This window comes from Kerstersia gyiorum, from assembly GCF_048595715.1.
GTDB lineage: Bacteria > Pseudomonadota > Gammaproteobacteria > Burkholderiales > Burkholderiaceae_B > Kerstersia > Kerstersia gyiorum.
This window is the reverse complement of sequence record NZ_CP169556.1, coordinates 1-57,671: the sequence shown is the minus strand read 5'-3', so window position 1 is coordinate 57,671 and position 57,671 is coordinate 1. Positions and strand designations below refer to the sequence as shown.

The 57,671-nt window shown below is 62.0% G+C and carries 42 protein-coding genes (1 of these 42 running past the window's edge); 15 read left to right on the top strand and 27 right to left on the bottom strand.

Annotation, left to right across the window (positions count from 1 at the left end; genetic code table 11):
• The 4 genes in view from ACEW7X_RS00210 to ACEW7X_RS00195 are tightly spaced (at most 16 nt apart) and all read left to right on the top strand, a layout consistent with a single transcriptional unit that may run on beyond the window.
• Positions 1-19 carry the 3' end of a type I restriction-modification system subunit M gene (locus ACEW7X_RS00210; protein ID WP_420177472.1) on the top strand. The gene continues 1,460 nt to the left of window position 1, outside the view, so 19 of the gene's 1,479 nt are visible here — the last part of the coding sequence; the start codon falls outside the window, past its left edge; it ends in the stop codon at positions 17-19.
• Positions 16-1,056 (top strand): PDDEXK nuclease domain-containing protein, encoded by a 1,041-nt coding sequence (locus tag ACEW7X_RS00205; RefSeq protein WP_420177471.1) that lies wholly within the window; start codon positions 16-18, stop codon positions 1,054-1,056. The genes ACEW7X_RS00210 and ACEW7X_RS00205 overlap by 4 nt, the downstream gene beginning before the upstream one ends.
• Positions 1,049-3,424, top strand: coding sequence for a restriction endonuclease subunit S (locus tag ACEW7X_RS00200; protein ID WP_420177470.1), 2,376 nt, complete (start codon positions 1,049-1,051; stop codon positions 3,422-3,424). Before ACEW7X_RS00205 ends, ACEW7X_RS00200 begins: the two co-directional genes overlap by 8 nt.
• Before the next feature lie 16 nt (positions 3,425-3,440).
• Positions 3,441-7,199 carry a hypothetical protein gene (locus ACEW7X_RS00195; RefSeq protein ID WP_420177469.1) on the top strand — a complete coding sequence of 1,253 codons (3,759 nt, stop codon included), beginning with the start codon at positions 3,441-3,443 and terminating at the stop codon, positions 7,197-7,199.
• Between the two features lie 105 nt (positions 7,200-7,304).
• Here the strand turns inward: ACEW7X_RS00195 and ACEW7X_RS00190 are convergent, their stop codons facing one another.
• The 4 genes from ACEW7X_RS00190 to ACEW7X_RS00175 all read right to left on the bottom strand — a co-directional run bounded on the left by ACEW7X_RS00190 (position 7,305) and on the right by ACEW7X_RS00175 (position 12,242).
• Entirely contained in the window at positions 7,305-8,168 is an 864-nt protein-coding gene (locus ACEW7X_RS00190) for a phage integrase N-terminal domain-containing protein (RefSeq protein ID WP_420177468.1), read from the bottom strand.
• 737 nt (positions 8,169-8,905) lie between these two features.
• Positions 8,906-9,184, bottom strand: coding sequence for a HigA family addiction module antitoxin (locus ACEW7X_RS00185; RefSeq protein ID WP_420177467.1), 279 nt, complete (start codon positions 9,182-9,184; stop codon positions 8,906-8,908).
• A 78-nt stretch (positions 9,185-9,262) separates the two neighbouring features.
• Complete coding sequence (locus ACEW7X_RS00180; protein ID WP_420177466.1) at positions 9,263-10,450, bottom strand: STY4528 family pathogenicity island replication protein; 1,188 nt, start codon at positions 10,448-10,450, stop codon at positions 9,263-9,265.
• 526 nt (positions 10,451-10,976) lie between these two features.
• Positions 10,977-12,242 carry an MFS transporter gene (locus ACEW7X_RS00175; protein WP_420177465.1) on the bottom strand — a complete coding sequence of 422 codons (1,266 nt, stop codon included), beginning with the start codon at positions 12,240-12,242 and terminating at the stop codon, positions 10,977-10,979.
• A 295-nt stretch (positions 12,243-12,537) separates the two neighbouring features.
• Here ACEW7X_RS00175 and ACEW7X_RS00170 point away from each other — a divergent pair, with 295 nt between their 5' ends.
• Positions 12,538-13,329, top strand: coding sequence for a TetR/AcrR family transcriptional regulator (locus tag ACEW7X_RS00170; protein ID WP_420177464.1), 792 nt, complete (start codon positions 12,538-12,540; stop codon positions 13,327-13,329).
• A gap of 38 nt (positions 13,330-13,367) precedes the next feature.
• Here the strand turns inward: ACEW7X_RS00170 and ACEW7X_RS00165 are convergent, their stop codons facing one another.
• From ACEW7X_RS00165 to ACEW7X_RS00150, 4 genes are read right to left on the bottom strand one after another with little or no spacing between them, the layout of a single operon-like run.
• The gene (locus ACEW7X_RS00165) at positions 13,368-14,777 is read right to left on the bottom strand and encodes an efflux transporter outer membrane subunit (RefSeq protein WP_257740205.1); all 1,410 of its coding nucleotides are present in this window, start codon (positions 14,775-14,777) and stop codon (positions 13,368-13,370) included.
• A 2-nt stretch (positions 14,778-14,779) separates the two neighbouring features.
• A complete protein-coding gene (locus ACEW7X_RS00160) occupies positions 14,780-17,860 on the bottom strand; it encodes a MexW/MexI family multidrug efflux RND transporter permease subunit (RefSeq protein WP_068373631.1) in 3,081 nt (1,026 codons plus the stop codon).
• Entirely contained in the window at positions 17,857-18,993 is a 1,137-nt protein-coding gene (locus ACEW7X_RS00155) for an efflux RND transporter periplasmic adaptor subunit (RefSeq protein WP_420177463.1), read from the bottom strand. Before ACEW7X_RS00155 ends, ACEW7X_RS00160 begins: the two co-directional genes overlap by 4 nt.
• A 26-nt stretch (positions 18,994-19,019) precedes the next feature.
• Positions 19,020-19,451, bottom strand: coding sequence for a DoxX family protein (locus ACEW7X_RS00150; RefSeq protein ID WP_068373626.1), 432 nt, complete (start codon positions 19,449-19,451; stop codon positions 19,020-19,022).
• A gap of 133 nt (positions 19,452-19,584) precedes the next feature.
• Between ACEW7X_RS00150 and soxR the strand changes: the two genes are divergently transcribed.
• Positions 19,585-20,046: a redox-sensitive transcriptional activator SoxR gene (soxR, locus tag ACEW7X_RS00145; protein ID WP_068373623.1), complete on the top strand. Its 462-nt coding sequence runs from the start codon at positions 19,585-19,587 to the stop codon at positions 20,044-20,046.
• 42 nt (positions 20,047-20,088) lie between these two features.
• On the opposite strand, the gene ACEW7X_RS00140 is transcribed toward soxR, so the two are convergent.
• Complete coding sequence (locus ACEW7X_RS00140) at positions 20,089-21,363, bottom strand: adenosylmethionine--8-amino-7-oxononanoate transaminase (RefSeq protein WP_420177462.1); 1,275 nt, start codon at positions 21,361-21,363, stop codon at positions 20,089-20,091.
• Between the two features lie 196 nt (positions 21,364-21,559).
• Between ACEW7X_RS00140 and bioF the strand changes: the two genes are divergently transcribed.
• Both bioF and bioD read left to right on the top strand, forming a co-directional pair.
• Complete coding sequence (gene bioF, locus ACEW7X_RS00135; protein ID WP_134837892.1) at positions 21,560-22,750, top strand: 8-amino-7-oxononanoate synthase; 1,191 nt, start codon at positions 21,560-21,562, stop codon at positions 22,748-22,750.
• 737 nt (positions 22,751-23,487) lie between these two features.
• Positions 23,488-24,936: a dethiobiotin synthase gene (bioD, locus tag ACEW7X_RS00130; RefSeq protein ID WP_415358617.1), complete on the top strand. Its 1,449-nt coding sequence runs from the start codon at positions 23,488-23,490 to the stop codon at positions 24,934-24,936.
• A 60-nt stretch (positions 24,937-24,996) separates the two neighbouring features.
• Here bioD and ACEW7X_RS00125 read toward each other — a convergent pair whose 3' ends face one another.
• The 3 genes from ACEW7X_RS00125 to ACEW7X_RS00115 all read right to left on the bottom strand — a co-directional run bounded on the left by ACEW7X_RS00125 (position 24,997) and on the right by ACEW7X_RS00115 (position 28,543).
• Positions 24,997-26,046, bottom strand: a complete 1,050-nt coding sequence (locus ACEW7X_RS00125) for a TRAP transporter substrate-binding protein (RefSeq protein ID WP_339138645.1) — start codon at positions 26,044-26,046, stop codon at positions 24,997-24,999.
• A 212-nt stretch (positions 26,047-26,258) separates the two neighbouring features.
• Positions 26,259-27,380: an aromatic ring-hydroxylating dioxygenase subunit alpha gene (locus ACEW7X_RS00120; protein WP_068373610.1), complete on the bottom strand. Its 1,122-nt coding sequence runs from the start codon at positions 27,378-27,380 to the stop codon at positions 26,259-26,261.
• Between the two features lie 149 nt (positions 27,381-27,529).
• A complete protein-coding gene (locus ACEW7X_RS00115; protein ID WP_130486326.1) occupies positions 27,530-28,543 on the bottom strand; it encodes a PDR/VanB family oxidoreductase in 1,014 nt (337 codons plus the stop codon).
• A 232-nt stretch (positions 28,544-28,775) separates the two neighbouring features.
• Between ACEW7X_RS00115 and ACEW7X_RS00110 the strand changes: the two genes are divergently transcribed.
• The 5 genes from ACEW7X_RS00110 (at position 28,776) to ACEW7X_RS00090 (ending at position 32,910) form a co-directional block, all read left to right on the top strand.
• A complete protein-coding gene (locus ACEW7X_RS00110) occupies positions 28,776-29,579 on the top strand; it encodes a helix-turn-helix transcriptional regulator (RefSeq protein WP_134837890.1) in 804 nt (267 codons plus the stop codon).
• A 191-nt stretch (positions 29,580-29,770) separates the two neighbouring features.
• Complete coding sequence (locus ACEW7X_RS00105; RefSeq protein WP_257740203.1) at positions 29,771-30,937, top strand: methionine aminotransferase; 1,167 nt, start codon at positions 29,771-29,773, stop codon at positions 30,935-30,937.
• 251 nt (positions 30,938-31,188) lie between these two features.
• Entirely contained in the window at positions 31,189-31,611 is a 423-nt protein-coding gene (locus ACEW7X_RS00100) for a DUF4878 domain-containing protein (RefSeq protein ID WP_068373601.1), read from the top strand.
• A 224-nt stretch (positions 31,612-31,835) separates the two neighbouring features.
• A complete protein-coding gene (locus ACEW7X_RS00095) occupies positions 31,836-32,234 on the top strand; it encodes a DUF4878 domain-containing protein (protein ID WP_068373598.1) in 399 nt (132 codons plus the stop codon).
• Positions 32,235-32,238: 4 nt separating this feature from the next.
• On the top strand, positions 32,239-32,910 hold the full coding sequence (locus tag ACEW7X_RS00090; protein ID WP_068373595.1) for a YiiX/YebB-like N1pC/P60 family cysteine hydrolase: 672 nt from the start codon (positions 32,239-32,241) through the stop codon (positions 32,908-32,910).
• Between the two features lie 88 nt (positions 32,911-32,998).
• On the opposite strand, the gene ACEW7X_RS00085 is transcribed toward ACEW7X_RS00090, so the two are convergent.
• From ACEW7X_RS00085 to mdlC, 7 genes are all read right to left on the bottom strand, one after another.
• Positions 32,999-34,120 carry an alpha-hydroxy-acid oxidizing protein gene (locus tag ACEW7X_RS00085; protein ID WP_253101053.1) on the bottom strand — a complete coding sequence of 374 codons (1,122 nt, stop codon included), beginning with the start codon at positions 34,118-34,120 and terminating at the stop codon, positions 32,999-33,001.
• A complete protein-coding gene (locus ACEW7X_RS00080; RefSeq protein ID WP_068373589.1) occupies positions 34,117-35,163 on the bottom strand; it encodes a TRAP transporter substrate-binding protein in 1,047 nt (348 codons plus the stop codon). Before ACEW7X_RS00080 ends, ACEW7X_RS00085 begins: the two co-directional genes overlap by 4 nt.
• Positions 35,164-35,273: 110 nt before the next feature.
• Complete coding sequence (locus ACEW7X_RS00075) at positions 35,274-36,326, bottom strand: TRAP transporter substrate-binding protein (protein WP_068373585.1); 1,053 nt, start codon at positions 36,324-36,326, stop codon at positions 35,274-35,276.
• 53 nt (positions 36,327-36,379) lie between these two features.
• A complete protein-coding gene (locus ACEW7X_RS00070) occupies positions 36,380-37,708 on the bottom strand; it encodes a TRAP transporter large permease (RefSeq protein ID WP_068373582.1) in 1,329 nt (442 codons plus the stop codon).
• Positions 37,705-38,253, bottom strand: a complete 549-nt coding sequence (locus ACEW7X_RS00065) for a TRAP transporter small permease (protein ID WP_068373579.1) — start codon at positions 38,251-38,253, stop codon at positions 37,705-37,707. The genes ACEW7X_RS00070 and ACEW7X_RS00065 overlap by 4 nt, the downstream gene beginning before the upstream one ends.
• A 40-nt stretch (positions 38,254-38,293) precedes the next feature.
• Positions 38,294-39,235 carry a ketopantoate reductase family protein gene (locus ACEW7X_RS00060; RefSeq protein ID WP_420177461.1) on the bottom strand — a complete coding sequence of 314 codons (942 nt, stop codon included), beginning with the start codon at positions 39,233-39,235 and terminating at the stop codon, positions 38,294-38,296.
• Between the two features lie 72 nt (positions 39,236-39,307).
• On the bottom strand, positions 39,308-40,921 hold the full coding sequence (gene mdlC / locus ACEW7X_RS00055) for a benzoylformate decarboxylase (RefSeq protein WP_068373751.1): 1,614 nt from the start codon (positions 40,919-40,921) through the stop codon (positions 39,308-39,310).
• Between the two features lie 66 nt (positions 40,922-40,987).
• Between mdlC and ACEW7X_RS00050 the strand changes: the two genes are divergently transcribed.
• Both ACEW7X_RS00050 and ACEW7X_RS00045 read left to right on the top strand, forming a co-directional pair.
• Positions 40,988-41,962, top strand: coding sequence for a LysR family transcriptional regulator (locus ACEW7X_RS00050; protein WP_068373574.1), 975 nt, complete (start codon positions 40,988-40,990; stop codon positions 41,960-41,962).
• A gap of 464 nt (positions 41,963-42,426) precedes the next feature.
• Positions 42,427-44,478, top strand: a complete 2,052-nt coding sequence (locus tag ACEW7X_RS00045; RefSeq protein WP_253601538.1) for a DUF4139 domain-containing protein — start codon at positions 42,427-42,429, stop codon at positions 44,476-44,478.
• Between the two features lie 117 nt (positions 44,479-44,595).
• On the opposite strand, the gene ACEW7X_RS00040 is transcribed toward ACEW7X_RS00045, so the two are convergent.
• The 8 genes from ACEW7X_RS00040 to dnaA all read right to left on the bottom strand — a co-directional run bounded on the left by ACEW7X_RS00040 (position 44,596) and on the right by dnaA (position 57,671).
• Positions 44,596-44,787, bottom strand: coding sequence for a heavy-metal-associated domain-containing protein (locus ACEW7X_RS00040; RefSeq protein WP_068373568.1), 192 nt, complete (start codon positions 44,785-44,787; stop codon positions 44,596-44,598).
• 200 nt (positions 44,788-44,987) lie between these two features.
• A complete protein-coding gene (locus ACEW7X_RS00035; protein ID WP_068373566.1) occupies positions 44,988-45,224 on the bottom strand; it encodes a glycine zipper 2TM domain-containing protein in 237 nt (78 codons plus the stop codon).
• A gap of 182 nt (positions 45,225-45,406) precedes the next feature.
• The gene (locus ACEW7X_RS00030; protein ID WP_420177460.1) at positions 45,407-48,289 is read right to left on the bottom strand and encodes a WG repeat-containing protein; all 2,883 of its coding nucleotides are present in this window, start codon (positions 48,287-48,289) and stop codon (positions 45,407-45,409) included.
• A gap of 76 nt (positions 48,290-48,365) precedes the next feature.
• On the bottom strand, positions 48,366-51,530 hold the full coding sequence (locus ACEW7X_RS00025) for a WG repeat-containing protein (RefSeq protein ID WP_420177459.1): 3,165 nt from the start codon (positions 51,528-51,530) through the stop codon (positions 48,366-48,368).
• Between the two features lie 81 nt (positions 51,531-51,611).
• The gene (locus ACEW7X_RS00020; RefSeq protein WP_068373558.1) at positions 51,612-52,343 is read right to left on the bottom strand and encodes a GNAT family N-acetyltransferase; all 732 of its coding nucleotides are present in this window, start codon (positions 52,341-52,343) and stop codon (positions 51,612-51,614) included.
• Positions 52,344-52,597: 254 nt separating this feature from the next.
• Entirely contained in the window at positions 52,598-55,051 is a 2,454-nt protein-coding gene (gene gyrB / locus ACEW7X_RS00015) for a DNA topoisomerase (ATP-hydrolyzing) subunit B (RefSeq protein ID WP_068373555.1), read from the bottom strand.
• Between the two features lie 101 nt (positions 55,052-55,152).
• A complete protein-coding gene (gene dnaN / locus ACEW7X_RS00010; RefSeq protein ID WP_068373552.1) occupies positions 55,153-56,262 on the bottom strand; it encodes a DNA polymerase III subunit beta in 1,110 nt (369 codons plus the stop codon).
• Between the two features lie 2 nt (positions 56,263-56,264).
• Entirely contained in the window at positions 56,265-57,671 is a 1,407-nt protein-coding gene (gene dnaA / locus ACEW7X_RS00005) for a chromosomal replication initiator protein DnaA (protein ID WP_068373549.1), read from the bottom strand.

The following is a 57,671-nucleotide window of genomic DNA, read 5'->3' as shown; positions in this document are numbered from 1 at the left end:
CAGCGGGGAGGCGGAATGAGCGACAAGCCCGTGTCCCTTGTCCCGGTTTCGGAAGGCTACGCCAACTGGTTGGGCGAGCTGAAGAACCGTATCCACAGTGCTCAGCAGCGGGCCGCGCTGGCCATCAACCGCGAGCTGGTACAGCTCTACTGGCAGATCGGCCGTGACATCCTGCAGCGGCAGGCCGAGCAAGGCTGGGGGGCCAAGGTCATCGAGCGGCTGGCGCACGATCTCAGGACCGCCTTTCCCGAGATGAGGGGCTTTTCCCGCGCCAACCTGATGTACATGCGCTCCTTCGCCGACGCCTGGCCGGATGCGGCAATTGTCCAACAGGCTGTTGGACAATTGCCCTGGGGCCACAACCTGGTGCTGCTGGCCAAGCTGAAGCAACCAGAACAACGTCTGGCCTATGCTCAGCGCGCCGTGGAACACGGCTGGTCTCGCGCCACACTGGAAATCCATATCGAATCCCGCTTGCTGGAGCGGGAAGGCCAGGCGATCACCAACTTCGCCGACCGTCTCCCCGCGCCGGGAACCGACCTGGCCCGGCAAGCCCTCAAGGATCCTTACCTGTTCGACTTCCTGGATGTCGGTCAGGAAGCCAACGAGCGGGAAATCGAGTCAGCGCTGGTCAGGCACATCACCCAGTTCCTGTTGGAATTGGGTGCGGGCTTTGCCTTCGTCGGTCGCCAGGTTCATTTGGAGGTGGGCGGTGACGACTTCTACATCGACCTGCTGTTCTACCACCTCAAGCTGCGCTGCTATGTGGTCATTGAACTGAAAGCCGAGAAGTTCAAACCCGAACACCTCGGCCAGTTGAGCTTCTACCTCACTGCCGTCGATATGCAGGTGAAGGCCGAACAAGACAACCCCACCATCGGCCTATTGCTGTGCAAGAGCAAAAACACCGTGGTGGCCGAATACGCATTGCGCGACAAGACCCAACCCATCGGCGTGGCGGAATACCAATTGATCGAATCCCTGCCTGAAGAACTACAAACCAGCCTGCCCAGCATCGAACAGATCGAGCACGAACTGGGAGGTGAGCATGAATAAAAACACCGCCGAACTGTTGGAAAAGCACTTCGATACCGCCTTTTCCGCACCCGATGGCATCAAGAAACTGCGCGAACTAATCTTGACGCTGGCCATGCAGGGCAAGCTGGTGCCGCAAGATCCGAACGACCAGCCTGCTAGCGAACTGCTGAAAGAAATCGAAGCCGAGAAACAGCGGCTGGTGGAGGAAGGCAAGATCAAAAAGCTTAAGCCCCTGCCGTCGGTAACCGAAGAAGAAAGGCCTTATGCATTGCCAAAGGGGTGGGAGTGGGTCAGATTGGGAAATATCGGCCTTATCAATCCTCGCAACAGTGCTGATGATGATATGTCGGCGGGATTTGTGCCCATGCCGCTTATACAGGAGGGTTACTCTGAATTTCATGCCTTTGAGGAACGTCCTTGGGGCGAGATAAAAAAAGGCTATACGCACTTCGCAGATGGCGATGTCGGGATGGCCAAAATTACTCCATGCTTTGAGAATGCGAAGTCTTGTGTATTTTCGAATCTTCCCAGTGGGATCGGTGCTGGCACAACTGAGCTTCATATATTTCGCAACGCCTTTGGTGCAGTCGACCCGCGTTACCTTCTATTTTTCTTGAAGAACCCAAAGTTCATTTCTGCGACAGCGGCGAGAATGACAGGTTCAGCGGGCCAAAAGCGTGTTCCGACGCCTTTATTTTCGGAATTGGAATTACCTTTGCCTCCTCTTCGCGAACAGTATCGCATCGTCGCCAAAATCGACGAACTGATGGCGCGTTGCGATGAACTGGAAAAACTGCGTAACGCACAGCAAGGAGCGCGCTTGACCGTTCATGCGGCCGCCATCAAGCAACTGCTGAACATCGCCGAACCGGCTCAGCACCAACGTGCCCAGGCCTTCCTCGCCGAACACTTCGGCGAGCTCTACACCGTCAAGGAAAACGTCGCCGAACTGCGCAAGGCCATCCTGCAACTGGCGGTGATGGGCAAACTCGTCCCGCAAGACCCGAACGACCAACCTGCCAGCGAGTTACTGAAAGAAATTGAAGCCGAGAAACAGCGGCTGGTGAAGGAAGGAAAGATCAAGAAACCCAAGCCCTTGCCGCCGGTGACGGAAGAAGAAAAGCCTTATGCATTGCCACAGGGGTGGGAGTGGGTGAGGTTTGGAGATATTTCCTTCCAGATTACCGACGGTGCTCATCATACCCCTACTTACGTAGAGGAAGGGGTGCCTTTTCTATCTGTTAAAGACATGAGTTCCGGCTCGTTAGACTTTTCGAGCACTAGATTTATTTCTAAAAATCAGCATCAAGATTTAATTAAGCGCTGCTATCCACAGAAAGGTGATCTTCTTCTCACGAAGGTTGGGACCACTGGCATTCCAGTTTTAATAGATGTTGATCGTGAGTTCAGCATATTCGTAAGTGTCGCTCTTATTAAGTTTCCCAAGGATTTGGTTTCTGGTGAATATCTAACATGGCTCATCAAATCACCTTTAGTAAAAAAACAGTCTGAAGACGGGACAGAAGGTGTTGGCAACAAAAATTTGGTCTTAAAAAAAATTGCCAAATTCTTGCTCGCCATACCTCCTCTTGAAGAACAACACCGCATCGTCGCCAAAATCGACGAGCTGATGGCTCTGTGCGATTCCTTGGATCAACAAATCGACGCCGCTACCTGCAAGCAGACAGAATTGCTTAATGCTCTGATTCATGCGCAATCGCAAGGTGGCGCAGTTGAACACGCTCAGCGATCATCACGTTCAACAGCCCAAGTTATTGACATCGCCACCTACCGCGCGAGCATCGGCTGCTATGCAATCAGCAAACTTGCCAACGCCCAATACTTCGGCCGGACCGCTGCCGCCAAGGTGCTGTACCTGGCGCAAGCGCATGTGGGTCTGGAATTGGCGTTGAAGCCTTGGCGTGAGGCTGCTGGACCTTACGATCCATGGATTCGTGAATTCGAGAACCAAGGCCAAGGCAACGGCTGGTTTGAGGTCAATGACAAGGCGCTGGCAAACGGCAACACCAAGAAGGAATACCGCTGCCTGCCGAGCTTGTCAGAGCCTGCGGCCAAAGCTGAATCACTGATGTTATCCGGGCAGAAGGCCGAATTCGACCGCCTGATCTACGTGCTGGCAGACAAGACCACCGAACACGTCGAGATCATCGCCACACTTTTCGCGGTATGGAACGATTTTCTGATCGATGGCGTTCACCCCACGGATGCACAGATCATCGCCGAGGTTCGCGAAAACTGGCACGAACGCAAAGCACGCTTCACCCCAGCCGAACTTGGCCGTTGGCTTGATTGGCTACGCAAGGAAAATTTCGTCCCACGAGGATTGCCACCAAGAACCGTGCAACAAAAGTCATTGACTATTTGAGCGAGGGCTTTTCACCATGCAAGTCACGGCAACACATTTGGTGCAATGGGCAGACAAGCGCGAAGCACAGGGAATGCTGCCTGTTTTGGTAAGAAGGCTGGTTTCGGCAACTGCACGGATTACTGCATTAACCATGGCAGGGGGCGATTCGGTCAATACCCCTGGTTGGGATGGACTTATTGATACAGTACAAGGTAATCCCTGGGTTCCTGAGGGCATCAGCTACTGGGAAATGGGGGCGTCAAAAAGTCCAAAAACCAAAGCCGACAGTGATTTCGAGAAACGTATAGGGCAGATTTCCGCAGCAGAGGCAGCACAAGCCACCTTTGTGTTTGTAACGCCTCGTCGCTGGCCGGGAAAAAGTACATGGCAGCAGGAAGCCAGAAATCGCAACATCTGGGCCGATGTAAAGGTCTGGGATGCGGATGATCTGGAAGCCTGGTTGGAAACGTCAGCACCAACCAGCTTATGGCTGGGAATGCAGCTGGGTATCGCAGGTCACGGTATCGAGGCTGTGGAAAATTACTGGAATCATTGGAGCAATCAGTCCAGCCCGGCGCTTACCGCTTCAGCCTTGTTCAAGGGGCGGGAATCCACCAAGAGCGAGCTGAAAACAGCCATTGACAAACGTGAACCCATAGTCGCGGTTCAAGCGGATAGCCAGGCGGAGGCTGTCGCCTTTATCTGTGCCTTGCTGATGGAAACGGGTGATTCTGCTCGTGCCGCTTGCCTTACTGCCGAGGAGGGCTGGCCGTTTGTAGATGCCAACCCTGGCATTGAGCTGGTGATTATCACTGATAACCGACTGGGCAATCACCGCTCACCACGCGATGGAATGAGTTTGATTGTGCCCATGGCAATTGGCGATCAGGCATTCAACCTGATGGGGACGGGTGAGCAGGCGGCCAGGCAAAAAGTGATGGAGCTTCGCCGACCCAAGCCTGATGAATTTGAGAAGTCTCTTTGTGAGCTGGGTATCGCAGCTTCCGATGCAGCCCGATACGTCCGTACCTTGGGACGGTCCTGGACCGTTTTTCGCCGATGGCATGCCCAAAACCCCGCCATCAGAAAACCTTATTGGGTTGAGGATGCCGATACCACCAGCCTATTGATACTGACGCTGGTGGGGGCCTGGAATAGTGCGTCTGAAGGAGACAAGGCTTGCGTAGCGAAGATTGCCAACAAGCCCTATGAGGACATTGAAAACGAGCTATTGCGGCTGGCTACGCTGGATGACACTCCCGTTGTAAAGATCGGCACTCTCTGGAAGGCCAAGGCTCCGTTGGAGTTATTGCATCTGATGGCACCCAGGCTGACAGACGCTATCCTAAAAAGATTCTTTCAGGTTGCCTGTGCCATCTTTGAACAGCCGGATCCAGTGTTGGAACTGGAAGAAAACAAGCGCTGGATGGCGTCGGTCTATGGCAAGGTTCGTGAGCAATCCGGCGTTGTGCTGGACGCCATTGCAGAATCCATGACCAAACTGGGTTACTTTGCCGATAGCCGCTGCAATGCTGTTATTGGCAATCATGTGCGGCATTTTGTTTCTCAATTACTGGGCAACGCCAATGAGGAACGCTGGCTCTCTGTTTCTTCTTTTCTTCAATCATTTGCCGAGGCCGCTCCCGATGAGTTTCTCAGTGCTGTACAAGGCAGCTTGCGAAAGCCGGATAAGCCTGTTACCCGTTTGATGACTGAAACCCAAGCATCAGACATGATGGGGCGCTGCTGGCATGCCAATCTGCTTTGGGCGTTGGAATTGCTGGCGTGGTATGCCGCACGGCTTGAGCTGGTTGCAAATATTCTTGCTGAACTATCCTCTGTAGACGTAAAGGGGAATTGGGGCAACAAGCCCTTTAATTCGCTGGTTTCTCTCTTTCGGTCTTGGTATCCGCAAACCGCCGCATCGGTTGAACTTCGTTTGCGTGCGATCAGAAATCTCCTGGATCGGTATCCTGAAACGGCATGGATGCTTTTGCTAGCTTTGCTGCCAGGGCAGAGTGATATGGCGTCACCGAATGCAAAGCCACGCTGGCGCGATGACGATGCCGGAGCGGGTGAGGTCGTTACCTATGGTGAAATTCGACAGTTCATCCTGCCGATTGCCGCGTTGGTGATAGTGAAGGCTCAAGGAAATGCACAGCGTATTGCTCATCTGATACCCAAGATCAATGACCTGGATACCGATTTTCGGGACAAGCTCATTGAGTTGGTAAGTGAAGCAAAATCCTTACCCGATGAAGAACGAGAAGTCATTCGTCATGCCGTCCGAAAGTTTTTAAGCTGGGAAAACTCCTTTAATCAAGATGGCAGCAAGCATGATCGATATTCAGCAGATGCATTAAGACCCTTGTTTGACGCCCTGGCCGCTGATGATTTGGTTACCCGGCACGTCTGGATTTTTTCCAATGGCTGGATAGAACTTCCTGATGGGCGCGAGGAAGATTATAAGGAGACCGATAGCGTCAGAAAATCATTGCGCGCCTCAACTATCCGGGAAATATATCAAGCATTGGGTTGGTCAGGCATTGAGAGGCTGGCTAAATGCTGTGAAGATCCACAGCTTGTTGGTTGGGAGTTGGTTGAAAGCCCATTTGGTCGAGAGAATTTGGTGCCATGGTTGTGCCGATGGTATGGCAACCTGCCAGACTCCACACAACTTGACCCGTTAACCTGTGGTGTACTGCATGCAATACCTCCAGCGGAGTTCACCGCGTTTCTGAAAGCCTGCCTGCAACAATTTGAACAAAACCCGGTCACTTTCGACAAAGTGGCGGGCTTTATGATGAATGGCCCGCAGAATATGGCTTTATGGGAGCTTGTCGAAGAGCAGTCGCGGGAAGTTATTGATCATTTCTGGTTGTATGTTCGGCCATCTTATATTCAGTCGAGCAACGATCATCTGCTCTTCTGCATGGAAAAACTGTTGGCTGCTGGCCGACCACGAACAGCCATGAATGCCATGGGTGATCGTGCGTCTGAACTACCCAATGAACTGTTGGTTCAAATGTTAAGAGGCATCGCTGCCGGCCAGGAAGAAAATGTGGGCCTTCCAGGCTCGTGGCATATTTCTCGTGTATTCAAAGCGTTGGACAAGGCTGGATGCAGCCCTGTGGAAATGGTCAGCCTGGAGTTTTCATACTACCCGGTACTTGAGCATGACGAGTACGGAACACCTCATTTGATGGCAGAACTCTTGAGTAAACCGGAAGCCTTTATGGAGCTCATTTGCCTCGTCTACAAGCCCCACAATACGCAAGGTGAGCCGCTGCCGGAACATTTGCATGCAGCGGCACAAACAGCCGGTTCCCTGATTCTCAATGGGCGCGGCATTCCGGGTGCAAACCCGGATGGTGGGATAAATAGAGAGCAGTTTTTTTCATGGATTAACAGAACCAGGGAATTAGCAAAAGAGCAGGATCGCGAAGCTGTAACTGATTTGGCGATAGGTGGCTGGCTTTCAGACTGGCCGATTAATAAGGATTTGGAGTATTGGCCAAACCCCGTTATTGCTGAGCTATTGGATCAGGATGATTGCGAAGACATCCGACGAGGTTTTTGTACTGGTGTTCATAACTCCAGAGGCGTCACCAGCCGCATGCCTTACGATGGCGGAACGCAAGAACGACAAGTGGCCGAGGAGTTCAGGCGATTCTCCAGTTATTGGCAAGATTCGAAGCCAAATCTTGCGGCGATGATCGAGAGTCTTGCGAAGTCCTATGAGCATGAAGCCAGGCGGCACGACGAAGACGGACTATGGACGCAAGAATCATGAGGCCTACGACGTAGGAGATGGATAGGCTACTATTTCAAAATATTACGGAGTATAAATTCCGTTTCAATAACAACTGATAGCAAGGGTTTCATAGGCTGAATCTTTTCAAGACCCTAGATAAATCGATGTTATTGCCATACGCTCATGCCCAAGCTCTCGACTTATCTGCTGTTGGGCATGCTGATTACTTATTCTCTGGCTAATACTAAGCTGAGCTTTACCAGGGCCACCCGCCGCCTGCGCCTTCCATCCCGTCAACACCTCATACCGCATCTGCGCATACCGATGCCTCAGCCCGTGCATGTTGCTCAGCCCTGCCGCTTTGCACTGCCCGTCGTAGACATGCCGCTGCTGGATGTAAGTCTTGTGCGATGGAATCAATGATCCCTGGCCTGCCAGGCGATGAGCCTCATCCAGCACCGCACGCTGTTCCGGCGTCGTGATTGGCACCGTCCGATCGCGCCCGCCTTTTGCCCATGATCCCTTGATGGCGATATGGTCGCCACGGTCGGCATAGCGGGGTTGGAACTTGATGGACTCTTCCCGCCGCAAACCAAAGGCAGCCTGCAAACGCAGACTCATGCGGACATGAGGATCAGTGACCCTGTCCAACCTATCACCCAGTTCCTTGGCCTTGCTTTCATTAGTCACATAGCGCCGCTCGGGAATGCCCAGCTTGGTGTTGTCTGCCGGCAAGATACCTGCCTTGCCAACCTTCTCGGCCCACCAGCGCAGATGCGCCATACGGTTCTTCAGCGTGCCGGTCGACAGGCCTTCGGCTTGCCAGCGTTGCAGCAGGGCTTCGACATGCTTGCCCTTCAACGAGGTAGCACGCATTTGGCGGAAGCCTGCCTCGCGCAATTGGCAAGCGGCTAGGCTCAGCGAGCGCTGCCGGTCGGCCTGGGTGGCGTGGCTGCCGTCGCGGTTGCGCAGGCAGAGTTGTCGCAGGGTATAGGTCAGGTCGTCCATCGGAGCGTCCCTCCATCGGTTGTCGGTTATTGGGGCTGAGATACAAGGATCAGTGTTTGTGCCAACTCGCCAAGACGAGATCCCCATAGGGGCAAGGGCCAGGCGCTCAGTTCACCTGTGGCCTCGAATGAGGCATCCGCCGCGCTTCCTGTAGGAAGACCAGGCGGAGGAGTTGCAAGGGACGACGACGCGATGTGCTGGGATGAATACCTCCTGTGGAGTGATGGAAAAGGGCGCAGGCATGTCGTGCCAGGTCGTGGCGACCGGCAATGCACGCCGTGTATGGCAAAGCGCCAACTGGCACTGGACGACAAGGATTGGCGGGATGAACCACGCCGAAGATGAGAAAGGCTCTGCCCATGGGTAGGGCGGCACACCGAACAAGCCTGGGGTGTGCCTGGGATGGTTCCTTCCGGCAAACCGGATCAGCGCTTGCAGGAACCTGCGCTATCGAGGCAACCGTATGGGAACGGCATGGAAAGCATGGCGATACTCCATGTGGCGCTTACGGCCCCGCGCCAAGGTTCCGGTGTTCATACCCACCGGCAGATCATTGCAAGGCCAGTGTGCCGGGGCATCATCATGTGCGCCGCAATCAATGCGGTACCGCGCCAACCCGTATTGTTGCTGCAGTTCGCCGGGCCGTCACTGCGGCGGGCAGTGACGGCCCCATAGCCAGAGGCAGGCGCTGCAGCAAGCCTCTGTTACCAAGGGCTGGCGCAATTCCTGCACTGCTTTCACTGTGCCCGCAGACGCTTGATCGGCGGATGTGGCCGCTGCCGAGCCTGCCACAGGTCGTAGGCGATCTGCTCCTTCAGATACTGGCTCGCACTGCCCAAGCCCGCCAGTTCCAGCCGATAGGCCAGATCAGCGCTGATAGCCGCCCGGCCATTCAGCACAGTGGAGAGCTGGCCACGGGAGTAACCCAGGTGCTCGGCCAGGGCGGTGATGCTCAGGCCAATAGCGGGCAATACATCCTCGCGCAGGGACTCGCCGGGATGCGGTGGATTGTGCATGGGCACGGCGTGGTACCTCCCCGTGATAGAGACTAGCGACAACACGGTTTAACCAAGCCTACAGTGTAAGGTCATACCTTACGTTACGCCAAGCGATCCAGGCATTCCTGCAACGTGCGCCCTCTTGAGCCGAGTAGGCAACACACCACTGCCCGCCATGCCCTCAATGATCTGTCCAACCGATTTTGCGGGCGTCTGCAGGATTTGCCGAATCTGCGCCAAGGACTGCTCCACCACCTCCCGAGAAGCCGGTTTGACGGCTGGGACAACATCAGGAGATGCAGAGGCAACAGGCGGCGAGAGCTGCGATCCGCTGGCTGCTTTTGCAGCCCCTTGCTGCGGAGCAGGTTTGCGCGCTGCCCACAGCTTGAACATCCCGTTCACCGCCTTCTTGATCAGGCCGTACAGGTAGGCAATGGCGTTATGCACACCACCCGAGGCGCAGCGCGCGTCCCATTCCGCCAGCACAGCCTGGCGTTGCTCCAACGCCAAGCCCCTGAGACGCGCCATAAGGATTTGCTGCTGATCCTGCGGCAGGTTCTGGAATCGGATTGGCAAAGCTGACCCGGATACTTGCACTTCGAACTGTGGCAAGTACGTATGTACTTCTTTTAATACTTCTTTTTCTACAGTACGTACTGTTGCAGTGGATGCCGGTGCGGACTTCGGAATGCCGTCCATGGCGTCGACAGACCTGTTCGTGATGGGACCGCGACCATCGGGTGGCGTTGCCCCACTTGGGCCACCTGGATCATGGTCATCGTTATTGCCCCGCAGTTGTTCGATTCGTTCCCTCGCTGCAGCGGGCAAGCTCTCCAGCGCATCAGGCTGACGCATGGCCTCGTCGAGGATGGACTGAGCCAACTGGCGAATCGTCGCACTGTTATGGCTGAGTGCCCGTTCGAGCAACGGCAGGTAATCGTCGTCTTCCAGGCATGCTTCGACGAAGGTCAGCGGTTGATTGCGCACGGCATAACGGCTGGCCATGGAGAAGCCAGTCATGGGGTTGCGGCGGTATTCGACCAGGGCAATCCATGTGGACAGCCGCAGGCACAGCACAGCCCTGGACACGGTTTCAAGGGCCGCCTGCTTGCTGCCCGGTGCGCTGGGCAGGTATTTGCGTAGCGCGTCGTAGCTGAGGACCACGGTGCCGTCGCTGCTGGCCAGAGCACGGAAAGTCAGCCAGGCATTGCGCTCCAGCGGCGTCAGTCGCTCATCCAGCAACAAGGCTTTCGGGGTGATGATGTCTGAAGGTTGATGTGACATGGCAAGGCTCCTGTCGGTATCGGCCACATGGCCAAAGGAGCCGCCATCTCACCCCAGCATTACCGCTGCCGCCGCAAACAATCCGAACTGCGCGCTACCCGTATTGTTTGGGCTGGGGCAGGTCGAAGCATTCTTGGCGTTCTGCGACACAAGGTAGGAAAATAGCCCAACAGCAGTTAATGGGCGTTGATGGCAAGATCGGCAGTCGCCTGCCCACGCGCTTTATCCACGCGGGCAGAGCACGGATCGTCCCAGAAGCGCCATGCACATCCATTAAGAGACACGTATCAGCTTTGTGTCCAAGAATAGGTCCAAGCAAGCCAAAGACCCACTATAAGATCATTTAAAATCAAAAAGATATGATTCAATAAAACCTTCTGCATCGGGAAGTGAGCCAGACTCACAGTGACAGGAACAGCGCGGCGGCACGCTCGTCGTTCCCGCAGGCCCTCGGCCTACCCGGCCCGCACAGGCCGGCTGTACCCGCTACGGCTGTCCCCTCAGCCAAACACCGCCACAATCCCCATCACCCCCGCACCCGGCTAGTCTGCGCATAGATCACGCTGGCCAGGACGATGGCTGCCGTCGCGATCCAGTAGGGCGTGTGCATACTCATGCGGTAGCTGGATGCGCCCAGCAGCGGGCCTATCATCATGCCCAGGCCCTGCGCAGCACCGCTCAGGCCGCCGACGCGGGCCTGGTCTCCGGCGTGCTGGGCCCGGTGCGTCAGCAGGCTGAGCAGGAAGGGCAGGAAGGTGCCCAGGCTGAGCCCGAAGAGGCCCATGCCGACCAGTTGCAGCGCAAAGCCGGCATCAGTGATCAACAGGCCTAGCCCGCACGCGCCCAGCAGGCCACCGACGAGCACCAGGCGGCGCTGGACGCGGGGGTCGGGGATGGAGATTTTCGAGAGTGCCATTTGCGCACCGACCAGTGTGGCGGCCGTCGCCATCAGGGCGGTGCCGGCATATTGCGTCGCCTGCGTGGCCTGCAGGTGAAATTGATCCTGCATCCTGAAGCCGGTGACCTGCATCAGGATGCCGTAGATGACGTAAAGCAGGACCAATACCGCCAGCGGCTGCCAGATATCGGCCCAGGCAGTGCGCGCGTGCTGCGCGGCATGGCTGGCCGCATGCGGATGGTCCGCGCCATGCCTGGCCATTTCTGCGGCCGACGGCAGGAATAGCCAGCAGGCGCCTGCCGCAACCAGCAGCAACACAGCCACGACATAGAAAGGCATCAGCAGGCCGGCACTGGTGGCCACCGCCGCCAGGCCAGGCGAAGCCACCAGGCCCAGTGCGAAGCTGGCCCCCATGCCCGCCAGCGCCCGCGAACGCGCCGCCCCTTCGGTAACGCGGGCGATATAGGCCTGGGCAGTGGGCAGCAACGCAGCCGAGAACGGCGACAGCATCAAGCGGCTGAAGACGAGCATGGCAAAGCAGGCGGACAACGAGATGATGCCTTCGCCGCGCCAGGACATGGTGTAGCCGAACAACAGGTTGAAGACCACCATGGTCAGCAGCGAACCGGTGCAGATGGCCTTGGCTGAGAGGTATTGCCCCAGCTTGCCCCAGACCGGCCCGAACAGTACGAACGCCAGCGCAGCCGGCGCCACCACCCAGCCCAGTTGCGTTTCGCTCAGGCCCAGCCCGCGCCCGGCCGCAGGCAGGATGGCGAATACGCAGGACATGCCGGTGGCGGCAGCGAAAAGCGCCAGGTAAATGCTGAGCAGGGCGCGCGAAACCTGCCGCTGCGATGGCGTATCCGCCCGCGCCGGGTGTTGTTGGGATGTCATGTTGCCTGTGGAGGAAATGAAGGGATGCGAGGAGAACCCGGCGAGCGCCGAGGCGATGCAGCACCGCAAGCGACGCTGATCATTTGATCAGTCTATCAACTGAATAGTCAGAACGTCAATGCCGCGCTGTGACAATGACGTTTCCTCCACTATGATTAGCAGCTTGGGCAACACAGCCCCGAACCCATGCCGGCCGCCCTCTGGCGCAGCGCAGCCGGCCTGCTGCGGCCATCCGGCCGGGCGGCTTGCCCTGGCGGCAATGGCACCGGCCATGCTTTCCGCAGGAATGATCCCTATGCCCGAACTCCGCAAGGTCTATACCACTGTCGATGCCCGTGACCGCATTGTGGCCGCCGCATTGACCGTTTTCGCCAAGCACGGTTTCGATGGCGCCACCACCCGCGAGATCGCCGCCGAGGCCGGGGTTTCCGCCGCGCTGATCCACCACCATTTCAAGGACAAGGAAAGCCTGTGGAACCTGGTGGGCCAGCGCATATCCGATGAATTCATCGAGGCCCTGCAGGCCGCGCTGGCGCACCCGCAACAAGACACCGGCGCAAGCATGCGACAGATGCTGGCGGCCTACATGCGTTATTGGCGCGCCCATCCGCAATCCCTGCGTTTCCAGCTCTGGCGTGTGCTGGGCGCTCCCCGGCAAGAGCGCAAATCGCGCTCGCAACAATTGAACCAGCTGTTCGTGCCGGTGGTGCAGGCGGCGCAAGCAGCCGGCGTCCTGCGCGACGACGTGCCGCCCGGACTGCTGCTGGTGACCATGGGGGGCTTGGTGCAGTATTTCCTGCACAGCGATGTGGAAACGTCCGATGCGTTGGCCGTAACCGGTGCCGCCATGCCCAGCGACACAGAACTGCTGGATTATCTGTGGGGCCTGCTGGCGCAGCCGGCCGGCCTGGCGACGGGGCAAGACAAAGGGCAGGGGCAAGCCCACGGACCAGACCCTGAGCCAAGCCCAGAACGGGGCAATAAACCAGGCCAAAAACCGGCAGACGGCGCGCCCGCCAAGCCAGCCACGGCCGCCAGGCGGCGGCGTGCCAGCCCAGGGCCCGCAAGAGCAAAGAAAGAGGACTGACGCCAGACGCCTGGCGTTTGCACCCGGCCGGCAATCGCCTACAGCACGTCTCCTGCCCCCCAGCCCAGCGCCTTGTAGACCGCCACCACATCCACAAAGGAAGCGGTTTCAGCCTCGGCGATTGCCTGCCTGGCCTGGAACAGCGCACGCTGGTTCTCCAGCACTGCCAGGTAGGCGCCAGCACCAGCGCGATAGCGCTTGTCCGCGATATCGAACGCCGCTTCGGCATGCCGCGCCGATTGCAGCAAGGCCGCCATCCTGCGCTGGTTGTCAGACAAGCGTGTCACGGCATTTTCGACTTCTTCCTGGGCTTGCAACACGGCCTGTTCGTAGCGTGCCTGCGCGCCTTCGGAAAGGGCTTCTGCACCCCGCAGCCGCGCCCGCGCATTGCCCAGGCGCAAGGCCGGCCAGCTCAAGCCCGGCGCCAGCTGAAACGCCCGCGACGCGCTGCCCAGGTCACCATCCCGCAAGGCAAAGAAACCGATGAAGCCGCCCAGGTCCAGGCGCGGGTAAAGCTCGGCCGTGGCCGCTCCGACATCCTCGACACTGGCTGCCAGCTGGCGTTCCGCCCGCACCACATCCGGACGACGCCGGATCAACGTATCCACGTCGCCCAGCGGCAACTGCCTGACCCAGATGCCCGCCGTCCGTTCACCCGGTACGCCCAGGCCTTGTCCCGGCCGTTCTCCCGCCAGGACATCCAACCGGAAATGAGCCTGCTGCAAGGCCGTGTCCAATGGCGCCAGCGCTGCCACGCTGCGCAACTTCTGGCTCTTGGCGTTTTCCAGGTCTTCGGGCAGGCCGCTGCCAGCGCGCACCATGGCGTCGGTCAGGCGCACGGTTTCGTCCCAGTTGGCAATTTCCTGCTCAGTCACGGCTATCTGGCGCTGCAACCCTTGCGCTTCGAAATAAGTACGAGCCACCTCCGCCGCAATGCTCAGGCGCATCAGCGTCAGTTCCGCCTGGGCGGCATCGGCGCGCGCCAACGCAGCCTGCTGCAGGCGCTCCAGCCGGCCGAACAGGTCGATTTCCCATTGCATGTCGAAACCTGCTCGCCAGGATTCCGACAACATGCGTGCCGGCTCGCCATCAGCACCCATTTGCTGCTGAATGCCGCGCTCATAGCCAGCGCTGGCAGTGATACCCGGCGTCCGATCCAGGCGGCGTTCATCAAACACCGCCCGGGCGGCATACCACGAAGCCTGGGCCTGCCGGATGTCGTGGTTGCGTGCCAGTGCGGCATCTATCCACTGCTCCAGGACAGGATCGTCAAACATGGTCCACCAGCGAGCCGGCAAAACGGCATCAGGCGCAGTAAAACCGGCCGCCTGCGCACTGGCCAGCGCGATCGGCGGCTGTTCCGGGGTTTCATAGCGCGGGCCGACCATGCAGCCACCCAGCAGGGCCAGCGCCCCCAGCACCAGCCCGCGCGCAAAGCGTTGTTCCATGGTCATGCCTCCAGCGCCTTTTCGGCCTCAATCAGTTGCCGGCTGCGCACCGTTTGCACCCGGTGGTCGCGCGCCAGCAGGGTGTAGATCGTCGGCAGCACAAACAGCGTGAACACCGTACCGATCAACATGCCGCACACAATCACCACGCCCAGCCCGAAACGGCTGTTGGCACCTGCACCGCTGGCAAACAGCAGCGGCACCACGCCAAAGGCCATGGCCGCAGTGGTCATCAGCACCGGCCGCAGGCGGATCTTCGCCGCGCGCACAATGGCGGTGGAACGATCCAGTTGCTCGCGCACCTGCAGTTCGTTGGCGAACTCGACCATCAGGATGCCGTGCTTGCTGATCAGCCCGATCAGCGTCACCAGGCCGATCTGGGTGTAGATGTTCAGCGTGGCCCAGCCCAGCGCCAACGGCAGCAGGGCGCCGCAGATCGACAGCGGCACGGTGATCAGGATGATGAGAGGATCGACCAGGCTTTCGTACTGCGCCGCCAGCACCAGGTAGATCACCACCAGCGCCGCCAGGAACGCGAACAGCAGGGCATTGCCTTCATGGACGTATTGGCGCGATTCCGATTGCCAGTCGTGGCTGAAACCCGGCGGCAGTTCCGCCGCCGCCTGCTCCAGAAAGGCCACCGCCTGCCCCAGGGACACGCCCGGCGCGGGAATGGCCTGCAGGGTGGCCGCGTTCTGCTGATCGAATTGCGGCAGGCGATTGGGCTCTACCGCCATTTCCAGCGTCACGACCGTGGACAGCGGCACCAGCGTTCCCTGTTCCGTGCGTACATACTGGCGCGCCAGGGCCTGCGGGGTCAGGCGCTGTTCGCGTACGCTCTGCGGAATGACATCGTAGGAACGGCCTTGCAGCCCGAAGCGGTTAAGGTAGTTTTCCCCCAGCAGCACGCCCAGCGAATCGCCGATATCCTGCATGCGTATGCCCAGGCTGGCCGCCTTGGCGCGGTCGATGCGCACCTGGGTGACCGGGTTGTTGTATTCCAGGTCACTGTCGACCACGACGAACAATCCGCTGGCCCGCGCACGCTGCTTGAGTTCTTCCATCGTCTGGTACAGCACCGGATAATCCTGCGCGCTACGCAACACCATCTGCACCGGCAGGCCACCACTGGAACCCGGCAGGGGCGCCAGCTGGAAGACAAAAATGCTGCTGCCTTCGACATTGCTGACAGCCTGCTGCAGATCGGCCTGCACCTGCGCCGCCGAACGCTCGCGGTCGCCCCAAAGAGACAGGTTGATGCCGCCAAAGCTGGACGACGGGCCGTCGGTACCATTGATGATCCAGGTGCCCGTGGTTTCCGGGATGCCCAGCATGACGCCTTCGAGTTTTTCGGCGAAACGTTCGGCATACTCCAGGCTGGCGTGCTGGGGCGCCTTGATGGCAGTCAGCACGGCCGCCTGGTCTTCAGCCGGCGCCAGTTCGCGCTGCGGCATCTGGTACAGGAACGGCAGTGCCAGGCAAACCAACAGCGCAAAGCCACCGCTCAGCCAGCGCTGCCGCAGGGAGAACGCCAGGACAAAGCCGTAGCGCCGCGCCAGGCCGCTGAACACATGCTCTGCCATGCGCGCCAGGCGGCCGTCCTGCTGCCCTGCAGGCAGCAACAGCGAACTCATCACCGGTGAAAGAGTCAACGCCACCACGCCGGAAACAATGACCGCTCCGGCCAGCGTCAGCGCAAACTCGCGAAACAGCGCCCCGGTCAGGCCGCCCATCAGGCCGATGGGCGCATAGACGGCAGCCAGCGTCAGCGTCATGGCAACCACCGGCCCGGCGATTTCCCGCGCGCCCACCAACGCAGCCGCCACCGGACTTTTGCCTTCCTCGATATGGCGATGCACGTTTTCCACGACAACGATTGCATCATCCACCACCAGGCCGATCGCCAGCACCATCGCCAGCAACGTCAGCAGGTTGATGCTGAAGCCGAAAGCCAGCATCAAGCCTGCCGCTCCCAGCATGGAGAGCGGAATGGCCACCACCGGGATGACGACGCTGCGCAAGGAACCCAGACACAGCCAGATCACCACCACCACGATCAGCACCGCTTCCAACAACGTATGCATCACTTCGCTGATGGACGCCTCGATGAAGCGCGCGGTTTCGAAAGCCAGTTCGACATGCACGCCTGGCGGCAAGGTTTTCTCGATTTCCGGCAACAGTTGGCGGATGCCGTCGACAATCACCAGCGGGTTGCCTGCCGGCGTAGAAAACAGGCCCAGGTGCACGGCGTTCACGCTGTCCATGCGCGCGCTGGTTTCGGTGGCGGCCGCACCCAGTTCCACCGTGCCGACGTCACGCAGGCGCACCAGCCCGTTACCGTCGTTGCGAATCACCAGGTCGCGGAATTCCTCGACGCTGCCCAGGTCGGTATTGACCCTCACATTGGATACCACGTACTGGCCGCGCACCTGCCCAGGCGCCGCCTGGTAATTGTTGCGCCGCACGGCATCGGCGACATCGCTGGCCGTCAGGCCGCGACCCGCCAGTTTTTCACTATCCAGCCACAGGCGCATGGCCAACTTCTGGCCGCCGAAGGTCTGCACCTTGGCAACGCCGTCAATACCGGAGAACAGCGGCTCGACCACGCGTGAAAGATAATCCGTAAGCTCCGGGGTGGACAGGCTGTCGCTGGAAAAGCCGACATAGGCCACGGCAGTCGAATCCCCGGCCGACAGCTCGACCACCGGATCATAGGCCTGGTCCGGCAGGCGGTAGCGCACCTGGTTGATCTTGGCCATGGTTTCCGTCAATGCCCGGGTGGAGTCACGGTTGAGCTCCATGCGCAGCGTCACCACGCTGCGCCCCTGCATGGATGAGGAAGACAGGTAATCTATGCCCTCCACCGAGGAAACCGCCTGGGCGATGGGCTGGGTGACGAAACCCTGCATCAGCTCTGCCGACGCGCCAGGGTATTCGGTGCTGACCGTCACGGTCGAGCTTTCCAGCAAAGGGTACTGGCGGATGGGCAACTTGCCCAGCGCAAACAACCCCAGCAATACGATCAGGCAGCTGACCACCAGCGCCAGCACGGGGCGGCGCACAAACACATCGGTGAATTTCATGCCCCGGCTCCCCCCGCCGTTCCGGCGGCGGCGCTGCCGGGCTGCCCAGCATCACGCAACGCATCGTTGGCCACGGCTTCCACCTGCATGCCATCGCTCAGCTTGATCTGGCCGGACACCACCACCTGGTCGCCTTCGGCCAGCCCGGACTCCACTTCGACGCGGCCGTCCCAGCGTTCGCCCGTCTTCACCGCCACGCGGCGCACGGTCAGCCCTTTTTCTTCTTCAGGCCTGGCCACGAACACGGTCTGGCCGTAGGCGCTGTAGGTCACGGCGGTCTCGGGCACGGCCAGCACCACTTCCGGCTGGGGCCGCTGCACCTGTATGCCGGCGAACATGCCGGCGCGCAAGACACCGGCGTCATTGGGCAGGCTGGCCTGCACCTGCACCGTGCGCGACTCGCCTATCATCGGGTCGATGGCTGTGATGCGAGCCTCGAACGCCTGGTCGGGCCAGGCGTCCAGCTGCAGGGCAACCGGCTGGCCGACATGCAGATGACGCACAGCCTGCTCATCCAGCGAAAAATTCACATGCATGGTGCGAGCATCCACCAGGCTGGCAATGGCATCGCCGGCATTCAGGTACTGGCCCTCGTGGATGCGGCGTATGCCGACCACGCCATCGAAGGGCGCGCGCACGGCCTTCTGCGCGATCACGGCCTCAACACGGCGCAGTTCGCCCCGCGCCATATCCCTGGCTGCCGTGGCATTGTCGAGCTGCTCCTGCGTCGCTACCTTGTCGGCACGCAATACGCGGGTGCGCGCCAGCACCGTTTCGGCATTGCGCAACTGGGCCTGCAAACGCAGACGCTCGGCCTGTTCAGGCGCATCATTGATCTGTACCAACAATTGGCCAGCCTTGACCGACTGCCCCGACTCGAACGCGATGCGCGTCACACGGCCCGACACTTCCGCCGCCAGGCTCACCTGGCGCGCCGCTTCCAGCGCCCCCACGCCATGCAGCGCCCGGGGCGCCGCGATACGTTCCGCCTGCGCCAGCGCCACCTTGGTGGCCGGCCAGGCGCCGCCCGCCTGGGCGCTGGAACGGTCGGTCAACAGCAGCACCACCAGTGCCAACGCAGCCACGGCAACCGATACCGCGGCCATGCCCCAAAAACCATTATTCTTTTTCATGATTCCATGACTCCCGCATCAGGGTTCTAGCGCAGCCGCGAGGGGCTGACGGCCAGCCGCTGACGCAGCCGGCTGGCAATGGCGGCGGCGATCAGCCCGCCCACCACCGAGGTATGTTCCAGCGCCCAGAACAGCGCCACCTGGGCCTGGGCTTCCGGCAAGGCCCAGAAGCGGTGCACGATCACCACTGCCAGCACCATGAAGACCGCCAGCGCCCCCGCACCCAACCAGAGCGCGCGATCCAGCACGATCAGCAAGGAACCGCCCAGCAGCACTGCCGCCGTGGCGATGTTGAAGAACAGGACCGGTTCCAGGCCGGCGGCGCGCATTTCCGCCAGCCCCCCCTGGAAGTCGATGAGCTTGGCCAGCCCCGACGACAGAAACACAACAATCAGCAGGATGCGGGCAAGCAACCAGAGCCATTTGCTATCCAAAGCGTTATCGACAAAATTGCGCATGCGCGTGACTCCAGAAGATCGAGCCGGCAAGCGCTGCCCGGCTCATGACAGATGGGAGAACAAGAACAATGCAGACTTGCATTGGAGGTTGAGCTGGACTATAAAACCTCAACTTAACTTGAGGTCAAGCATCATGGCGACGCAGCAACCCATTGATTTTTCTCGCCCGCTGACCGTGGGCGAAGTCGCGCACCGCAGCGGCGTGCCGGTGTCGACCATCCATTTCTACGAGTCCAAGGGCTTGATCGCGAGCAGTCGCAGCAGCGGCAACCAACGCCGTTTCCCGTCGGTCGTGCTGCGCCGCATCGCCATCATCAAAGTGGCGCAGCGCGCCGGCATTCCTCTGGAAGAAATCAAGGATGCGCTATGCCGCTATCCGGCCGACAGCAAATTGAGCGCAAAACAGTGGCATGAGATGTCGTCGCTCTGGCGCATCAGCCTCGATGAGCGCATTACCCGCCTGCAGCGGCTGCGCGACGAGCTGGACGGCTGTATCGGCTGTGGCTGCCTGTCCATGGAGGACTGTCCGCTGCGCAATCCTGGCGATATTCTGGGCCAGGAAGGGGCAGGGCCACGCATTCTGGAACGGCCCTGAACGACGGGCGGCCTGGCAGCCGCCCGTTGAGCACTGCAAGGTTCAGGGCTGGCCCGCTGCCAGCACCGTGCCCATGGCATCAAGCAGGAATGACAGTTCATCCGGCGCAATCGTAAATGCCGGCGTCACATAGGCAATGCGCCCGAACGGACGTATCCAGACGCCGGCGTCGGCAAAGCGGCGCTTGAGCGCTTCGCGGTCATCGACCTGCCGCAGTTCCACCACGCCGATGGCGCCCAGCACACGCACGTCCGCGACCCAGGGCAGCGCCGCCAAGGGCATCAACCGGGCGCGTAGCACCCCTTCAATCGCCGCCACCTGCGCCAGGCGCGGCTCCTGCTCGAACAGGTCCAACGAGGCGTTGGCCGCCGCGCAGGCAAGCGCATTGCCCATGAATGTCGGGCCGTGCATGAGCGCATGGCCTGGGTCGTCCGACAGAAAGCCCTCGAAGATACGCCGGCTGGCCACGGTTGCCGCCAGCGGCAGGGTACCGCCGGTCAGTGCCTTGGACAGGGTGACAATGTCCGGCCGGACACCCGCCTGCTGGAACGCGAACATGGTGCCGGTACGCCCAAAGCCGGTAAAAATTTCATCGAAGATCAGCAGCAGGCCATGTCGATCGGCCAGCCGCCGCAAGCGCTGCAATACGGACGAGTCATGCATCAGCATGCCGCCGGCCCCCTGCACCAGCGGCTCCACCAGGATGCCCGCCAGCTCGTGGACATGGCGCGCCAGATAATCGTCCAGTGCGGCTTCGGCCTCGTCATCGCCGGGCAGGGCGACGATATCGTGCCCGATCAGCATGCCCGCAAAACGAGCATGCATACCTTCTTCCGGATCGCACACGGCCATCGTGCCCAGGGTATCGCCGTGGTAGCCGCCACGGAACGCCAGAAAACGCGTACGGCCATGCTCGCCCTGATTGAGCCAGTACTGCACCGCCATTTTCATCGCCACTTCCACCGCCACGGAACCCGAGTCGGTATAGAACACCCGCTCCAGGTCGCCCCCCAGCATGGTGGCCAATCGGCTTGCCAGCCGCAGTGCCGGTTCATGCACCAGGCCCCCGAACATCACATGCGGCATGGTATCTAGCTGGCACCGCACGGCATCCGCGATATGGGGATGGTTGTATCCATGGCAGGCCGTCCACCAGGAAGCCACGCCATCTATCAGCGTGCGCCCATCCGCCAGTTCGATCCGGCTGCCGGCGGTACGCACCACCGGCAACGGTGGCGTTGCGGTCTGCATCTGCGTGTAGGGCAGCCAGATATGCCGCTGCCCCTGTGCCGCCCAGTCACTGGAATATGCGTCCATGCGATTCGCACCTTATAACAATTAAAGATAAATGAGTGATTTTGGCAACGTGATAAAAGTCAATTAACGCATTTTGAACGACGATTGCCATTCCGATTTTCCTGACTAAAATGCGGAAAAATGCGGCCCGGCGAGTGTACCCACATCTTCGGCCGCATCAATATGTAGCCAAAATGCATTCTTCTTCTCCTAATTAATGTCAAAAATAGACCACCTGCTGCAACCACACCTGGACCGTGCACGCGCCGGCCATACCTTGCGGCAGTTGCGGCCGTGCGGTCCCGCGCCTGCCGGCCATATCCAGCGCGACGGCCGCATGTTGGTGAACTTCTCCGGTAATGACTACCTGGGCCTGGCGCGCCACCCGCTCTTGGCCGACCGTGCCCGGGCCTGGACTGCGACATGGGGCACAGGCGCCCAGGCATCGCGTCTGGTCTGCGGCACGCTGGAGATACACCAACAAGTGGAAACGCGCCTGGCCGCGCTCAAGGGCACGGAAGCCGCCTTGCTGCTGGCCTCGGGCTGGCAGGCCAACGCCGCCATCCTGCCCGCGCTGTTTGCCGCGGCAGATGGCAGGCATCCGCCGCTTGTTTTCTGCGACCGCCTCAATCACGCCAGCCTGCACATGGGATGCCAGGCCGCCGGCGTGCGCCAGATACGCTACCGCCACAACGATCTGGCCCACCTGGAAAGCCTGCTGCAGATGCGCGTTGGCGAACCCGGCACACGCTTCATCGTGACGGAAAGCGTATTCAGCATGGATGGCGACCAGTCCGATGTGCCCGCGCTCGCCGCGCTGGCGCACCGCTATGACGCCTTCCTCTACCTGGACGAAGCGCATGCCACGGGCGTGCTCGGCCGGCACGGCATGGGCCTTTCCTGTGGCGTGCCCGGCGTGGATCTCGCCATGGGCACCTTCAGTAAAGCGCTGGGCGGCTTTGGCGCCTATATCGCAGGCTCGCGCACCCTATGCGACTACCTCGTGAATACCTGTTCCGGGCTGATATACACCACGGCTTTGCCGCCCGCCGTGCTGGGCGCAATGGATGCCGCGCTCGAACTGGTGCCCGCCATGGACGCCGAACGGCAACAACTGCACGCGCACGCCGCGGAAATCCGCAGCGTGCTGCACGAACTGGGCCTGGATTGCGGCAATTCCAGCACGCAGATCATTCCAGCCATCGTCGGCGATGCCGGCCGCGCCCTGGCCTTGAGCGACAGCCTGCTGCAGCAGGGCTGCCTGGCCATCGCCATCCGGCCACCGACGGTGCCTGCTGGTACCAGCAGGCTGCGCCTGGTATTGTCCGCCGCCCACGGCGAGCAGGATATCCACCTGCTGGCTGACGCCTTGCGGCGTACCATGGCGCAAGCACCGGGCCGGGGTTGAACATGCACGACACCTCCGCCACCCGGCCAACAGCCCCGGCAGGCGCGCCGGCCGCACACGGCCTTACCCTGCTGTTCGTCCATGGCTGGGCCTTCGACGCATCGTTCTGGGATGAAGTACGCGCCCACCTGACCCTCCACTTGCCCAGTTACCCGCAGCAAGTGCTGGATGCCGGCTATTTCGGTGCACCGGTCCAGCCCGGTGTACTCCCTGCACCGCCATCCGGCCACTGGCCCGCACATGCGGGCCCGGTGATTGCCATCGGACACTCCCTGGGCGCCATGCAACTGCTGGGCAGGCTGCCGCCACGCTGCGCCGGGCTGGTCATGATCAACGGCTTTGCGCGCTTCTGCCGCAGCCCGGACCACCCTAGTGGCACACCGCCGCGCCTGCTGACGCGCATGCTCGACAAACTGGCTGAAACGCCCGGGGAAGTTGTCAATGACTTCCGTGCCCGCTGCGGCGCGCCCGCCTGTACCCGGTCGCCCGAGCCCGCCGCACTTGCCACAGGGTTGCGTGCACTGCGTGACCATGATGAACGCGCGGCGCTGGCCGGCCTGACCCTGCCGGTTCGCCTGCTGGCCGGACAAAGCGACCCGCTGGTTCCCGCGCCGATGTCGCAGGCCCTGGCCATTCCCGACACGCATTGGCATCCAGGCGGACATTTGCTGCCCCTGACAGACAGCGCCTGGTGTGCCGAACGGATTGTGGAGTTCATACTGTCCATCCATCCAGCCATGCCAGCCCAGGGCCCGGAAAATCAATGGAATCCGCCCCATCGAAGCACCGTTACTCACAATCTTATCCACAAGCAGGAAATCGCCGGACGCTTCGGTTCCAGCTCCGCCCGCTATGACCGGCACGCCTGGGTTCAAGAGCACGCCGCCCTGGAACTGGCCCGCCGCATTGCCACGCTGCCACTGCCGCCACGCCCCCGGATTCTGGAAATCGGCTGTGGCACCGGCCTGCTGACGCGGGAACTGACACGCCTGCTTGGCCCTGCGAACTGGACCGTGACAGACATTTCCCCGGCCATGCTGAGCCAGGCGCAGAGCCACTTTCCAGCAGGTTATGCCGATTTCCGCGTACTGGACGGTGAACACCCTGGACACCTGGACGGCCCCTACGACCTGATCTGTTCCAGCCTGGCCGTGCAATGGTTCAATGACCTCGATGCCGGCCTGGCACGCTTGGCCAACCTGCTCGCGCCCGGCGGATGGCTGGCGTTCAGCACCCTGGCCGATGGCACTTTCCGTGAATGGCGAGATGCCCATGAACAGCTGGGATGGCAGGCCGGCACACGAAGTTATCCACTGCCGGAGCAACTGGGCCGTTACCTGCCTTTCAGCGGCCGGGCAGAGACCGAAACCCTGCACGCCCCGCAGGCCGGCGGCCTGGCTTTTGTGCGCGGGCTGAAAGCCATCGGCGCCGATATTCCTGCCGCCGGCCATGTTCCCCTATCACCACGCCAGCTGCGCGCGGTCATCACCCGTTTCGACAAGGAATACACACACGTGAGCTACGAAATTGCCTACGGCGCCTGGCGCCGGCCGCCTGCCGGCGTATTCGTCACGGGCACGGATACCGGCGTGGGCAAGACACTGGCCTGTGCCGTCTTGGCACAGGCATGGCAGGCCGGCTACTGGAAGCCCCTGCAAACCGGACTGGCAGAGGAAAGCGGCGACACCGACACCGTCACCCGCCTGGCCGCGCTTGCACCGGATCGGGTACACGCGCCGGGTTACACCCTGCAAGCGCCGCTATCCCCCTGGGCTGCCGCCCTGCAGGAAAACACCTGCGTGGACATAGAAACCCTGCAGTTGCCTGCCGCCACCGCGCCGCTCGTCGTCGAAGGCGCGGGCGGACTGCTGGTGCCTGTGGATAACCGGCACACGATGCTGGACCTGATCGTCCGCTTCGGCCTGCCCGTCGTGCTGGTCGCCCGCAGCGGCCTGGGCACCATCAACCACACGCTGCTTAGCCTGCAAGCACTGGCGGCACGCCGCGTGCCGGTCCTGGGCGTCATCATGAACGGGCCGCCGTCCCCCGGCAACCGTCAGGCCATCGAAACCTTCGGCAAAGTCAGGGTGCTGGCGGAATTCCCGCACTACGAGAAGCTGGACCCGGCGACCGTGCAGGCGCTGGCTGTGCGTATGCCGTCGCTGGAAACCTGCCTGGAACAATAGCGAACACGTGCCTGCCGTTAAGCGAAAGGCACGTATCGTTTTCATGCAGGCGGGACATCCTCAATACTTCAAGCCATTCGCCTGGGCAATGTCCTTCAATGCCGCCGCCAGCGCGGCGCCATCCAGTTTCTTGTCAGCAGCCTCGGCAATCCAGGTGTCGGTCAATACCTGGCCGGCATCGCGCATTTTCCGGTATTCCACCGTGCCGATCTCCGCCACCTGCGCGCCTTGCGTACGCACCTGTTCCCGCGCCGCATTGGCGGAACGTTCCCAGTTCGCGCCCATGCTCATCGACAAGGCCAGGCCGCTGTTACGGTCGACGATTTCGCGCAGGTCATCCGGCAGGGATTCATAACGCTTTTTGTTCATCAGCAAGCTGAGCAGCGTGGTGGAGAAAATGGGCTGGTCCGCAGCAGGTTCGGAGTGGTAGCGCGTGACTTCATCGAGCTTGAGCGCAGGCAGCACTTCCCAGCCCACCAACGCACCATCGACCACCCCCTTGGACAGGGCTTCCGTCAGTTGCGCCGGCGGCATGCTGACCGGCGTCGCGCCCAGGCTGTCCAGCAGGCGTGCCGTCATGCGAGTGGAGGCCCGCAGCTTGACGCCCTTGAAGGCCTCCAGTGTCGTCACCGGTTTGCTGGCATTGTGCAGCTGCATGCCGCCATCGCTGTGCAACGCCAGGACGTGGTAGTCCTTGAAATCGTCCCTCAGGGCACGTTCATAGAATTCCCAGATGATTTTCGAGCCCAGCTCTCCTTGTGCCGGCAGCATGAAAGGCAGTTCCACGGCTTCGCTGCGCGGAAAGCGTCCGGTTGAATAGCCCGGCGCCGTCCACACCACATCGGCCGCGCCGCGCCGCACCTGGTCCGCCAACTGCGCAGGCGTGCCGCCCAGCTGCATGGACGGATAGATCTGACAGGTCAGGCGCTGCTGCGATTCCCGTGCCAGGGTGTCGCACCAGGGCTGGATGACATTGACCTGGGCATTGGAAGTCGCCGGCAGGAAATGCGAAACGCGCAGGACGAATTTATCCTGTGCCTGGCTTGCCATGGGCACCATACAGGCGAGCGACAGGGCGATAGGGGTCAATACCTGGGATAGACGACGCATGATTGGTCTCCGGTCTTTTTTCCATGCCTAGCGGCAGGTTGTGGGTATCTCTGTGGACACCCTTGTTGATATGAAATGCATATCCTTGTGGATAAGCTGTTGGTAGCGCTATGGATAATTAGTGCCAATCAATCCATCAAGGCGCGCGCCGACTGGCGCTGGCGGCAATGACCGGGCTGGCCGGCGCCGCCACGGCCACTTGCCTGGCGCCGTCAGGCTGTCACGCCCGTGAGCCGCGCCAGGCGTTCTTCTGCTTCGCGGTCGGCGCGCTTCTTGATGTAGATGCGCATGGCGACGGCCGGGGCGTCGCTGGCCACCGAGATTTCATAGTGGCTCTCGTCCACGTCGTCGATCACGGCTTCCAGCGCCCCCAGGCCTTCCACGTCTTCGTTGAAGGCGGCGAACAGTTGCTCGTGCATGAATTCACCCAGGGCCTTGTCGGCCTGGGCGAAATCGCGGCCGTGCACGATGTGATAGTGCATGCTGTGGTCGGTTTCCGGCGTGATGATGTGCGCGGTATGGATATGAAAGACCGGCCGGGTTTCCTCGGGCAGGGCCGTGTCGTAGAACGTCACGCTGACACGGTGCAGGCCAGGCGACAGGAACTCGGATGTCACAATGCGCGCCGCTGTCGGGCCGGTAATGCCGGTGGTATTGCCCCATACGGGCGACAGCGTGGTAGGCACGATGCGCCGCAGCAGCCTGTAATAGCCCTCTTGCTTCAGGTCGAGCTCAAAGGGCGCGCTGGCGTAATCCGGGGTGCCGATGGTATTGGCATGCAGGAATTGCAGGTGAGTCAGGTCCAGCAGGTTTTCATGCATGCTGATGTAATTGCCCGGATGATGGAAATAGCCCGAGCTGCATTCCCAATCCGGGTTTTCTATCCAGGGCTGATGAGGCAGCCGGCTTTCGTCGGCCAGTGCCGGATCGCCCATCCAGATCCACAGCAGCGGCCCTTTTTCCACGATGGGATAGGACCGTATGCCGATGCCGCGCGGACAGGTCTTCTGCGAAGGGGTTTCGATCAGGTTGCCCTGCCCGTCATAGCGGAAACCGTGATAACCGCAAACGATAGTGTCGCCATCGAGCCAGCTGCGCGACAACGGAAACGAGCGGTGCGCACAGCGGTCTTCCATGGCCACGGCCTGGCCCGCCTGCGTGCGGTAGAGCACCAGGCGCTTGCCCAGAATGGTACGCGCCATCAACTCGCGCCCAACATCTCCGGAGAACGCCGCGACATACCACTCATTGAAGATAAACGGCGTATGGCGCGTTGCCATCTGCGCCGAAGCCTTGCGGGAATTGACGATGATGTTCGAAGTCGGCAGGGTCATTTGTGTCTCCTCTTTCCGGCGGACGGCCTGTGCCTGGACGCACCCGGCAACAAGCGCCCGAAAACCTGTTGATAACCTATGTATAAGCCTGTGTGCCAAATCCCTGATGACGGCATTTTCCCTGGCATAGCCACGGAAACCTGGCAGGGCTACAGCTCCAGTTCCAGCGCGGGTGTCAATGCCCGCGAACAGCAGATCAGCATGGTGGTGTTGGCCTGTTTTTCTTCATCCGAGAGCACCATGTCACGGTGATCCGGCGTGCCGGCATGCACTCGGGTCTCGCATGAGCGGCAGATGCCGGCACGGCACGAAAAGGCGGGCGACAGGCCAGCGTCTTCCATGGCCTCCAGAATGCTCTGTTCCTCGCTCACCCATAGCGTTTGCCCGCTCTGGCGCAGAATGACCTGGAAACCGCCGCCATCCCCGGTGCCGGGGCCCGCATGCTTACCCTCTGGATTGCCCGCCGTGGCGCCCGGCGCGCTGGTAGGTGCGGCAAACCACTCGAAATGCACCCGTGCAGCCTGGTCCGCCGTGGCCTGCCTGACTGCCTGCATCAAGGGGTCCGGGCCACAGCAGTAAAGATGTTCATCCGGCCCCAGCGATGCCGCCAGTGCTTCCACTGCCAGCAACCGGCCGGCTTGCTCGTCGTTGAAATGCAGTTGCACCCGGCCGCGCCCCTGGTCAAGCGCCAGCAGGTCTTCGTAGAAAGCAGCGCGGTGCCGCCCCCTGGCTGTGTAGATCACACGCCAGGGGCGGCCCTGACGTTCCGCCCAGCGCGCCATGGCCAGAATCGGCGTCACGCCGATTCCGCCGGCTACCAGGCAATAACCTCCCGCCTGTTCATCCAGCGCAAAGTGGTTGTGCGGACCAAGCACCTTGATGCTATCGCCTTCGCGCAGCGAACCGTGGATGAAGCGCGAACCGCCACGGCTGTCGGGCGCCAGCCCCACGCCCACGACATAGCGCTGGCGTTCACTGCTGTCATTGAGCAAGGAATAATGGCGGATCATGCCGTTATCCAAGTGCATTTCCAGATGCGCGCCCGGTGCAAACGCCGGCAGCGCCGCACCAGACGGATCGACCAGTTCGACGGCCAGCACGTCCTTGGCTTCGGCCGTGACGCGGCTGACCCGCAAGAGCATGGAGTGGGGCGCGTGGGTCATGATTGTTCTACCTGCTGCTGATTGTTCTACCTGCGTAAGCACCGCTGCCATTGCGCCATGGCAGCCGGCGGCTTTTGTCTCTGGCAGACAGATTACCGATCCGCTGCGGAAGTGCTGTCATCCCTGAAGAGGACAGCGCCGGACCGTGCGCCCCGGGATCGGACAAACCTTGATTGGCAGCGGGCGCAAGAGCGCGGAGAATAGGGCTCTTATCGAATCGAGAGCGTCAGCCATGATCAGTATCTGGAATACGTCCAACGCCTCGCCACAGCCCGACCTGCAACGCATCGTCAGCCTGACCCGCGCCATGGGCAGCGAGCAATTCCCGGCCTCCTTGCTGGACAGCCTGGCGCACTGGGTCAATTCCCAGCATTTCAACGTCCTGCGCATTGCCGCCGGGCACCCCAGCCTGTTGCTGGCCGGCTCGCGCCACCGCGACCGGCGGCTGGTCTGGCGCTGCTGGGACGACTACTCGCAACGCTTCCACAACCATGACGAACTGGCCAGCCGCATGCAGAGCCACCCGCCCATGGAGCGCCCCCTGATCGGGCACCTGCTGGCCGAGGACATCAGCTTTTCGCCATACCGCCAGGAGATCTACCAGCGCCACGACATGAGCGAACGCCTGTGCAGCCTGTCCTGGGATGACCAGGGCGCGCCGTTGATGCTGAACCTCTACCGTCACCGCGATGCCGGCTATTTCCGCGACCATGAAATCCACGCGTTCGAACAGCTCACACCGGCGCTGCTGCAACTGGTGCGCGGGCACCTGGCCCTGCAACGGCAGGAAGTCCCCGCAGAAAGCTGGCGGGCGACCCTGCTGCGCGCCGCACCGCAACTGACGGAAAAGGAACTGGAGGTTTGCCTGCTGCTGTTGCGCGGCCTGACGCATGCCGGCATCGGCGCCGCCCTGGGCATCAAGGAAACCACCGTCAAAACCTATCGCAACCGGGCCTTCCTGCGCTTGAACATCAATTTCCGCAGCCAGCTCTTCGCGCTGGTCACTCCCCCCTGTACGCCGGCTGGCACCGCCTGAGGTGCCAGCCAGCCCCTGCCGCACCATCCTGCCCCCCTTACTGCCAGCAGTCATGCTGCCATTGCCGCCAGTAATAAGCAGACTGTTTATGATTGCAGCCTGGCCCGCCGTTCCGGCCGGGCGGCCTGCCGGCGTGCCTGCATGATGCGGACACCGCACTTGTGCGGCGGGAACCCTTGAATGACACCAACATGATCCAGTCCAAGCTGCCGGACGTCGGCACCACCATCTTCACCACCATGAGCCAGCTCGCCGTCGAGACCGGGTCGATCAACCTGGGCCAGGGCTTTCCTGACTTCGACCCCGATCCGGCGCTGTGCCAGAAGGTCACCGAGGCCATGGCCCTCGGCCTGAACCAGTATCCGCCCATGCCAGGCCTGCCCGCCCTGCGGGCCGCCATTTCCGCCAAGGTCGCGGCCCTCTACGGCCACACCTACGACGCCGGCACCGAGATCACCGTCACCAGTGGCGCCACGCAAGCCCTGATGGCCGCCATCTTCTGTTCCGCCGGGGCCGGAGATGAGGTCATCGTGATCGAACCGGGCTATGACTCCTACCGGCCGGCCATCCGCCTGGCCGGGGCCACGCCCGTCGCCGTCGCCATGCGCGCACCCACAGACAGCGACCCGTATTTCCGGTTCGATTGGGATGCCGTGCGCGAGGCCATCACGCCACGCACCCGGCTCCTCATCATCAACTCGCCACACAACCCAACCGCCACCGTACTGGAAGCCGGCGACCTGGATGCACTGGAAGCCCTGATCAGCCAGCACGGCCTGCTGATCCTGTCCGACGAGGTGTACGAACACATTCTGTTCGATGAACGCCCCCACCTGAGCATGGCAACGCGGCCCGCCCTGGCCGCACGCTCGTTCATCGTGTCTTCCTTTGGCAAGACCTATCACACGACCGGCTGGAAACTGGGCTATTGCCTGGCGCCCGCCGCACTGATGCAGGAATTTCGCAAGGTGCACCAATTCATGGTGTTCACCTCGCCCACGCCCATGCAGCATGCGTATGCCGACTTCGTGGGCCGGCCCGAAACCTACTCGGGCCTGAGCGCCTTCTACCAGGAAAAACGCGATTTCCTCGCACAAGGCCTGGCACAGACCCGCTTCCGGCCCCTGCCCAGCGCCGGCACCTTTTTCCTGCTGGCGCAGTATGACCAGGTGTCCGACCTGAACGAATCCGACTTTTCCATCTGGCTGACGCGCGAGCATGGCGTCACTGTGATTCCGGTGGCCGCTTTCTACCAGAACCCGCAGGCACCGGCATCCAATCACGGTATCGTGCGCTTCTGCTTCGCCAAAAAGACGCCCACCCTGGCGCAAGCGCTGGAACGCCTGCAAGACGTCTGAACCGTCACCCATTGCCTGTCCCTGGCTCCCCGGCGCCATCGCCCAACATGCCTGGCAACGCTGGTGCAAGGACCATTGCAACCGCCTACTGCAATCCGCAACGGCTGTCACTCCATGATCTCAGGTATTGGCGGCCGCCACGCGGCCCGGCATACTCAGAGCCGTGCCGTCCGGGTTTTATCTTCTGCGCGGCCCACCAAACGCAATTCGGCCCCCATCCAGACACGCAACATGACGCTTCAGGAGAAACCATGCATCCCATCCGCCTGACTGCCTGCCTGATGGTCATGCTCGCCACCTTGCTGTCGGCTTGCATGACATACTCCAACAACACGCCCAACGGCACGGTCCAGTTGTTTTATCAAGCCATCGCCGATGGCAATACCGCCTTGGCGCTGGAGCAGGTCATCCACCCCGGGGACTCCACGGAACGCAATAAGCAACGTGCCGCCATTGAGGAAATGCACACCGGCATACAAGCCAACCAGGGTCTGGAAAACGTGCGTATCCTGCAAAGCAGGCTGACACACCAGGGCACACAAGCCAACGTCCAGGCGGAACTCGTCTTCAAGAACGGCAAGACCAGCCTCGAGGACATGCGGCTCCATGAACAGAACCACGTTTGGAAAATTCTCCTCTGGGAAAAATCACCCTCACGTTCCGCCACACAGTAGCAAGGTCCGGCAGGCCGTTCATGCCTGTGCTGGCGAAGTACGCTCCCCGCCGCCCCCTGTAGCGACTTGATACCTTGCCGCATACGTACGAAGGTACTCATAAACCTACAATACCTTGCCCCGGCCTGCCCTGAAACGCAGGCCGGGCGCCCGTTGCGCCACGCGACGCTACAATGGGCCGCACCAAAAATAAATCTCATTCATGATTTCACAGGATTTCCGTCATGCTTCGTTCACGCCTGTCTGCATTCTTTGCCCTGTTCTTCGCCCTCATGTTGGCCGCCTGCTCCGGCGGCAAGCCTGAATCCGTCGTTGAAACCTTCTACAAGGCTGCGGCCAAGGGTGACGTGGAACTGGCCACCAAGCAAATCGCCCTGGCCGAAGTGCCCGCCTCCGAAATGACCATGGCCAAGGGCAAGATCCAGATGATCGTCGGTGAAATGCAACAGCGCGTTGCTGCCAATGACGGCCTGGATAAGGTAGAAATCGTCGAAGTCCAGATCGACGAAGCCAACAACACCGCCGTCGTGCGTACCAAGCTGGTATTCGGCAACGGCAAGGACTCCACGTCCAACAACAACCTGGTCAAGGAAGGCGGCGATTGGAAGATCAGCCTGAAGTAAGTCGGTGACGGCCCGCACGTCGACCACCCGGATCGCCCGCCTGTGCCTTGCATGGGCGGGCGCATTGTTGTCTGCTGCCGCACTGGCGGGCGGCAGCAGCGCCTTGCCGCCTGACGCCCGCGCTGGCGACCTGATTTTCCGTGAAGGCACCGAACCCGTCAGCGACGCTGTCATGACGGTGGACGGCGGCGGCTTCAGCCACGTTGGCATGCTGCTGGGTGAACCCGGCAACTGGCAAGTGCTGCATGCCACGCCCTCAGAAGTCCCGGGACGCCCAGACGGTGTCGTCATCGACCCGCTGGAATTCTTTACCGACCCCAAGCTGTCCCGCCGCCATGTCGTGTATCACGTGGACGGCACGGATGCCAGGCAACGCGCCCAGGCTGTAGCAGCCGCCCGTGCCGGGCTGGGCAAACCGTTCCGGATCGCCGACCCGGCCGGCACCTATTGCACCACCCTGGTGTGGCAGGCCTGGCAGGATGCCGGGCTGGACCTGGAAGTCGAATTCACGCCGTTGGCCATCCCGCTGATGCAGGGCCAGTACCTGCTGCCCGGGCGATTGGCGGCATCGCCGCACCTGCGCCCGCTGGCTGACGCACCGGTGACGGCAGATACGGGCGCCGCGCCTGCGCTGGCAACCTTCGTCCCCTCAACCCAGGCAGTTACCAGCCACTGAGGCGCACCCTGCCGGGCTGGGCACATTGCCAGCCCGCGTCATCAGGCTGCCCCTGGGTCTGGCAACCCAACCAGGCACCCAGGCCGCATCAGCCACGTGCTGCCACGAAACCTTTATCCAGCGCCGCCGTACTCTCGCATCCAAGATGAGTCAGGGTGCCCAGGTACTCGTCGCGCAGTATCTGCAAGGCTTCGAATGCGCCTGCCTCGCCGCCGCTGGCCAGGCCATAGAGCACGGCTCGGCCCAGCAGGACGCCGCTGGCGCCCAGCGCCACGGCCTTCGCCAGGTGCGAGCCGCGCCGCACACCGCCATCTACCATGACTTCGCAGCCTTGCAGGTCCATGCCCTGCAAGGCTGCCAAAGCTTCCATGCCCGTCCACGCACTGTCGAGCTGGCGCCCGCCATGGTTGGAAAGCACGACGGCATCCACCCCCACGGCGCGGCAGCGCAGCACATCCTGAGGGTCCAGCACCCCCTTGACGATCAACTTCCGGGGCCAGGCCTGGCGCACGGCATCCAGCGCCTCCCAGGAAAACCCGGCATCCATGGAACGCCGCAGCAGGGCGGCGCGGGCTTGAGGCGATTGCGCTTCCGGCGTCTGGAAATTGCCCAGTGCCGGCATGCCATGGCGCAGATAGTTCCACGTCCAGCCCGGATGCATCAGGCCATCGAGCACCATGGCCGGGGTATAGCGAGGCGGCATGCGAAAGCCATTGCGCACGTCGCGCTCGCGCTTGCCGTTGGCCACCACGTCCACCGTCACCGCCAGGCACTCGTAATCCGCCTCGCGGGCGCGCTGCACCAGGGACAGCGCCAGTGTCTGTTCAACCACATAAAGCTGGAACCAGAGCCGTCCCTGCGCCTGCCGCGCCACGTCTTCCAGGGAAGCGTTGGAGGCGGTGGAGAGCATAAAGGGAATGCCGGCGCGCTGCGCCGCGCGCGCCAGGGCGATATCGCCGCCCGGCCACAGCAGGCCGTTGAGTCCGGTCGGCGCGACGGCCGCCGGAAACTCCGCCGGCCCCCCAAGCAAGCGGGTATCCAGGCGCATGGCACGCAAGTCGGTCAACCGGCTGGGCACGAAGCGCCAGCCGGAAAACGACGCCAGATTATCCGCCAGGGTCTGCTCGTCCTCGGCACCGCCATCCACATAATCAAAGATGGCGCGGGGCAGGCGTCGCCTGGCCTTTTCCCTCAATGCGGCGATATTCATTGCCGTTCTGCCTCATAGCGTTCAACCAGTTCGCGGGCCTGGCGCAGCAGCGCCGGGCCATCGCCTCCCTTGGCGGCAACTTCCTTGAACCAGGTTTCCTGCACCGGTTCGGTGGCCGCCACCCAGCGTTCATACTCAGCCTGGGGCAAATGATAGATTTCACCGCCTGCGGCGACAATCTGGTCGCGATAGACCCCGCTGAGATCGTCGAAGGCCGTCCGGCCGGCCCAGCCGGACGCTTCCAGGCCGCTATTGGCATCGATGACCGCCTTCAGGTCGTCCGGCAGGCTGTCGTATTTGGCCGGGTTCATCCCGAACAGGAAAATGGTGTTGGACAGGCGGGGCTGGCCTTCGGGCACGTCTACATGGTACTTCGCCAGTTCCTGCAGGCGGATCGCCGGCGCACTTTCCCAGGGCACAAGAATGCCATCGATGACCTTCTTGGCCATGGATTCCGGCACCGCCGCCATCGGCATCTGCACCGGCGTCGCCCCCAGCGCTTCAATGCTGCGCGAATTCAGCCGGGTCGGCGCACGCAACTTGAGCGATTGTAGATCTTCGAGCTTCTGCGGCTTGCGGCCATCGGCAAAGTGCAGCAGTGCGCCTTCATGCAAGTGCAGGAAAACCGGTCGTACACCCTTGAACTCGTCAGTGGCGTTGTCCTGCACGTAAGTCCACAGCGCCTTGCTGCTGGCCTCTGCCGAACGCGTCACCCAGGGCAGTTCGAACACTTCGGATTTGGTATAGCGGCCTGAAGCATAGGTTGCGGTCGTCCAGATGACATCCACCACGCCGTCGCGCACCTGATCGATCAATTGCGCGGGCGTGCCGCCCAGCTGCATCGCCGGGTAAATCTGGCATTGCAGACGGTTGGCGGATTCTTCGCGGATCTTTGCGCACCACGGTTCAATCAGATTCTTCTGTGCGCTGGACGTCGATGGCAGGGGGTGCTGCACACGCAGCGTGATGGGCTTGTCTGCTGCCTGAACAACGCCTGCGGCCAGCAGGGCGGGGAACAGCAACGCCAGGGTTGAAATACGCATTCTTGTCTCCTCGGCCTGTCTCCAGGCATGTATTTTTTATTTGGTTTTCCTGCACGGCGCCGGCAGGCATCACTGCCAGCGCCGTTGATTGCCAGCCGCCGTCAAGCTGCCTACTGCTGGCCTGCCGCCGGGGCCTTCGCATACTCCGCCACCAGGGCGCGCGCGGCTTCGTACAGCTGCTGTCCGTCAGCGCCCTTGGCCGCGACTTCCTTCTTCCATTCATCGACGATGGGCGCGGTAGCCTCAACCCAGCGCTGGTACTCTTCCGGCGTGATGTGATAGATCGTGCCGCCATAGCCGATCGCTTCGTCCTGGAAGCGCTGGAGCTGCTCGTCGAAACCGGCGCGGCCGGCCCAGCCTGATGCCTCCAGGCCGCTGTTGGCATCGATGACCGCCTTCAGGTCATCCGGCAGGCTGTCGTACTTCGCCTGGTTCATGCCAAACAGAAAGGTGGTATTCGACATGCGCGGCATGCCTTCCGGAACATCCAGGTGCCACTTGGCAATTTCGCTCAGCTTGATGGCGGGCATACCTTCCCATGGCACGGTGGCGCCATCGATCACCCCCTTGGCCACCGATTCCGGCACCTGCGGCAACGGCATTTGCACCGGCACCGCGCCCAACAGGCCGATCATGGTGGAATTGATGCGGGTAGGAACACGCACCTTCAGGCCCTTGAGTTCCTCCAGGGTCTTGGGTTCCTTGCCGGCAAAGTGCAGCAGGGTGCCGTCATGCAGGTGAACGAACAGGGGTTTGACACCCTTGTATTCGTCCTGGGCATACTCATCGACATAGCGCCAGAATGCCTTGCTGCCGGCTTCGGCGTTATCAGTGATCCAGGGCAGCTCGAAGACTTCGGTCTTGGTGAAACGGCCCGAGGCGTAAGTCGGGATCGCCCACACGATATCCACCACGCCGTCGCGAGCCTGGTCGAAGAACTGCGCGGGCGTGCCGCCCAACTGCGCGGCCGGGTAGATCTGGCAGCGCATGCGCTGCTGTGACTGCTCCTCGATACGCTTGCACCAGGGCTCGATGATGTTTACCTGGGCATTGGAATTCGCAGCCAGGAAGTGATGCACGCGCAACACAACGGGCTTGGCAGCAGCGGCCGGCAGTGCGGTCGCCAGCGCGGCGGCGGCAAGCAGGCAATGCAAGGTCTTCATGGTAGGTCTCCTCTGTGAATAATTTTTTTCCGTCTCATCGTGCCCGGCACCGGCTAGCCGCTCATGCCATGCACCAGGGCCAGGGTAATGCCAGGCACCGCAGCCAGCAGGATGATGCGCAACAAGTCAGTCATCAGGAACGGCATGACGCCCCGATAGGTTTCCATCAGCGATACGCCCTTGGCCATACGGTTGACAATGAATACGTTCATGCCTACGGGTGGCGTCACCAGCCCGATCTCGACCACCATCAGGGCCAGTATCCCGAACCAGATGGACTTGTCCGCGTCAGGCATGCCGAAATCCAGACCCATGATGATGGGATAGAAAATAGGCACGGTCAGCAGGATCATCGCCAGCGAATCCATGACGCAACCCAGCACCACGTAGATCAACAGGATCATGGCCAGTACCACCCAGGGCTGGGCGCCGCTGCTCAATACCCAATCGGCCAGCTCGGCCGGCATCTGCGACAGCGCCAGCGCCGTATTGAGCACATCGGCCCCCAGCAATACCAGCAGGATCATGGCTGAACCGGATGCGGTGCCCAGCACGCAGTGCAACAGCCCGCGCCAGCGCAAGCCACCCAGCAACACGGCCAGGATGCCGCAGGCGCCGGCGCCGATGGCCGCCGCTTCGGTAGGCGTCGCCCAACCGCCATAGATGCCGACGATCACCACCAGGAAAACCAGGGCCACCGGCAACACGTCCAGCAGCGCGCGCAGGCGGCTGGTCCAGGGTACGCGCGGACCGGCCGGGCCGATTTCAGGGCGGCGATAGACTTGCAGCAGAATGACCAGGAAATAGCCAGCCAATGCCACCACGGCTGGCATGACACTGGCAACGAATAGCTTGCCTATGGATTCCTGGGTCAGGATGGCGTAGATGATCAGCGGCACCGAAGGCGGGATCAGGATGCCCAGCGTGCCGCCGGCGGCAAGCGTACCGGTGGCGAAACCGCCGTCGTAGCCGTAGCGGCGCAGTTCAGGCAGGGCCACCTGGCTCATGGTGGCAGCCGTCGCCACCGAAGACCCGCAGATTGCGCCGAAACCGGTGCTCGCGCCCAGTGCCGCCATGGCCATGCCGCCACGCCGGTGCCCGATGAAGGCAGCCACACAGCTGAACAGATTCCGGCTCAGGCCGCCATGAATGGCGAACTGCCCCATCAGCAGGAACAGCGGAATCACGACCAGATCGTAGTTGGACAGCCTGGCGAACGGAATCGACTTCAGCATGTTGAGCCAGGGCAGCGTATTCCAGTCGAGCAGGTACACATAGCCGACCGAACCGCCAATGAACATGGCAACGCCGATAGGGATACGCAGGCCCATCAACAGGAACACGCCCGCGAAAATCCACATGCCTATGCTGATACCGCTCATTTTCCTTCCCCTTGCGACGACAGGCAGGCGGACAGGTTACGGCCCGCCAGATACAACCCGGACAACGCCAGCAACGCAAAACCCGGCACCATGGCGGCCTGGAACCAGCCCACCGGCCAGGCCAGGATGGCCGAGGTTTCGCCAGATTCCAGCGTGGACGCCGCGCCCGCGCCTATGCGCCAGGCCAGGATCGCGCCAAACGCCGCCACCGCCAGCGAGCCCAGGGTTTCAAGCAGGTGTATCCAGCGGCGCGGCAGCGCAGCGGTGAAGAGGTCCACCTTCAGGTCGCCATGGATCAGATGGCAATAGGCAAAGAAATTCGCGGCCGCAGCCGCCGCTACCAGTTGCAGGATTTCCATGTCGCCCGGCACCGGTGCGGAAAACAGTTTGCGCCCGACGATGGAGATCACCGATACAACCACCAGCACCACGAACAGCAACCCGCCGATCGCCGCCGCCAGCTTGCACACCCAAAGCAGCGCCTTGCCAGCCCTGCCCATTTCGACAGCAACGCCGCTGTCGTCGTCCACCATGGTTTCAGCCATGCCTGTCTCCTCTGTTTTTATTTTTCAGCACCGGCGAAGATCAGGCCTGTGCCTTCTCCGCCTGCAGGATGCCGTGCTGGTCAGCCAGCCGCACCAGTGTCCACAGGGTTTCATTGCGAGGCACGGGGATATCGAGCTTGCGCGCCACTCGGCAGACCGCGCCGTTGATCGCGTCGATTTCCGTGGGGCGGCCCGCCAGGCGGTCCTGCAGCATGGATGGCTGGTGCCCCGTGTGGTGGGCCATGGCATGGTCCATCAGGGCCGCCACGCGCGGTTCGTTGACGGCCACTCCCTGCGCCCGCGCCACGGCCAGTACCTCGGCGGCCGTATCGTGTACCAGCGCCACGCCTTCGGGCAGTGCGGCCAGGCCATCCACCGGGCAGCCCGTCAGCGCACACATGCTGTTCATGGCGGCATTGAAGGCCACTTTTTCCCAAATATCCACCAGCACGTCCGGCGTCACGCTGCAATCCAGGCCAGCGCCGCGCATGGCTTCCGCCAGGGCTTCCAGCTCCGCACTGGCATGGCCGTCCGCCATCATGCAGCGCACATAGCCGCGCCCGTGCGAGCGCACCACGCCCGGCGCGGCCACATCGGCGGGCACGGTCGTCATGCCATGCGCGACGCGGCCGGCATCAGCGGCCTGCGCCAGCTTTTCGGCGTTGCCCAGGCCATTCTGCAAACTGAGCAGGTGCGTCTGCGGTCCGATCAAGTGACGGACACCGGCCAGCGCGGCCTCGGTATGCAGGGATTTGGTAAACACCAGGAGCCAATCAGGGGCGCCGCTGGCCTGCTCGGGACGCATAATGGGCAGACGGACGGTGCGTCTGCCGCTGCCAGTTTCCAGCACCAGACCGTCGGTCTGGATGGCCTGGATACGGGATTCATCGACGTCCAGCAACACGACCTCATGGCCGGCCTCGGCCAGTTGCCCGCCGAACAGCGCGCCCATGGCACCGGCGCCCAATATGGTTATTTTCATTTTTGTCTTCCCATTTTTGTCTTCCTCTCCTCGCTCCCGGCAGCAGGGCGGTATGACTACCGCCCGCCAGGCCTACTTCACCACGATTTCCAGCAAGTTCGGTCCTTCAGCCGAGAGCAGGCCGGGCAGGGCCTGCTCCAGCGCTTCTGCGGTTTCGACACGGCTGGCCTGCGTCAGGCCCTGGCCTTGCGCCAGGCGCACGAAATCCAGGTCGGGCAAATCGGTACCCTCGGGCTTCACGCCCGGCGGATAGGCAAATACCGGCGCGAAGTCCTGCAACGCGGCATAGCGGCGGTTATTGAGAATGATGAAGCTGATCGGCAGCTGCAACTGTGCAGCGGTCCAAAGCGCCTGGATCGAGTACATGCTGGAGCCGTCCCCAATCAGGGCAATCACACGGTCATTGCGGCCCGCCTTGCGCTGCGCCAGCGCCACGCCGACGCTGGCTGGCATGCTGTAGCCCAGGCCGCCGCTGGCCATGGTGTAAAAGCTATTGGCGCCCGACATGGGCAAATAACGCTGGATCAGGCTGCGGGCGCCGGGCGCTTCCTCAACCACCGCAATGCCTTGCGGCCGCACGCGGTCCAGGGCCTGCAGGGCATAGGCGGTGGACAGCGGCAAGCTGGGCTCGACTGCCGGTGCGGACGGGAAGGGGGCCGGCACGCTGCGGGCGGGAGGCGCCGAGCGGGCCAGCAGGGCGTCCAGTGCCAGATCCAGGCTGGAGACAATCGCATTGCCCAGCGGCGTCCAGGCCGATACGTCGGGATTGTCCACTACCTGCCACAACGCGGCGCCTTCCGGCACGTGCGGGCCGTTGCCTTCCACGTGGTAGCTGAACGCCGGGGCGCCCAGTACCAGCACCAGATCGGCCCCATCGAGGCGTTCGACGATCTGTTCGCGGATGGCCGGCAGAAACCCGGCAAACAACGGGTGGCGCTCAGGGAAGCTGCAACGCGCGGACATCGGCGCCACATAGACTTGCGCCTGATGGCGCTCGGCCAGTGACACCAGCTTTTCCACCGCACGGTCCCTGTCCACGCCTGCGCCCACGACGATCTTCACACAGCGTGCGGCGTCCAGGGCCTGTGCCAGGCGGTCGATGTCTCCCTCGACCGGCGCGCGCGAAGGCGATACATGCCGCGGCGGCACCCATTCGGAGGGCAGGTCCCAATCATCGGCCGGCACCGACACCAGCACCGGGCCACGTGGCGCCTGCATGGCGATACGATAGGCGCGCGCCATGGCCCAGGGCACATCCTCGCCCCGGGCCGGTTCACACGCCCATTTCACATACGGCTGCGGCAATAGCGTCGGTTGCGTGGAACCCAGGAAGGGATCAAAGGGCAACATGGAACGGGCCTGCTGCCCCACGGTGATCACCATGGGCGTCTGGTTGCGGAATGCAGTGAAGATATTGCCCATGGCATGGCCGACACCGACAGCCGAATGCAGGTTGACCAGCGCCGCATTGCCGCTGGCCTGGGCATAGCCATCCGCCATGCCGACCACCACGGATTCCTGCAAGCCCAGGACATAACGGAAATCCTCGGGGAAATCCCGGAACATCGCCAGCTCGGTGGAACCGGGATTACCGAATACAGTGTCTATGCCGAATTCGCGGAACAGGCGAAACACCGCATCACGGACCGTGGGACGCGGGGAATCGGGGGATGAATGGCTGTGCATGGCAATCAGTCGCTCCATAGGTTGATTGAAGCCAGTCTAGGCAACAGATACTTATTGCTCAATAACATGAGACTAATATCTAATATTGGTATGCCCAATATCAACGACATAGACCTGAACCTGCTGCGCGTCTTCGACGCCATTTACCGCACACGCAGCGTCAGCCGCGCAGCCCTGCAGCTAGGCCTGTCGCAACCCTCCACCAGTCAGGCGCTCACTCGTCTGCGCTTGCTGCTGCGCGACCCGCTGTTCGAACGCATCAGCGGCGGCGTCCGACCGACGGAACGCGCCAACCGGCTGGCACAATCGGTACAAAGCGGCCTGGCACTGCTGGAAGCCGCCGTCCGCGACGGCGAAAGCTTTGATCCGGCATCCTCCACCGAATGCCTGAACCTGCACCTGACCGATATCGGCGAGGCCCGTTTCCTGCCTTCCATCATGGCCAGCCTGCACCGGCATGCGCCAGGAATGCGCGTCGAAGCCCGGACGTATCCACAGGCCAGCATCACCGAAGCGCTGGATGACGGACGCCTGCATTTCGCACTCGGCTTCCTGCCCGAGGTATCTGGCACCGAGACCCAGGACTTCCTGGTAGACCGCTATCGCCTGTTGCTGCGCCGCAATCACCCGCTGTGCAACGTGTGCCACAGCCCGGCCGACTGGCAGGAACGCCTGCCCAACCTGGAATTCGTCGCCGTCCGGTCACATACGGAAACCCTGCGCATCCTCCAGGTCCTAAAGCTTACCCACCGGGTAAGGCTGATGGCCTCGAACTTCCTGGCGCTGCCCGGCATCATGCGCAATACCGATCTGGCCGTCATCATGCCGCACGAAATCGCCCGTGCCCTGTCGGAATACGATCACTGCGCCATCATCGATCCGAAACTGCCCTTGCGGCATTTCAATGTCGCCCTGCACTGGAGCCGCCGCCACGCCCACAAACCCATGCTGGCCTGGGCCCGCCATCTGCTGCTGAACATGGAATTGACGCCCTCGAACTCGGCGCGCCAGCGCAACGGCGCCGACGCCAGGGAGCCATGATGCCGGTACCGGGCCGAAACGCCTTCGTTACCGGTGAAATGCCAGTGCATAAGCTGTGAATCGATGGTGCACAAGCCATCGATCCCGGCGGCATTGCATTTCTGTCCACTTTTCATCCTTGCTCCGTACAAAAACTGTGCACAGCAAAAATACACGGCAATCGATTGACGGATAAGGGTTTTCCCGGAAACAGGGACTTACCCACAGGGCTTATCCATTACCAGTCTTTATATATATAAAAGATATAAACACACTGAAAAAAAACCGTTGGGTCCGTCCGGCGGTTTTCCCCCAGGCATTGATGTACCCGGTCTCCCTGCTTTTGTTACCGGCCTTCTGATTCCCGGACACAGACGTTGCAAGCCCTTACTCATCGTTGATATCCATCGGTGGTAATGTCTAGCGGTTTTCAGCGTTGCCTGCCGTCTTGCTTGACGGATATCGCTCAAATGGAGCCCTAAGCCATGATCAAACCCGCGCACCCTGTTGCCTCCGGTGCTGGCACCGCACCCATGACCGCCCAGCCGTCCACCTGGACAAGAAGCGTCTGGCTGGTGCTGCTGGCAACCTTCTGCACGGCAGGCGTCCATGCGCAGGAACAAGGCAGCGTGACCGATGGCATCCACGCCATTACCCTGTCTTCTGGCGGCGTTGCCGAAATACAGCGCCGGATTCCGGTCGATGAGCAAGGCCGTGCCAGCATGGAAGTCCCCCTGTCGCAGGTCAATGACATCCTGAAAAGCCTGCTGGTCAAGGATAGCCAGGGCGGTTTGTCCAGTATTGCGCTCGACGGCCTGAGCGCCAGCGAGGAAACATTCCGTTCCTTGCCCTTCAGCGCGGACGATCTGAGTTCCATTCCACGCCTGGCTGCGGCCTTGCAAGGCATTCCGGTGCAGGCGACGTCTGGTGGACGCAGTGTGGAAGGCACAGTGCTGGGCGTGGCCACCGAACCTGCTGATTCGGGGGATGATTCCCGGCGGCAACAGGAATACCTGCTGTCGGTCCTGGACAGCCGCGGGCAGGTGCAAAGCCTGAAACTCGGTGCAGACAGCGTCCTGGCGGTTCAGGATGACAAGGTGCGAGCGCAACTGCAGCAGGTCAGCCAGGTCATGGCGCGGCAGAAACTGGACGATAACCGAACGCTTTCCCTGGCGCTGAAACCTGGTCAGGCACGCGTTATCGATCTGTCCTATGTGGTGGCCGCGCCTGTTTGGAAAACCTCGTACCGCCTGCAATCGGACGGTGGCAAACAGGCACGCCTGCAAGGATGGGCCATTCTTGAAAATGCCACCGGAGAAGACTGGAAGCAAGTCCAGGTGACGCTGACTTCCGGAGCGCCGGTGGTGCTGAGCCAGCGCCTGCACGAGCAGTACTGGAATCAACGGCCTGACGTGCCGGTCATGGTTGGCGCCAGCGACAGGCCGGTTGTGGATAACCTGGCAGTCCGCCCGTTTGAAGCCATGGCGACAATGGGCTCGCCGGTATCAGCCAGCGCAAAGCGCCGCGCCGCGCCACCCATGCCTGCCCCGATCGCCATGGAGGCCATGGGGTCGCAGGCCGATGAGGCTCAGGCACAGGAAAGCCTGAGCCATGTCAGTTTCACTTTGCCCGGCAAGGTCGATGCATCCAAAGGCGCTTCGCTGGTGTTGCCTTTGCTGGATGCACCCATTCCGGCCGAAATGCTGGCCATCTACCGGCCGGGTAACCTGCACCCCATCAGCGGCCTGGAACTGAAAAACGAGACGAAATCAACATTGCCGCCCGGCCTGGTGACGGTCTATGACCCGCAGGGCGCCCATGCTGGCGACGCAGAACTTGCAGGCATTCCCGCAGGGGAAAGCCGCTTGCTGCTGTTTGCCGAGGACCGCAAGGTCACTGTGCGCACCGATAGCCAGCCGGAAGAGAAAATCGCGTCCGTCACGCTGGACAATGGCGTCCTGACGGCGCGCCATATTGATCGCCAGCTCACCCGCTATGAAATACAGGGCGCCAGCGACGGTTCCCGCACTGTCTTGATCGAACATCCGCGCCTGGCCGGCTGGACCGTGTCTTCGCCTGCGCTGGCCGGCCAGACCGCGGCCAACTATCGCTTGAAGGCCGATCTGGCGGCCGGTGCAAGCAAAACGGTGGAAGTAACGGCTGAGCGCGCATGGGCCGAACAGCTGGCGTTGCTGAATGCCGACACGGACACCTTGCTGGCCTGGTCGGGCCGCGTTCCTGATGCCGCGACGGCGGCGCGCCTGAAGAAGCTGGCCGAGATGCGCCAGCAGTGGCATGCGGCGCAGGCCGAAGAACAGGAAATCCTGGCGGCGCGGGAAGAAGCCGTCGCCAACCAAGGCCGCATCCGGGAGAACCTCGCTGCCGTGCCGGCAGATAGCACCCTGGGGCAGCGTTATGCCGCCATGCTGTCGGAACAGGAGGATGGCATTGCCGGGCTGGATGGCAAGCTGGCGGACATCCGCAAGCAGGTCCTGACCCTGCGGGATGCCTTCCAGTCCGCCTTGCGCGGGGCCTGAGGAAAAGATCCCAGGGGAGAAGAATGCAGCAGTTAGCCGCTGCCATCCCCTCCCTGGGCCCTAAATGCCCCGCCAGGCGTCGATCAGTGAATCCCGAAGGGGGTTGGATGCCTGGGATTATTGCGCCGGATAGCCGGCGTTTTCGAGCGCCGTGCGCAATTCGGCCTCGCTGGCGGTACTTTCCACGCTGACGCGCTTGCTGGCTGGGTCTGCCTCGACCACGGCCCTGGGGTCCACGGCCTTGATCGCTGCGGTGATGGCGGTCGCGCAGCCGCCGCATTTCATGCGCGGAACCTGGAACTCTTGCATGGCAATACTCCTTGGATGAATGCGGCGCGCCGCCGCATGGTGAGGCACGGGTATCCGTGATGCTTGAAATGATGAACCTTCCCATCATGGAAAGGTCAAGCGTGCTGCACCGGAAATGAAAACACCCGCACGGACAAGGCCCGTGCGGGTGTGACAGCACCGGCATGACGCCGGGCTTTGGCTATGGCGGCCTTTGCCGCCTATTTCTTGTCGTTGTGCTTGCCGACCTGGTCGCCGACCACGCCGCCGATGGCTGCGCCGCCCACTGTTCCCAGCAGTCCGCCATCACTGATAACAGCGCCCGCAGCGCCACCGATGGCCGCGCCGCCTACGGCACTTTTCTGCCGGCTGCTCATGCCATCCCAGGTTGAACATGCCGCCAGCGATCCCATCAGCAAGACGACGGCGCCCAAGCGAAACATACCTTTACGGATCATGTCGTTCTCCTTGAACGGTCTACAACAATCATCGTTTCCAGTATGTCAGATTCTCCGCTTTCAGGTTGTTAAACACAACGAGTACTTGTTTCAGCTGTCTCCAGGACGCATAGCGGCCCGACAGGCCATGCGGGAAGTTTTCCACAGGCGGTTGTGGAAAACTTCCCGGCCAGGACCATCGTTCAATAACAATAAGACAAACTCTGCTCGGCCGGCCAGATCGCCTTGCCTGCGGCATTGCGCAATATCCGCATGCCGCATTCGTCGGCCACCCAGGCCAGCGGGCGTCCCGAGGTATCGAGCAGGTACGACGCCTGCGCCGTGGACGCCACCGCCCGACCATCCTGGAACCGGCTGACGGCCAGATAAGCAGGAGGAATGCGGTAGGTACTCTGGTTGTCCACATAACCGGCATGCTTGCCATCCGGCCCCATGGCGCCGGCCAGCCCGTCGTGCAGCATGCCGAGCATATGATGTGCTTCCCCGACAGGCTGACCGGTTTTGTCCAGCCAGCGGTAAGCGCCGTCCTTGTTGGCAGTGATGATGCGCTCGCCGTCGAAGCCCAGTGCATGGCCCTTGACGGTCGCGACGATCTTGCCATTGGCGTCGGCAAAACGCGTGACAGGTTCGCGCTCTTCGTCATACCCCAGGCCGGCGAGATAACGCGAGCCGGGCAGCCATTGCCAGTTGCTGTCTCCCAGGCTGGCCACTTGTTTGCCGGAGGCATCCAGCAATTCACTGCCTTCATTCGTGCGGCGCATGACGCGCTGGTCACGCACCTGGCTCAGGAAGACCGGTGCGGGCGGCACGACCCAGTTGCCCTTGCCATCCAGCACGCCGGCTTCGGCGTCGCGGCGGACTTCCAGCCAGTCACCGATCTGGCTGATATCGGCGGCTCCCGCACGAAAAGCCGATCCATCCGGGCCAACGATCCACGAGTCCAGGCTATTGCCCACCATGGCATAGCCATTGCCGTATTCCTGAACCTGCAAGGAGCGCAGCGGCGGCGTCAATATTTTGCCGGCCCGGCTGACGACAACCGCAGGCCAGTCATAGCTGTAGTTTTTGTCGTCGGTTCTGCGCCGCAGCAGCCAATAACCGGAACGTTCGCGGGCGACTTCGTCATATTCGGGTTGGACGGCCCAATTGCCTTGCTCGTTGATCAGGCCCCATACACCTTCGGCGCTGCGGGCGGGCGCCAGCCCATCCTGGAAATTGCCGATTTCCAGGAACTGCGGCGCAACCAACTGGCGATAGTAGGGAATTTCGTCCAGCCCCCACAGCGAGCCTTCCGCAGCTTCCATGACGATCGCCATGCGATTGGGGCCGACGATACGTACGTCGAAATAATCCGGCAGTTCCAGGCGCTTGCCATCGGCTTGCACCAGATATGCCACACCCTTGGCGTAGCCCAGCGCATAGCCGTGGCGGAAGGGGGCAATATGCTGCAAGGGTTCCATTTGCACTGGATTGCCCTGCGCATCCAGCATGACCATGCCGTTTTCGCTGACGGCGGCAAAGCGGAGATCCTCGATGTTCTCCAGCGTCTCCAGGTCTGCTTCTTCATGCAGCAGGATGACTTCCGTCCAGTCAGGGTGACGCACGGCCCTGCCATCGTTCAGCACCAGTCCGGCACCGCCTTCCTCACAATGGCAATAGCCGGTCGTGAGGATCGCCAGTGGCGCGTTTTCCATGGTCAGCGGCAGCAGGCGGTAGCTGCTGTTCGCCAGCGTTTCGCGCGCCGTGTCGTTCAACAACCGCCTGCCTTGCTTATCGATGATGTTGAGTACCCGCTGCTGTTCACCGAAAAGCCATAGCCTATCCGCCTGTACATCGACCTCGCGGACCTGGGACAGGGGGTCTGAGCTGGCGATTTTCTGCAATTGGCCGGCAGGCGTCACGATGCCGGCCAGCGTCTCGTTTTCATCGTAGAAAAGCAGGTAATCACCATAGGTTTCCCTGGGCTGCCAGCTAACAGGCAATACCAGTGGTTCCTGCCCACCCGTGGGATAAGCGGTAAGCGTGTCGGCTGTCCGATATAGCAGCACCTTGCCTGCGAAAGTCAGATTGCTCAGGGCAAGCTGCGCAATGCTTGGCAGCAGTACCTTGCCCTGGGCATTGAGCAACTGGTAGCTGGGGTTGCTGCCAAAGGTGTCCTCTGTTGTTTCCGGCAAGGCCAGCCAGAAGTTGTCACGCAGGGTTTCCAAGTGGCGATAGCGCTCGCTGCCAGCCTTGCCGGTCTGGCTATCGAGAAAATACCAAGCCTCGCCCTTGCGGACAGCACCCACGCCATCCGGCAGCGCCGCGATGATCTCGTCGTATTCCGGACGCAGCACCCAGCGCCAGTCGGCATCCAGCAAGCCCTGGTGCTCGCCATCGCTGGTTGCGACATAGAAAGGCCCATTGCCCAGCTGCGCCAGTACGCGCTGGTTTCCGTCGACGTAGCGGCGCACGCCTGTCGCGGAGAGATACTCGCGCCGGTAGCCGATAATGGCGCGCGTCGGGCTGCCGCCATCGAGTTCGATGGTAGACACATTGCGGCCCAGTCCGGAGGGCGTCACGCTCGCGCCGCTGGCGTCTATCAGGCCAGTACGGCCGTTTGCCTGCACCATGGCCACGCCAGCCAGGCTGAAGTTGCCAGCCTGTTCCCACTGGGGCAATAGCGCCCATTGGCCGCTTTTATCGATATAGCCCCACAGGCCATTTTCCTTGACGGCGGCCAGGCCATGGCGAAATGGCCGGGCTTCCTCGTACCGGGGTTCGATGGCCAGCTTGCCTTGCGCATCGATATAGCCCCAGCGGTGGCCCACCAGGCTATCGGCCGCACCCGCATCGTTGTAGACATCCCGCTGAGCGGGAACATACAGAATGACCGCCGCCAGGCCTTCGCTCAGGTCCTGGATGCAACGGTTTTCACCGGCAATCTGGTCCAGGTCTGCGCGCTGGATGTAGACATTCTGCGGCCCAGGGCGCACGCACGATGCCGGGGTGTCCTGTTGCGCCTGGGCCGGCGTGGCGCCCAACGCGAGCAGCAGGAAAGTAGCGAGGGGAATCCGGTATGACATGGTCTGTGATCTCAGTCTGGCGTGTTGCCGCCTGGCGGCGGCACACCGCAATTTTCAGCCGGTGGCGGGCCTGCGGTCAGGATGCGACGGCAGGGGCTGCAGGAACAGGGACCGCAGCCGGAATGGGTATGGGTTCCTGCGGTGGCACATCCCCGCTTGCAGGCTCTGCTGCCCCTTCCTTTTCGAGGCACTGCAATTTATCGGCAGCCGGCCAAAGCACGCGGTCATCTGGCGCAATCACTGCAACATGGCGGCAGAGGATGCCGATATAGGCAATGACAGCACCGCTGGTGTCTATGTACTGCACCAGGCGGTCACGCAGCACTAATGCCCGGCCTTCGCTGAAGTCAGTGGCCCAGGTAAATTCCGGCAGGATGGCATAGCGGCCGCTATGGTCGATATAGCCGAAGGCCTTGCCGGCCCTGTCCCTGCGCAAGGCCACGGCACGGCCGTCTTTCATGGCACCAAGCGTATCGAAATAAGCGCCGATGACACGCTTGCCATTGGCATCCAGGAAGCCGTACTTGCTGTTTCCACGCTCGCTGTAGGGCAGCAGGCCTTCGGATGCCTGGTCGGCTTCGAGGCTGTAGGGGCCTTCGACGCGAGTGATTTCCTTGCCGTTGCGGTCAAGCAGCAGGCTCTGTCCTTCGCGGTCGTATTGCACGAAGCGGTCCATGCCATTCAGCGGCCGCGCATCGCCCAGGGCGGGCAGGACGTGCCGTCCCTGCTCGTCGAACAACACACCCTTGCCAGTGCCGACAGCGCGGGCAAGGCCCGAGGGCCGGACGAAGAACGGGTTGAATTCGGACAGGGCAGGCTTGATGCGCCAATTGCCGCGAGCGTCGATGGCTCCCTGGCGGTAGTCGCCACGCGCCAGCAGCCAGGTCTTGTCGCTCCCGCCCGTCAGATTATGGGTGGAGCGATCGGGCAATACGGTGACTTTCCCGGTGGCCGTATCGAGAATACCGACGGCATTGTCGTCGGCCAGCGTCACCTGGAACTGCCCTGGGCCCAGGGCACGAACTTCCCGGCTCAGCAGTGGCCCGACCTGGCGGCCATCCGGACGGTAGAGGCGCTGCAGTGAAGAATCGCCTTCCTCGCTGACCAGCAGCAGCCCGCCGGGCTGCTGCTGCACGGAAGGGGAATACTGCCGGGAAGGGGGCACGACCCACTGGCCGCGCAGGTTCAGCAAGCCCCATTTGCCTTTCTGCTGTGCGCTGGCATAGCCGTCGGTGAACGGCTGCAATTCCTGGAAACCTTCGGGGCTGACGTCGCGCCCTGCAGCAATGTCCCAGAGGAACATGCGTTCCTGGCCGCCGCTGCTTTCGGCGCGGTAGGTCACCAGCCCGTGGTCGACGCGGGCCAGGCCTTCGGCCACCTTGGTGGGCAACTCGATACGGCGGCCCGTCAGGTCGATCACCACGGCACGGCGCCAGCCCTGCCTGCTGTCGTCAGGCAACGCACGGGCATACCCGCCCTGGAACGCTTCGATATCACGGTACTCCGGCGGTACCAGCCAATTCCCCTGCGCATCCACGGCACCTGTGTGCTGGTTTTGCAAACTCACGAGCAAGGGGCCGCCTTCGTCGTATGCCTGCACATCACGCCAGTCCGCAGCGCTCACGATCTCACCGCCAGCCGTGAGGATGGCTGGCGTCAGCGGGCTGTCGTACTTCCTGGGCTTGAGAATGGCCAGGGGCCAGTGGGAGCGGTCTGCACCGAGCGAACGCTGGCGGGTATCGGCCAGGATACGGACCGAGTAGGCATCCAGTTGCGCCCGGGTGACGGGCTGGCGGATGATGGCTGCCGGCCCGGCGCTTTCCGGCTGGCCGGGGCTGGCATCGGTTGCATTGGCCGTAGCCACCGGCGCAGCCTCCCCGGTGGTTCCGGATTGCGCCAGCGCGAGCAACGCCCGGCCTTGCCGGTCATAGAGTTGCGCCAGCACGCCGGATTCGCCCAGGCCGTAACTGGCGTCGCCATCAGGGCTGTCGCTGAAGACCCAGATACGGTCGTCGAAGACACGAACGGAACGATGGGCCAGCGGCAGCGTGACTGCCGGCTGGCCATCGTTGAGGATATGAATCTCCTTGCCATCGCTGACCACTGCGAAATCCCAATCGGGCTCGCGCTGCACATGTAAATCGCGGCCGTCCCAGCGGCCCAGCGTTTCCAGGTCGGGGCCCAGCAGCTCGCTGCCCTGTTCATGGACGGCCAACCAGTAGCCGGGCGCGAGGATATCCAGCTTGGCATAGAGGGTGTCCTTGAGGACATTACCCTGCAGGTCAGCCAGTTGCCACTGGTAGCCGGCGGCCCGGCTGACCGCGACGTACTGGCCATCGGATACCGGCGCCAGCAAGGATTTCAGTACATCCGGCGTCGCCAGCCAGCTGCCGTCCAGCTTCAGCAGGCCCCACTTGCCCTGGTAGTCCGCCTGCCGGGCCTGTGCTGCCAGCCATTGCGTGCTGGTCCAGGTGTCACGGGAATAGCTGGTTTCAAGGGCGCCGACGGAATCCGGCGCGGTCAACAGTTTTCCCGACGCAATATTCCAGGCCAGCGGTGCAGACTCCTGTTCCGCCATGGCCAGTGTCTGCCCCGGGCGAAAGCCCCGGCTGCGTGTTCCCAGCGGAAAGGTCTTGATGGTCTTGCCTGCCCGGTCTATCAGCAAGACGCGGCCATTGGTCTCGACGATGGCCGTGCCCTCGGCGTTGAAGCCGGTCGCGCTTTCGTATTCTGGCGCGATGACCCAGGCCCCGGTGTTGTCGATATAACCCCACTTGTCATCCTGCGCCGCCGCTGCCAGGCCGTTCTGGAACGACGCGGCATCTTCGAAGGCCGGTGCAATGGCCAGCTCGCCCGCGGCATTCAGGTACCCCCAGGCAGGCCGATGTTCATCCAGATTCCCCAGTTGCACAGCGGCCAGCCCTTCGGCGTAGGGGCGGTAGCAATAGTTGGCTTCCCCTGCGCGGGTGCAGCCTGCATACCAACGGCCATCGGCATGTGCGGCACTGCTCCCGCCTATTCCTAGCCACAGGCAGGCGGCCAGCCATGCGGCGGGCCTGAGAATGGCAGACAATCGCCGGCCGGGCGCAAAGGGAAGAGCGGAAGGGGCGGGAATTCGGGTCGTCATAGCGTACAGCCGCCAGGCGGTAGAGAGTGCGCCCAGGCGAGATGGGCGCCGTGCGCTCACGCACATCGCCACGGCGCTCTCGGCGTCGGAATAGAAGAAGACTCGTCCCAACACGGGGGCGCTGCCCGTGACGGATCGAGGAAGATGTAAAAGTACCCGTTCACACTATGGCAACCGGGACTTTTTACCTATAAGTTACATTTCTGCAGCGGTGCCTTCCCCAGCCAAGCGCAAGGCTTCCAGCGAACGCCGCTGGCGGCCGTCGGCATCGAAATTGGCGGGGGCCAGCCAGGCCTGGAACGCCCGGGACAGCAGTGGCCATTCTCCATCCAGGACGGAAAACCAGGCGGTGTCCCGGCTACGCCCGCGCTGCACCACAGCCTGCCGGAAAATGCCTTCGAAGGTAAAGCCCAGGCGCAACGCGGCAGCGCGGGACGGCTGATTCAGCGTATTGCACTTCCATTCGTAACGCCGGTAGCCCAGGTCGTCGAACACATGGCGCATCAGCAGATACTGCGCTTCGGTGGCGGCGCGGGTGCGGCGCAATGCTGGGGAATAGGTCACCGAACCAACCTCGATCACCCCATTGGCCGGGTCCATGCGCATCAGCGCAACACTACCCAGCGCCTGGCCGCTGGCAAGATCGACAATGGCATAGTAGCGTTCGGTGACCGCATCGGCCAGGCGTTGCAACCAGGCGTGGACATCCGCGGGGGCGCTGGGCGGATCCGCCGGCAGGTAAGTCCAGGCGCCCGGCCCGGCAGCGGCATAGGCTTGCGACAGGCTTTCGGCGTGGCGTCCGGCATCGACAGGCTCCAGCCGGCAATATTGTCCTTCCAGCACTTTCCCTGCCGGCAGGGGGCGGGGCTGCCAACCAGGAAGTTCTCGGCCCAGCGGCTGGCCCTGTTCGTTAAGCACTGCTGTCATGTCTGGTGTCCTTTCTGATGGCATGGAGGAATTCCTCCATGATCATAAACGCAGCCCAGGTGCCTTGAGGGGGGCGGCCACCATGCCAGTCCATATGCCTGCCTTATGTCCGGCAGGCGCATCCATCACAGCCAAATGAAACCCCCTTGAGACCAGGCATCTCAAGGGGGTGTGAAATTTGCAGCGGCTGCGTCGGGACGTATCCGCGAGCGACCCGAAGACGGGCCCGGCAGAACACCGGCCCCGCCCGGGAATCAGATGTCGATGTTCCCGGCCATCAGCGCGTGCTTCTCGATGAAGTCGCGACGCGGTTCGACGTTGTCGCCCATCAGGGTGGTGAAGATTTCGTCCGCAGCGATGGCGTCTTCGATTTCCACGCGCAGCAGGCGGCGTACCGTCGGGTCCATGGTCGTTTCCCACAGTTGCTCGGGATTCATTTCCCCCAGGCCCTTGTAGCGCTGCTTGCTCAGGCCGCGCTCGGCTTCTGAACGCAGCCACTGCATGACGTCGCGGAAATCGTCGACAGGCGCTTCCTTGCGTTTTTCGCCCGTGCCGCGCGCAATCACACCACCGTCGCCCACCAGGCCCAGGAAGGTCTGGCCGGCACGGGCCAGCGCTGCATAATCGCTTCCTGCCAGGAAATCGCCATCCAGCACGCTGACGCGCACGTTGCCATGGTGGCGGCGCAGCACCTGCAGGCGCGAGCGGCCGCTGTCTGCATCCTTGTCGGCCACGACCGACACCGCTTCCGGATCACGCGGATCCAGCAAGGCTTCCTGCAAGCGCTGTGCCGAAGCCTGGGCCTGGGCTTCATCCGCCAGGTTGATGCTCACGCCTTCGGCGATGGCCGACAACGTGGCTTCGTCGAAGCGGCGCGACAGGCGGGCGATGACGGTATCGGCCAGCACGTATTGGTTGGCCAGGTTTTCCAGTGCCGCACCGGTAATGGGGGCGGCGCCTGCAGCAGGAATCAGCTCGGCATCGCGCAGCGCCAGTTGCAGCATGAACTGGGCTTCCTCGATATCGTCCTTCAGGTAGCGCTCGTCACGGCCAACCTTCACCTTGTAGAGCGGCGGCTGGGCGATGTAGACGTGGCCGCGCGCCACCAGCTCGGGCATCTGGCGGTAGAACAGCGTCAGCAGCAGCGTGCGGATGTGCGCGCCGTCCACGTCCGCGTCCGTCATGATGATGATGCGGTGGTAGCGCAGCTTGTCGATATTGAAATCGGGGCCGATGCTGGTACCCAGCGCAGTGATCAGCGTAGCGATCTGTTCGCTGGCGATCAGGCGATCGAAGCGCGCCTTTTCCACGTTCAGCACCTTGCCGCGCAGCGGCAGCACGGCCTGGAACTTGCGGTCGCGGCCCTGTTTGGCCGAGCCGCCTGCGGAGTCACCCTCCACCAGGTAGAGTTCGCACAGCGAGGGGTCTTTTTCCTGGCAATCGGCCAGTTTGCCGGGCAGGCCGGCACCTTCCAGCACGCTCTTGCGGCGCGTCATTTCGCGCGCCTTGCGAGCCGCTTCGCGGGCGCGGGCGGCTTCGATGATCTTGCCGCACAGCGCCTTGGCATCGGCCGGATGCTCCAGCAGCCAGGTTTCCAGCTCCCGTGCCACGGCATCTTCCACGGCAGGACGCACTTCGCTGGAGACCAGCTTGTCCTTGGTCTGGCTGCTGAACTTGGGTTCGGGCACCTTCACCGACAGCACGCAGGCCAGGCCTTCACGCATGTCGTCGCCGGACGTATCGACCTTGGCCTTCTTGGCCAGCTCGTTATCGGCGATGTATTTGTTGATGACGCGCGTCATCGCGGCGCGCAGGCCGGTCAGGTGCGAACCGCCATCACGCTGCGGAATGTTATTGGTGAAGCACAGCACGGTCTCGGTGTAGCTGTCGTTCCATTGCATGGCGACATCCACGCCGACCAGCGTGCCACCGGCTGCCGACTCCGTGGACACGGCGAACACCGTCGGGTGCAGCACCGTCTTGCTGCGGTTGATGTACTGCACGAAACCCTGCACCCCACCCGAGAAGGCAAAGTTTTCTTCCTTGCCCTGGCGCTCATCCACCAGGCGGATCTTCACGCCGTTATTCAGGAACGACAGCTCGCGCAGGCGGCGCGACAGGATCTCGTAGGTGTACTCGATGTTATTGAAGATTTCCTTGTCGGCCAGGTAGCGTACCGTCGTGCCGCGCTGGTCGGTATCACCGACCACGGCCAGCGGGGCCACGCGTTCGCCACGGCGGAATTCGATTTCGTGGCGCTTGCCGTCGCGGCAGATCGTCAGGCGCAGCCACTCGGACAAGGCATTCACGCAGGACACGCCGACACCGTGCAGGCCGCCAGACACCTTATAGGAGTTCTGGTCGAACTTGCCGCCGGCGTGCAGCTCGGTCATGACGATTTCAGCAGCGCTGCGGCCGTATTCGTCGTCCTTGTGGATATCCGTCGGGATGCCGCGACCGTTATCGGACACGGAAATCGAGTTGTCCGAATGAATGGTGACGACGATGTCATCGCAATAGCCCGCCAGTGCTTCGTCGATGGCGTTGTCCACCACCTCGAACACCATATGGTGCAAGCCTGTGCCGTCGGAGGTATCGCCGATATACATGCCCGGGCGCTTGCGCACGGCCTCCAGGCCTTTGAGCATCTTGATCGAGTCGGAACCGTAGCCGGCGTTGTTGGCGGAATTCTGCTGTTGATCTGACATAGTCTCGAATACAAGGAAATTGCAACCGGCGAGTGCTCGCCGGCCAGGGCGCAGGGCAGGGGAACGCGCAGCGCCTCATGGGCGCGCTGTTCCTGTCGCGCCTAGATGCGCATGGGCATGACGACGTACTTGAACTGCTCGTCGTCAGGCAGCGTGATCAGGGCCGAAGCATTGGAATCCGGCATGACGGACCAGCGCACGGTCTCGGTCTTCACGTTGGACAGCACGTCCAGCAGGTAGGTCACGTTGAAGCCGACGTCCAGCGCTTCATGCGTGTAATCGACGTCCAGTTCTTCCTGGGCCTCTTCCTGCTCGGCGTTGGTGGCCGAAATCTTCAGCAGGTTGTCGCTCAACTGCAGGCGCACACCCTTGAACTTGTCGGTCGTCAGGATAGCGGCACGTTGCAGGCTGCCCAGCAGCAATTCGCGGTTGACCGTGAAGTGGCGCGTGTAGGAGGTGGGGATCACCCGGGTGAAATCGGGGAACTTGCCTTCCACCAGCTTCGATACCAGTTCGATATCGCCAAAGCGGAAGCGGATCTGTCCGGCGGCGACATCCACCTGGACCGGCGTATCGCTGTCATCGAGCAGGCGCTGCATTTCCAGCACCGTCTTGCGCGGCACGATGACTTCCTGGCGTGCCTCGATGCCATCGGCGCCCGTGGCACAGTGCGCCAGGCGGTGACCATCGGTGGCCACGGCGCGCACCTGGCCCGGTTCGAACACCAGCAGCATGCCGTTCAGGTAATAGCGGATGTCTTGCTGGGCCATGGCGAAATGCACCATGTTGAACAGGTGGCGCAGAGTCTTCTGCGGCAGGCTCAGGGACACATCCCACTTTTCCGGCTGCGCCAGCGTGGGGTATTCGGTTGCGGCCAGCGTTTGCAAGGCAAAGCGGCTCTTGGCGGCCTGAACCGTCAGTTTGTTGTCTTTCTGGGTGAAGCGGACTTCATCGCTGCCCGGCAGGGCGCGCAGGATGTCGACCAGCTTGCGTGCGGCTACCGTCGTCGCAGCCGTTTCCGGACCGACGCCGAAATCGGCATGGGTCGTAATCTGCACTTCGAGATCGGTGGCGATGAAGGAGACGCGCTCGCCTTCCTTGCGCAGCAGGATGTTCGCAAGAATGGGCAAAGTGTGGCGGCGCTCGACGATGCCGGCCACCACGGACAGCGGCTTGAGCAGGGTGTCGCGCGATGTCTGGACCAGTTGCATGATCATCCTTTCAGAGTTTGTTCCAATACGTGCAGGGTGTGATTGAGTTCGGCCTGTTTTGTGCGGGCTTCCGAGATTTTACGCACTGCATGCAAGACAGTGGTGTGATCCCGGCCACCGAACAGATCACCGATCTCCGGCAGGCTCTTCTGGGTCAGCTCCTTGGCCAGGTACATCGCAACCTGGCGCGGCATGGCGATATTGGCAGGACGACGCTTGGAATACATGTCTGCCACTTTGATCTTGTAATAATCTGCTACGGTTTTCTGGATATTCTCCACCGTGATTTGTCCGTTGGACACGGACAGCAGATCCTTCAGGGCATCCTTGCAGATTTCCACCGTCAGCACTTCACGACCGTGGAAACGCGCATAGGCAAGCACCTTGCGCAGCGCGCCTTCAAGTTCGCGCACGTTGCTGCGCAGATGCTTGGCAATGAAGAACGCCACTTCCTCGGGCATGCGCATGCCTTCGGTATCGGCCTTGCGCAGCAGGATCGCGACGCGCATTTCCAGTTCCGGCGGTTCGATGGCGACGGTCAGGCCGGAATCGAAACGCGAAATCAGGCGGTCTTCGATGCCGGAGAGTTCCTTCGGATACGTATCGCTGGTAATGATGATCTGCTTGCGCTTGGCCACCATTGCCTCGAAGGCGTAGAAGAACTCTTCCTGCGTGCGGTTCTTGCCGGAGAAGAATTGGATATCGTCGATCAGCAGCAGGTCCAGCGAGTGGTAATAGCGCTTGAACTCGTCAAACGCCTTGCGCTGGTAGGCCTTCACGACGTCCGACACGTATTGGTCGGCATGCACGTAGCGCACCCGCACGCCCGTGCCGGCCTGCACCATGGCATTGCCGATGGCGTGTATCAAGTGGGTCTTGCCCAGGCCAACGCCGCCATACAGGAACAGCGGGTTGTAGGACACCCCCGGGTTCTCTGCAACCTGCAACGCAGCGGCACGCGCCAGCTGGTTGGCCTTACCGGTCACGAAGTTGTCGAAGGTCAGTTCGGTATTGAGGCGCGAGCGCTCATAGGCCGGATCCACCGTCTCCACGCGTGGCGCAGCAGGCGCCGGAGCCGGTGCTGCCGCCGGGGCGGCATGGACGGCTCCCGCAGGCGCAGGTGCACCCGACGATGGCCGTGCGGCCAGGGGCGCGCGTGCCGTATTGGTCGCCAGCTCGAACTGCACCTGCACAGGGCGCTGAAACCAGTCACTGGCCAGGCTTTCAATCTGTGTGGAAAAGTTCTTGCGGACCCAGTCCAGCTTGAAGCGGTTGGGCGCGGCAATACGCAGCAAGGATGTCTCTTCCTCGAACGCGATAGGCGCAAGAGGGCGTATCCATGCACTGATCTGCTGAGGGGGGAGGTCCTGCTCCAAGCGCTGGACACAGGTCTGCCAGAATTCGTTCAT

What these genes read in the sequence shown, in the direction of transcription:
- ACEW7X_RS00120 (WP_068373610.1), bottom strand. Translation starts at nt 27,380, where the DNA reads ATGACCCTGCCGACTTCGAACATCATCGTCAATTCCCGCAAGGCTTCG.
- ACEW7X_RS00205 (WP_420177471.1), top strand. Translation starts at nt 16, where the DNA reads ATGAGCGACAAGCCCGTGTCCCTTGTCCCGGTTTCGGAAGGCTACGCC.
- ACEW7X_RS00065 (WP_068373579.1), bottom strand. Translation starts at nt 38,253, where the DNA reads ATGGCTGAAACCATGGTGGACGACGACAGCGGCGTTGCTGTCGAAATG.
- ACEW7X_RS00030 (WP_420177460.1), bottom strand. Translation starts at nt 48,289, where the DNA reads ATGTCATACCGGATTCCCCTCGCTACTTTCCTGCTGCTCGCGTTGGGC.
- ACEW7X_RS00175 (WP_420177465.1), bottom strand. Translation starts at nt 12,242, where the DNA reads ATGACATCCCAACAACACCCGGCGCGGGCGGATACGCCATCGCAGCGG.
- ACEW7X_RS00200 (WP_420177470.1), top strand. Translation starts at nt 1,049, where the DNA reads ATGAATAAAAACACCGCCGAACTGTTGGAAAAGCACTTCGATACCGCC.
- ACEW7X_RS00160 (WP_068373631.1), bottom strand. Translation starts at nt 17,860, where the DNA reads ATGAAATTCACCGATGTGTTTGTGCGCCGCCCCGTGCTGGCGCTGGTG.
- ACEW7X_RS00150 (WP_068373626.1), bottom strand. Translation starts at nt 19,451, where the DNA reads ATGCGCAATTTTGTCGATAACGCTTTGGATAGCAAATGGCTCTGGTTG.
- ACEW7X_RS00115 (WP_130486326.1), bottom strand. Translation starts at nt 28,543, where the DNA reads ATGACCCACGCGCCCCACTCCATGCTCTTGCGGGTCAGCCGCGTCACG.
- ACEW7X_RS00045 (WP_253601538.1), top strand. Translation starts at nt 42,427, where the DNA reads ATGATCAAACCCGCGCACCCTGTTGCCTCCGGTGCTGGCACCGCACCC.
- soxR (WP_068373623.1), top strand. Translation starts at nt 19,585, where the DNA reads ATGGCGACGCAGCAACCCATTGATTTTTCTCGCCCGCTGACCGTGGGC.
- ACEW7X_RS00095 (WP_068373598.1), top strand. Translation starts at nt 31,836, where the DNA reads ATGCTTCGTTCACGCCTGTCTGCATTCTTTGCCCTGTTCTTCGCCCTC.
- ACEW7X_RS00110 (WP_134837890.1), top strand. Translation starts at nt 28,776, where the DNA reads ATGATCAGTATCTGGAATACGTCCAACGCCTCGCCACAGCCCGACCTG.
- ACEW7X_RS00100 (WP_068373601.1), top strand. Translation starts at nt 31,189, where the DNA reads ATGCATCCCATCCGCCTGACTGCCTGCCTGATGGTCATGCTCGCCACC.
- bioF (WP_134837892.1), top strand. Translation starts at nt 21,560, where the DNA reads ATGTCAAAAATAGACCACCTGCTGCAACCACACCTGGACCGTGCACGC.
- gyrB (WP_068373555.1), bottom strand. Translation starts at nt 55,051, where the DNA reads ATGTCAGATCAACAGCAGAATTCCGCCAACAACGCCGGCTACGGTTCC.
- ACEW7X_RS00165 (WP_257740205.1), bottom strand. Translation starts at nt 14,777, where the DNA reads ATGGAACAACGCTTTGCGCGCGGGCTGGTGCTGGGGGCGCTGGCCCTG.
- ACEW7X_RS00185 (WP_420177467.1), bottom strand. Translation starts at nt 9,184, where the DNA reads ATGCACAATCCACCGCATCCCGGCGAGTCCCTGCGCGAGGATGTATTG.
- ACEW7X_RS00050 (WP_068373574.1), top strand. Translation starts at nt 40,988, where the DNA reads ATGAGACTAATATCTAATATTGGTATGCCCAATATCAACGACATAGAC.
- mdlC (WP_068373751.1), bottom strand. Translation starts at nt 40,921, where the DNA reads ATGCACAGCCATTCATCCCCCGATTCCCCGCGTCCCACGGTCCGTGAT.
- ACEW7X_RS00040 (WP_068373568.1), bottom strand. Translation starts at nt 44,787, where the DNA reads ATGCAAGAGTTCCAGGTTCCGCGCATGAAATGCGGCGGCTGCGCGACC.
- ACEW7X_RS00195 (WP_420177469.1), top strand. Translation starts at nt 3,441, where the DNA reads ATGCAAGTCACGGCAACACATTTGGTGCAATGGGCAGACAAGCGCGAA.
- ACEW7X_RS00035 (WP_068373566.1), bottom strand. Translation starts at nt 45,224, where the DNA reads ATGATCCGTAAAGGTATGTTTCGCTTGGGCGCCGTCGTCTTGCTGATG.
- ACEW7X_RS00105 (WP_257740203.1), top strand. Translation starts at nt 29,771, where the DNA reads ATGATCCAGTCCAAGCTGCCGGACGTCGGCACCACCATCTTCACCACC.
- ACEW7X_RS00060 (WP_420177461.1), bottom strand. Translation starts at nt 39,235, where the DNA reads ATGAAAATAACCATATTGGGCGCCGGTGCCATGGGCGCGCTGTTCGGC.
- ACEW7X_RS00155 (WP_420177463.1), bottom strand. Translation starts at nt 18,993, where the DNA reads ATGAAAAAGAATAATGGTTTTTGGGGCATGGCCGCGGTATCGGTTGCC.
- ACEW7X_RS00020 (WP_068373558.1), bottom strand. Translation starts at nt 52,343, where the DNA reads ATGACAGCAGTGCTTAACGAACAGGGCCAGCCGCTGGGCCGAGAACTT.
- ACEW7X_RS00190 (WP_420177468.1), bottom strand. Translation starts at nt 8,168, where the DNA reads ATGGACGACCTGACCTATACCCTGCGACAACTCTGCCTGCGCAACCGC.
- ACEW7X_RS00075 (WP_068373585.1), bottom strand. Translation starts at nt 36,326, where the DNA reads ATGAAGACCTTGCATTGCCTGCTTGCCGCCGCCGCGCTGGCGACCGCA.
- dnaA (WP_068373549.1), bottom strand. Translation starts at nt 57,671, where the DNA reads ATGAACGAATTCTGGCAGACCTGTGTCCAGCGCTTGGAGCAGGACCTC.
- bioD (WP_415358617.1), top strand. Translation starts at nt 23,488, where the DNA reads ATGCCAGCCCAGGGCCCGGAAAATCAATGGAATCCGCCCCATCGAAGC.
- ACEW7X_RS00140 (WP_420177462.1), bottom strand. Translation starts at nt 21,363, where the DNA reads ATGGACGCATATTCCAGTGACTGGGCGGCACAGGGGCAGCGGCATATC.
- ACEW7X_RS00070 (WP_068373582.1), bottom strand. Translation starts at nt 37,708, where the DNA reads ATGAGCGGTATCAGCATAGGCATGTGGATTTTCGCGGGCGTGTTCCTG.
- ACEW7X_RS00170 (WP_420177464.1), top strand. Translation starts at nt 12,538, where the DNA reads ATGCCCGAACTCCGCAAGGTCTATACCACTGTCGATGCCCGTGACCGC.
- ACEW7X_RS00085 (WP_253101053.1), bottom strand. Translation starts at nt 34,120, where the DNA reads ATGAATATCGCCGCATTGAGGGAAAAGGCCAGGCGACGCCTGCCCCGC.
- dnaN (WP_068373552.1), bottom strand. Translation starts at nt 56,262, where the DNA reads ATGCAACTGGTCCAGACATCGCGCGACACCCTGCTCAAGCCGCTGTCC.
- ACEW7X_RS00080 (WP_068373589.1), bottom strand. Translation starts at nt 35,163, where the DNA reads ATGCGTATTTCAACCCTGGCGTTGCTGTTCCCCGCCCTGCTGGCCGCA.
- ACEW7X_RS00125 (WP_339138645.1), bottom strand. Translation starts at nt 26,046, where the DNA reads ATGCGTCGTCTATCCCAGGTATTGACCCCTATCGCCCTGTCGCTCGCC.
- ACEW7X_RS00180 (WP_420177466.1), bottom strand. Translation starts at nt 10,450, where the DNA reads ATGTCACATCAACCTTCAGACATCATCACCCCGAAAGCCTTGTTGCTG.